Source organism: Streptomyces sp. NPDC005808, assembly GCF_042871385.1.
In the GTDB taxonomy this organism is placed as follows: Bacteria; Actinomycetota; Actinomycetes; order Streptomycetales; family Streptomycetaceae; genus Streptomyces.
In genome coordinates, this window is sequence record NZ_JBIAIK010000012.1 from 1 (window position 1) to 54,970 (window position 54,970).

Consider the following 54,970-nt stretch of genomic DNA (forward strand, 5'->3'; position numbering starts at 1 on the left):
CCCTCCTCCCGGTCCCTGCCGGAAGGAGGGTCGCGGGGGGCCCCCCCCCCCCCCGGCCCCCCCCCCCCCGGGCGGGGGGGGGGGGGGGGCCCGCGCCCGCCGCCCCCCCCCCCCCCCCCCCCCCCCCCCCCCCCGCGCCCCCCCCCCCCCCCCCCGCCCCCCCCCGCCCGAAGCAACGTTCTTCTACTGCTTAACGCGCCCTCGCGAGACTACGCGGCCTCCCGGCCCAACGCCTCCATCGCACGCCTCGTGACATCCTCCACCTTGCCGAGCGCGGAGATCGTCACGACCAGGCTCTGCGCCCGGTAGTAGTCGATGATCGGCTCGGTCTGCGTGTGGTAGACCTCGAGGCGCTTGCGCACGGTCTCCTCGGTGTCGTCGTCACGCTGGTACAGCTCGCCACCGCAGATGTCACACACGCCGTCCTGCTTCGGCGGCTTGTACGTGACATGGAAGACGTGCGCCGAGTCGTTCCGGCAGATGCGACGGCCGGCGATCCGCTTGACCACTTCGCCCTCGGGGACCTCGAGGTCCAGCACCGCGTCGAGCTTCATGCCCTCGTTCTTCAGCATCTCGTCGAGCGCCTCGGCCTGCGAGACGTTACGAGGGAAGCCGTCGAGCAGGAAGCCGTTCTCCGCGTCCGGCTGTTCCATGCGGTCCTTGGCCATCGCGATGGTGACCTCGTCCGGTACCAGTTCGCCCTTGTCCATATAGGACTTCGCCAGCTTGCCGAGTTCCGTCTGCCGGCTGATGTTGGCGCGGAACAGGTCGCCCGTGGAGATGTGCGGGATCGACAGGTTCTGGGCGAGGAACGCGGCCTGCGTTCCCTTGCCGGCGCCGGGCGGCCCGACGAGGACAATTCGCATCAGCGGAGGAACCCTTCGTAATTGCGCTGCTGGAGCTGGCTCTCAATCTGCTTCACCGTCTCCAGACCGACACCCACGATGATCAGGATGCTGGTGCCACCGAACGGGAAGTTCTGGTTTGCCCCGAAACCAACCAACGCCATCGTCGGCACGAGAGCGATCAGACCCAGATACAGCGAACCTGGCCAGGTGATCCGGTTGAGTACGTATCCCAGGTACTCAGCGGTCGGCCGACCAGCCCGGATGCCCGGGATGAAGCCACCATACTTCTTCATGTTGTCGGCTACTTCTTCGGGGTTGAAGGAGATTGCCACGTAGAAGAAGGCGAAGAAAACGATCAGCAAGAAGTAGACGCTGATGTAGATCGGGTGGTCACCCTTGGTCAGGTTCGTCTCGATCCACGTCTTCCAGCTGGACGTTCCGCTGGAGAACTGGGCGATCAGAGCCGGGATGTAGAGCAGCGACGAGGCGAAGATCACAGGGATGATGCCTGCCTGGTTGACCTTCAGCGGAATGTACGTCGATGTGCCGCCGTAGGACCGGCGGCCGATCATGCGCTTCGCGTACTGGACCGGGATACGGCGCTGAGCCTGCTCGACGAAGACCACCAGGCCGACCATGACCAGGCCGACCAGGATGACGGTGCCGAACTCGATCCAGCCGTCGGCCAGCGTGCCCTGGGTCTTGATGGCCCACAGCGCGGACGGGAAGGTCGCGGCGATCGAGATGAACATCAGGATCGACATACCGTTGCCGATGCCGCGGTCGGTGATGAGCTCGCCCAGCCACATGACCATGGCCGTACCGGCGGTCATGGTGATGACCATCGTGACGGTGACGAAGATCGACTGGTCGGGCACGATCTGATTGCCGACCGAGCAGGTGCTGAACAGCGCGCCGCTCCGCGCGGTCGCGACCAGGCCCGTGCCCTGCAGGATGGCCAGCGCCACGGTCAGGTAACGGGTGTACTGCGTGATCTTCGCCGTGCCTGCCGAGCCCTCCTTCTTGAGGGCTTCGAGGCGCGGGATCACCACGGTCAGCAGCTGGAGGATGATGCTCGCCGTGATGTACGGCATGATGCCCAGCGCAAAGATCGTGATCTGCAGCAGCGCGCCACCACTGAACATGTTGACCAGCCCGAACAGGCCTTGAGTGCCGCTGGCCTGATCCATACAGGTCTGAACGTTCGAGTAGTCGACACCAGGGATCGGGATGTGGGTACCCACCCGATAGACCACGATGATGCCGAGCGTGAAGAGCAGCTTCTTGCGCAGGTCGGGCGTCTTGAACGCCCGGGCGAACGCGGTGAGCACGGTGCCTCCTGCGACCCCCGCGCTACTGCGTCAGAGGTGACGGTCTTGAGGTTCGACGGATATCTGACAGCTAACCAACAGTCAAAGGCCGCCCGGAGTTCCCATCGGACTCACCGGACGAAATTCGGCAGCGCAGGCCACCTTACCGGCGACACTGCCCCCCTAGGAACGACCAACCGGGGATGCCCCTTTTGTGGGGCACCCCCGGCTGGGATCGCTCAAGTCATCGAGACGCCTGCTGAATTCAGACGAGCTCGGTGACGGTACCGCCGGCGGCGGTGATCTTCTCCTTGGCGGAGCCGGAGACGGCGTCAACCGTCACCTGCAGTGCCACGGAGATCTCGCCCTGGCCGAGGACCTTGACGAGGCTGTTCTTGCGAACCGCACCGTTGGCGACGAGCCCCTCGACGGTGACCTCGCCACCCTCCGGGTACAGCGACGCCAGCTTGTCGAGGTTCACGACCTGGTACTCGGTCTTGAACGGGTTCCGGAAGCCCTTGAGCTTCGGGAGACGCATGTGGAGGGGCATCTGGCCACCCTCGAAGCGCTCCGGAACCTGGTAACGGGCCTTCGTGCCCTTGGTACCACGACCGGCCGTCTTACCCTTCGACGCCTCACCACGACCCACACGGGTCTTGGCGGTCTTGGCGCCCGGGGCGGGACGGAGGTTGTGGATCTTGAGCGGGCTGTTTTCCGCCATGATCAGTCGACCTCCTCAACCGTCACGAGGTGGCGGACGGTGTGCACCATTCCGCGGAACTCGGGGCGGTCCTCCTTGACGACCTGCGTGTTGATGCCCTTGAGACCAAGGGAGCGCAGGGTGTCGCGGTGGTTCTGCTTGCTGCCGATGTACGACTTCGTCTGCGTGACCTTGAGGCGAGCCATTACGCACCCGCTCCCGCACGCGCACGGAGCAGAGCCGCGGGGGCGACGTCCTCGAGGGGCAGACCGCGGCGGGCCGCGATCTCCTCGGGACGCTGCAGGCCCTTGAGGGCCGCCACGGTCGCGTGCACGATGTTGATCGCGTTGGACGAGCCGAGCGACTTCGACAGGATGTCGTGAACGCCGGCGCACTCCAGGACAGCACGCACCGGGCCACCGGCGATAACGCCGGTACCGGGGGAAGCAGGCTTGAGCAGGACGACGCCCGCGGCCTTCTCGCCCGTGATCGGGTGCGGGATGGTGCCCTGGATACGGGGGACCTTGAAGAAGTGCTTCTTGGCCTCTTCAACACCCTTGGCGATCGCGGCCGGCACCTCCTTGGCCTTGCCGTAACCGACACCGACGGTGCCGTCACCATCGCCCACTACGACGAGCGCAGTGAAGCTGAAGCGACGACCACCCTTCACAACCTTGGCGACGCGGTTGATCGCGACAACGCGCTCAACGTACGCGGTCTTCTCGGCGGCAGCAGCGCCGCCGTCACGGCCCTTCCGGTCCCGCCGCTCGCCGCCACCGGCACCGCTTCCGCGGCGCTGGGGTCCAGCCATTGGATTACCTCTCTCTTTTTCCGCTAGCTACGCAGCGACCGAAGTCGCTAGCGCGACGGGCGACTCAGAACTTGAGTCCGGCTTCGCGGGCGGCGTCCGCCAGAGCGGCAATGCGCCCGGCGTACTGGTTTCCACCACGGTCGAATACGACAGCCTCGACACCGGCGGCCTTGGCGCGCTCGGCGACCAGGGCCCCGACCGACTTGGCCTGCGCGGACTTGTCGCCCTCGGCACCGCGGACCGTGGTGTCCAGGGTCGACGCCGACGCCAGGGTGTGACCCTTAACGTCGTCGATGACCTGGGCCACGATGTGGCGGTTGGAGCGCGTCACGACCAGGCGAGGACGCTCAGCCGTACCCGAGATGTGCTTACGGATCCGGATGTGACGACGCTTGATGGCAGCACGCTTGTAAGCGTCGCCCTTAGCAATCTTGACACCGTATGCCATGGCTTACTTACCCGCCTTTCCGACCTTGCGGCGGATGACTTCGCCTTCGTACTTGACGCCCTTGGCCTTGTACGGGTCGGGCTTGCGCAGCTTGCGGATGTTGGCCGCAACCTCTCCGACCTTCTGCTTGTCGATGCCCTCGACCGAGAAGTGCGTCGGGTTCTCGACCTTGAACGAGATGCCCTCGGGCGCCTCGACCGTGATCGAGTGGCTGTAGCCGAGCGAGAACTCCAGGTTGGAGCCCTTCGCCAGGACGCGGTAACCGACACCGCTGATTTCGAGCTTCTTCACGTAACCCTGGGTCACGCCGGTGATCATGTTCGCCACCAGCGTGCGGGACAGGCCGTGCAGGGCCTTGTTCTGACGCTCGTCGTTCGGGCGGGTGACATTGAGAATGCCGTCCTCACCCTTGGCGACCTCGATAGGCGCCGCGACGGTGTGGGAGAGAGAGCCCTTGGGGCCCTTCACCTGGACCGTACGGCCGTCGATGGTGACGTCCACGCCGGCGGGAACCGTGATGGGGAGCTTGCCAATACGCGACATAGCTGTTTCCTCCGTTCCCTTCCGTTACCAGACGTAGGCGAGAACTTCTCCGCCTACGCCCTTCTTGCCGGCCTGCTTGTCGGTGAGGAGACCGTGCGACGTGGAGATGATCGCCACGCCGAGGCCACCGAGCACCTTGGGCAGGGAGGTGGACTTCGCGTACACACGCAGACCCGGCTTCGAGATCCGCTTGATGCCCGCGATGGAGCGCTCACGGTTCGGGCCGAACTTCAGCTCGAGGACGAGCTTCTTGCCGACCTCGGCGTCCTCGACCTTCCAGCCGGTGATGAAACCCTCCTGCTGGAGGATCTCCGCGATGTGAGACTTGATCTTGCTGTGCGGCATCGCGACATCGTCGTGGTACGCCGAGTTCGCGTTACGCAGACGAGTAAGCATGTCTGCGATGGGATCAGTCATGGTCATGAATTGGCCTTCGGCCTCTCTCGCCGGGGTTTCCAGTGCGCCATCCCTCTCCCCACTCAGTGGCGGGACGGGTGCGGTGCGGGGACCTACGGCGTAGTAAGTCGTACGGGCGGCAGGCGCCCAACCCTCCTAGCCTAAGCCATGGAGAGCAGGGCACCTTACCGACCCATTGCTTACCGAGAGCCTCTGGTAATCCCAACTAGGGAATTACCAGGAGCTCTTGGTCACGCCCGGCAGCTCGCCACGGTGAGCCATCTCACGAAGGCAGACGCGGCACAGGCCGAACTTGCGGTACACGGAGTGCGGACGGCCACAGCGCTGGCAGCGGGTGTACGCACGCACACCGAACTTGGGCTTACGAGCAGCCTTGGCAATCAGAGCCTTCTTCGCCATCTCGGTTACGCCTCCTTGAAGGGGAAGCCGAGGTGACGGAGAAGGGCACGGCCTTCGGCGTCGTTGGTCGCCGTGGTGACCACGGTGATGTCCATACCCCGGACGCGGTCGATCTTGTCCTGGTCGATCTCGTGGAACATGACCTGCTCCGTGAGACCGAAGGTGTAGTTGCCACGCCCGTCGAACTGCTTGGGGGACAGACCACGGAAGTCGCGGATGCGCGGAAGCGCGAGCGACAGGGTGCGGTCCAGGAACTCCCACATGCGGTCGCCACGGAGCGTGACGTGGGCACCGATCGGCTGACCTTCACGCAGCTTGAACTGCGCGATGGACTTGCGGGCCTTGGTGACGGCCGGCTTCTGACCGGTGATCGTGGTCAGGTCACGGACGGCACCGTCCATGAGCTTCGAGTCACGGGCGGCGTCGCCGACACCCATGTTGACCACGATCTTGACGAGGCCGGGAATCTGCATGACGTTCTCGTAGGAGAACTCTTCAAGCAGCTTGCCCGCGATCTCCTCGCGGTACTTCGTCTTGAGACGCGGAGTGGTGGTGGTAGCCATCAGATGTCCTCACCCGTCCGCTTGGCAACGCGGATCTTGTTGCCCTCGTCGTCGAAGCGGTAACCGACACGCGTGACGACCTTGTTGCCGTCCTTCTCAACGACCAGCTGGACGTTGGAGACGTGGACGGGCGCCTCGGTCGTGACGATGCCGCCGGCCTGCGAACCCTTCGCGGTCGGGCCGGCCTTGGTGTGCTTCTTGACCCGGTTGACACCCTCGACCAGGACGCGGTCCTCGCGGGGGTAGGCCGCAATGACCTTGCCCTGCTTGCCCTTGTCCTTGCCGGTGATGACCTGAACCGTGTCACCCTTCTTGATCTTCATGCTTACAGCACCTCCGGCGCGAGCGAGATGATCTTCATGAACTTCTTCTCGCGCAGCTCCCGGCCCACCGGGCCGAAGATACGGGTGCCACGAGGGTCGCCGTCGTTCTTGAGAATGACAGCGGCGTTCTCGTCGAAGCGGATGTACGAGCCGTCCGGACGGCGGCGCTCCTTGACGGTGCGAACGATGACCGCCTTGATGACGTCACCCTTCTTCACGTTGCCACCGGGGATCGCGTCCTTGACGGTGGCGACGATGACGTCACCGATGCCCGCGTAGCGGCGACCGGAGCCACCGAGCACACGGATGCAAAGGATTTCCTTCGCACCAGTGTTGTCGGCGACACGAAGTCGCGACTCCTGCTGGATCACGTCTATCTCCTGATTGTCTGCCGGTTCCCGGGGCGGGAGCACCTGTTAGGGCGCTCCCGCCCCGAGCCTGGCGGAACCAACCTGAGGGAAACCCCTCAGGTAATTACTTGGCCTTCTCGAGGATCTCGACGATGCGCCAGCGCTTCGTCGAGGACAGCGGCCGGGTCTCCATCAGGAGGACGCGGTCGCCGACGCCGGCGGCGTTCTGCTCGTCGTGGGCCTTGAGCTTGCTGGTACGGCGGATGACCTTGCCGTACAGCGCGTGCTTGACGCGGTCCTCGACAGCGACGACGACGGTCTTGTCCATCTTGTCGCTGACGACGAGACCCTCACGGGTCTTGCGGAAGCCACGAGCCTCAGCGGTCTCAGTCACATTGCTCTCACTCATCAGGCGCTCTCCACCGTCTCGATGCCCAGCTCGCGCTCACGCATCAGGGTGTAGATCCGCGCGATGTCCTTGCGGACGGCCTTGAGCCGCCCGTGGTTCTCGAGCTGACCGGTCGCCGCCTGGAAGCGGAGGTTGAACAGCTCTTCCTTGGCTTCGCGAAGCTTCGCGAGAAGCTCCTCGTCACCCAGTTCGCGCAGCTCGGACGCCTTGGTACCGGCCGACATCACGCTTCACCTGCCTCGCGCTTGACGATCCGGCACTTCATCGGCAGCTTGTGGGCTGCGCGAGTGAGGGCCTCACGGGCGATCTTCTCGTTGGGGTAGGACAGTTCGAACATGACCCGGCCCGGGTGCACGTTCGCGACCCACCACTCGGGCGAACCCTTACCGGAACCCATGCGGGTCTCGGCAGGCTTCTTGGTCAGCGGGCGGTCCGGGTAGATGTTGATCCAGACCTTGCCGCCACGCTTGATGTGGCGGGTCATAGCAATACGCGCCGCCTCGATCTGGCGGTTGGTCACGTAAGCCGGCGTGAGGGCCTGAATGCCGTACTCGCCGAACGAAACCTGCGTACCGCCCTTGGCCTGACCACGGCGCTTCGGGTGGTGCTGCTTGCGGTGCTTGACCCTACGGGGGATCAGCATTTCGGTCAGGCCTCCGTTCCGGTGCTCTCAGCCGGAGCGGCAGCGGCGGCGGGAGCGTCGGCCTTGGGGGCCTCGGCAGCCGGCGCGGACTGCTGCTGCGGCTTGCGGCCTCGGCCGCCACGCTCGCCACCACGGCCACCACCACGGGCCGGGCGGTCGGCGCCGCCACCCGCGCCACCGCGCGCCGGGCGGTTACCCGCACGGGCAGCGGCGTTCTCGGCGCGGACCTCGGCGATGTTCTTGACGTCGCCCTTGTAGATCCAGACCTTCACACCGATGCGGCCGAAGGTCGTCTTGGCCTCGAAGAAGCCGTAGTCGACGTTCGCACGGAGGGTGTGCAGGGGCACACGGCCCTCGCGGTAGAACTCCGAGCGGGACATCTCGGCGCCGCCGAGACGGCCACCACACTGGATCTTGATGCCCTTGGCGCCGGCCTTCATCGCCGACTGCATGCTCTTACGCATGGCGCGACGGAAGGAGACGCGGGAGGACAGCTGCTCGGCAACGGCCTGAGCAACCAGCTGAGCGTCCGTCTCGGGGTTCTTGACCTCGAGGATGTTCAGCTGGACCTGCTTGCCCGTGAGCTTCTCGAGGTCGCCGCGGATGCGGTCGGCCTCGGCGCCACGGCGGCCGATGACGATGCCGGGACGCGCGGTGTGGATGTCCACCCGCACGCGGTCACGGGTGCGCTCGATCTCAACCTTCGAGATGCCGGCGCGCTCCATGCCGGACGTCATCATCCGACGGATGGCGACGTCTTCCTTGACGTAGTCCTTGTACAGCTTGTCGGCGTACCAACGGGACTTGAAGTCCGTGGTGATGCCGAGCCGGAACCCATGCGGGTTAACCTTCTGGCCCATTACCGGGTTCCTTCCTTGCTGCTGACGACCACGGTGATGTGGCTGGTCCGCTTGCGGATCCGGTAGGCACGGCCCTGGGCACGCGGCCGGAACCGCTTCAGGGTCGGACCCTCGTCGACGTACGCCTCAGAGATGACGAGGCTGCCGGCGTCGGTGTGGTCGTAGTTGTGCGCGGCGTTGGCGATGGCGCTGTCAAGCACCTTGCCAACCGGCACGCTCGCGGCCTGCGGGGCGAAACGCAGGACCGCCTGAGCCTCCGTGGCATCCATGCCACGGATAAGGTCCACCACGCGGCGGGCCTTCATGGGCGTAACGCGGATGTACCGCGCCTGGGCCCTGGCTTCCATGGTTGTCCTTCCAGTGTCTGTCATGGTCGATTCCACCCCGCGTTAGCGGCGCTTCGACTTCCGGTCGTCCTTGACGTGACCCCGGAAGGTGCGCGTCGGCGAGAACTCGCCGAGCTTGTGGCCGACCATCGACTCGGTGACGAACACCGGAATGTGGGTCTTGCCGTTGTGCACCGCGATGGTGTGACCCAGCATGGCCGGGATGATCATCGAGCGACGGGACCAGGTCTTGATGACGTTCTTGGTGCCGGCTTCGTTCTGTACGTCCACCTTCTTGATCAGGTGGTCGTCGACGAAGGGCCCCTTCTTGAGACTGCGCGGCATCTAAACCCGCTCCTAGCGCTTCTTGTTCGACTTGCGGCGGCGGACGATGTACTTGCTCGAAGCCTTCTTCGGCGAGCGAGTACGACCCTCCTTCTGACCCCACGGGGAGACCGGGTGGCGACCACCGGAGGTCTTGCCCTCACCACCACCGTGCGGGTGGTCAACCGGGTTCATCGCCACACCGCGAACGGAAGGACGGACGCCCAGCCAGCGCTTGCGGCCGGCCTTGCCCCAGTTGATGTTGCTCTGCTCGGCGTTGCCGACCTCGCCGACCGTGGCGCGGCAGCGCTGGTCGACCAGACGGATCTCACCGGAGGGCATGCGGAGGTGGGCCATGGTGCCCTCCTTCGCGAGCAGCTGCACCGAGGCGCCGGCGGAGCGGGCGAACTTGGCGCCGCCACCCGGACGGAGCTCGATCGCGTGGATCGTGGTACCGACCGGGATGTTGCGGAGCGCCAGGTTGTTGCCCGGCTTGATGTCGGCCCCGGGACCGTTCTCGACGCGGTCGCCCTGCGACAGGTTGCGGGGGGCGAGGATGTAACGCTTCTCGCCGTCCGCGTAGTGCAGCAGCGCGATGCGCGCGGTGCGGTTGGGGTCGTACTCGATGTGCGCGACCTTCGCCGGCACGCCGTCCTTGTCGTGACGACGGAAGTCGATCACTCGGTAGGCGCGCTTGTGTCCGCCACCCTGGTGGCGAACGGTCACACGACCGGAATTGTTACGGCCGCCCTTGCTGTGCAGGGGGCGAACCAGCGACTTCTCCGGCGTGGACCGCGTGACCTCGACGAAGTCGGCGACGCTGGAGCCACGGCGGCCCGGCGTAGTCGGCTTGTACTTGCGGATTCCCATTTCTCAGTCCTCGTCCGATATTCGGACCAGGGCGCTCCGTTAGGAGGCCTGGCCGAAGATGTCGATACGGTCGCCCTCAGCGAGGGTCACGATGGCGCGCTTGGTGTCAGCACGCTTACCGAAACCGCTCTTGGTCCGCTTGCGCTTGCCCTGGCGGTTGATCGTGTTGACCCCGGTGACCTTGACCGAGAAGACCGCCTGGACGGCCTGCTTGATCTGGGTCTTGTTGGCGCCCGGCGCCACGACGAAGGTGTACTTGCCCTCGTCGAGCAGCGCGTAGCTCTTCTCGGAGACGACCGGCTTCAGCAGCACGTCACGGTGGTCCGTGAACGACTTGCTGATCGGCGTCTCGACGGTGTTCTTGCCCTCGGTCTCGTGGCGCTTCGCCTTGGCGACGCGCGCGACCTTCTTGGCCTTGGCGGCCTTCGAGGCGATGCTCGGGTGACGCGTAGCCATCAGGCTTCGCTCCCTTCGGTGTCAGTGGCCTGGGGGCCGGACACGAAGGACTCGAAAGCGGCCTGGGTGAAGACCACGTCGTCCGAGACGAGAACGTCGTACGTGTTCAGCTGGCCCGGCTCCAGGATGTGGACCTGGGGCAGGTTGCGCGCGGAAAGCAGCGCAGCCTCGTTGGAGCGCTCGATGACCAGGAGCACGTTCTTGCGCTCCGAGATCTTGCCGAGGAAGCTCTTCGCGGCCTTGGTGGAGATGGTCTCGCCCTCGATCACGTCGGTGATGACGTGGATGCGAGCGTTGCGGGCCCGGTCGGTGAGGGCGTGGCGCAGGGCCGCGGCCTTCATCTTCTTGGGGGTCCGCTGTGAGTAGTCACGCGGGGTGGGGCCGTGTACGACGCCACCGCCGGCGAACTGGGGCGCGCGGGTCGAGCCCTGACGGGCGCGGCCGGTGCCCTTCTGGCGGTAAGGCTTGCGGCCACCACCGCGGACCTCGCCACGACGCTTGACCTTGTGCGTGCCCTGACGGGCAGCGGCCAGCTGTGCGACGACGACCTGGTGGAGCAGCGGGATGCTGATCTTCTCTACGTCGAAGATCTCGGCCGGGAGCTCGATGGTCCCGGCGTTGTCGCCGGAGGGCGACTGAATGTCAATGGTGGTCATGTTCCTCAGGCCCCCTTGGCCGCGGTACGGACCAGGACGAGGCCGCCGTTCGGACCGGGGATGGCTCCCTTGATGAGGAGCAGTCCCTTCTCCGCGTCAACAGCGTGAACGGTCAGGTTCTGGGTGGTGACCCGCTCGTTGCCCATACGGCCCGCCATACGCATGCCCTTGAACACACGGCCGGGGGTGGCACAGCCACCGATGGAACCGGGCGAGCGGTGCTTGCGCTGGACGCCGTGTCCGGCGCCGAGGCCACGGAAGTTGTGGCGCTTCATGACACCGGCGAAGCCCTTGCCCTTGCTCTTGCCGGTCACGTCCACCTTGACGCCGGCCTCGAAGGTCTCGGCGGTGATCTCCTGGCCGAGGGTGTACTCGCTGGCGTCAGCGGTACGGATCTCGACGAGGTGGCGGCGGGGGGTGACGTCGGCCTTGGCGAAGTGACCCTTGAGGGGCTTGTTCACCTTGCGAGGGTCGATCTCGCCGAAGGCGATCTGGACCGACTCGTAGCCGTCGGAGTCATTCGTACGGACCTGGGTCACGACGTTCGGACCGGCCTTGACGACGGTGACGGGAACAACACGGTTGTTCTCGTCCCACACCTGCGTCATGCCGAGCTTCTCGCCCAGGATGCCCTTGATCTGCTTAGCCATTCTCAGATCACCGGCCCTTAGAGCTTGATCTCGATGTCGACACCGGCCGGGAGGTCGAGTCGCATCAGGGAGTCAACGGTCTTGGGCGTCGGGTCGAGGATGTCGATCAGGCGCTTGTGCGTGCGCATCTCGAAGTGCTCGCGCGAGTCCTTGTACTTGTGCGGCGACTTGATGACGCAGTACACGTTCTTCTCAGTGGGCAGCGGCACCGGGCCCGCGACCGACGCACCAGTACGCGTCACCGTCTCGACGATCTTCTTCGCCGAGGAGTCGATGACCTCGTGGTCGTAGGCCTTGAGCCGGATGCGGATCTTCTGTCCCGCCATGGCTACTCAGTAGTCCTTTGTCTAGTGAAACGCTCCGGAACCCGGGGGTTCGCGTCCCGTCCTCCGACCCACGCGGTCGGGTGTGTCGCGCTCCTGCCGCATAGATATCCGTTACGGATTTCCCTGCGAGGGACGCGGCTCGCCCGAAAGCAACCGCTGGACCGGGGGCTTGAACACCCACCGGGTGCCTGGCCTGCACCCCGCTGACACTTCCCGAAAGATTCCCGTACGTCCGCCCCAGCGCTGCCTTACGGCAGTTGGGGCGACGAGTACTGTGGGACTCGCTTCCGGTCCTCCCGACGGGAGGCGCGCAGCATCGGCGCTCGACCGAGCAACTCCGACAGTCTGCCATACGGGGCATGGGCCTGGCCAATCGAGCCGAGGATCGTACCCCGAAGGTGACGCAGGTCAAACACAGACTCGGTCGATCGGGGCCCGGTACCGGATCAGGCCGCGCTCCGGAACTCCCGCAACCGTTCGAAGGACCCGTCCAGCCCCTTCTTCACCAGCCGCGCCACGGGGCGCTCCACCAAGCGGTGGACCAGATAGCTCAGGAGCAGGAAGCCGGCGATCACGGTGGCGACGAGCAGCCGGGGGTCCATGGTGTCCCGGAAGCGGTTGATCAGCGTCGTACCGGCCGCGTAGTGCATCAGATAGAGCGGGTAGGTCATCGTGCCGGCGGTGACGAGCCACTTCCACTGGATGCGATCGGTCATACCGAGCGAGACACCCACCATGAACAGCAGGAACACCGTGAAGATCAGCACGCTGCCCCGCCAGCTGGAGACCCCTTCGACCGTGTCGATCCGATGCCCCAGCTCCATCTGGGCCATCAGCCAGCACATGGCGAGGATGCCCCACAGCAGCAGGTCCTGGCCGAAGCGGTGCATGAGGAAGAGGACGAGGCCCGCGATGAAGTACCAGGCACCGTCGGGGTTGGCGACGAGCACCAGCGGACGGAAGTCGGACACCGGGGCGATCATCGCTGCCGCCCCCCACACGCAGCAGAACACGATGACCTTGCGGTACGTCAGTCCCATCGCGACGACCACCATGAAGAGCAGGTAGAAGCGCACTTCCGACCAGAGGGTCCAGTAGACGCCGTCGACGTCCTGCACACCCGAACCGTTCTGCAGCATCGTGAGGTTGAACAGGATCTCCCGCCACTTCAGCCGCTCCCACACCCCTGGCAGGGCTATCAGCACGCCGGTGGTGAAGAGGACGGCGAACCAGTACGCCGGGTAGAGGCGGATCACCCGCGAGACGAAGAACTGCCGGGGAGTGCGTCCCCAGCACGACATGCAGATCACGAATCCGCTGATCACGAAGAAGATCTCGACGCCGATCCAGCCGTACGTGGCGAAGTGGAACACGTTGGGCATGATGTCCGACACCGGACGGTCCCAGATGACGTTGTTCGGCTTGTCCACCCGTCTCGTACCGACGAAGTGGTGCACGGCGACCATGAGCGCTGCGGCTATCCGGATGCCGTCGAGGGCGTACAACCGGGTGCTGGGGCGCGGTGCCCGGGCGGGCTTCCCGTCCCGGCCACTCGTCGGCGGCCGCACCGGCCGCTCAGAGGCAGCGACACCGGTCCGCCAGTCCGACTCGGCAAGCGGGGGAAGCGGCTGCTGCAACCCACCCGCGCCCCGCACTGGTATCGCCGATCCGCCTGCGGCGCCGCGCATGAACACCCACCCCCACAAAGACTCCCAGAACCGAACGGCCCCGAGCCGACTCAGATTACGGCCGCCCCAACCACCCCACAGCGGCCAGACAAGAACATTACTCACACAGCGACCCGACCCTTACCCCAACGTCCAACAAGAAGACACCAACTGTTCACTCAAACTTCCCTTGACATTGATGGAAGCCACCTCCAGGCCGAGACGCCGACGATGTACACACGCTCTCAAGGGCGGCGGCCCCGCATGACCCGCCAGGCGTCGCCGACGGCATTTTCGGACAGCGTCCACCAGTACTCCAGCTTGTCCCGCACGGTTGTCCGCACCATCTGCCACCTGAACCACGGGGGCAGTTGCCGGAACGGCACAAAGGTCAGGGTGTCCCTGATGGCGTTCTCCGCGAAGCCGCCGGAACCCTCGGCGCGCAGCGCGGCGTACAACTCCGGCGTCAATTCCCCATTGAGGCGAACCGCGGCACCCGCCGCGGTGAACGCGAACCCCCGCTGATCAGGGTCCGACAACCGCATCGCCCTGATGATCCGAGGCGACGCCTCCTCCAGCGAACAGTTGAAGGCCAACCCGATCACCGCCGTACCGAGATGATCCTCGCCACGTTCGAACGCGGCGTCCACCTCGGCAGGGTCATTGATACCCAGCAGGCCCTCGCCGCTTTCCCAAGCCCGTTCGGACGCCATGACCGGTCTCCCCTCCCGTATGCCCCGGCCCCGCTCAGTCCCAGGGCTCGCGCACCGGCTTGCGCTTCCACCACTCCCCGAGCTCGGACTCGGGCTTCTCCTTGGTCGGACGTACCCAGGGGCGAAGCGTGAGTTCCGGGTCCGGGACACTCGCTGCGCGAAAGCGTGCGTCCAGCCGTGCCAGCAGCCGCCCCAGCGCACCTTCGCGCGCCTCGGTGGGAAGCACCTGCACCAAGTCGTCCAGCGTGTCCCGCGAGTCCAGGTCGTTGTCGTAGGCGCTGACGGGATAGAAGTCCTCGCTCGACCAGCCCGGCTCCATCCTGCACACCACGCGCTCCCAGGACGCGAATCGGTCCGCCACCGAGTACACGGGAGCCGTTATCTTCTCCCGCAACTGCGGTGCGACGCGCGACCGCTCCAACTCCAGCCGCTCCGCATCAAGGCGGGCGATCTCCGCAAGGACCGGCTCGGGCAACTCGGCCCACACAGCCCTGCTTTCCGGCGCCGCCCAGAACACGTCGTAGGGTGCACGTTTGCTGCCCCGCCGAGCCCCGCCGCGCTCCGTTTCGCCCACGAATCCATTCACTCCTTCAGCTGTTTCAGGAAGTACTCGTAACCGTCATCGGGCTGCATGAAGGTGCCATTGTCCCCTTCGCGGATCAGCATCGTCCCCGTCGCGTCGTCCCACCAGGCGAAACGGGCGTTGCCCGACGTGGTGCTGCGCATCCGGATTCCCTGCGTGTTTGTCATCAGGTCCTCCAGGTGCTCCGCGACGTCCAGGTCGTCGACACCCGGAATCCCTCGGTTCTTGATGTCACCATGTGCGGCGATCTTGTCGGCGAGCATCGGCAGGTTGCCCGCCTGGCTCGCGGCGTCCGGTTTCCCGATCTCATAAAGGCCGAGCGGGTCGGCCAGGAGCAGGGGGTCGAGGACGTAGAGGAACGGGTTGGGGGAGGGACCGAGACCCAGCGGGTCGGGGGTGGCGTAACGAGCCGTCTCCGGGTCGTAGTAGCGGTGGACGTTGTAGTGAAGTCCTGTCTCCGAGTCGTGGTATTGCCCGGGAAAACGCAGCGGTGTATAGGCACTGCTCCCGTTGTTCCAGGCGGTCACGCCCCACAGAGTGCTCCGCGCCTGCCAGGCGATACGACCGTCCTCACCGACCAGTTCGGTGGGCGCACCCGCAAGATCGGTGGCAATGGCGAAGAATCGCGCGTCGATCTCCTCGCGCGAGGCGGTGAGAAGCCGTTCGGTCTGGGCGATGGGCCGCAGCCCGTCGTGATCCCAGGACAGGGCCACGGAGTGCGGGCGCGCGGAGTCGGTGGTGAGTTGTTCGCAGAGGGTGCTGCCGTCCCAGGTGAAATCGGTCTGCTCCACCACGGTGGTGCCGTCCGCACCGATCCGCTGTTTGGCGATACGGCGCCCCATCGGGTCGTACCTGTACCGCCACAGTGTGCCGTCGGGGGTGCGGACGCAGACAAGCCGGTCCTCCGCGTCCCAGGTGTACGTCCACGTCTCGGGCTTGCGCGAGAGGCGCGTGCGGTGACGGCGGACGACCCGCCCCTGGGCGTCGTAGGAGTAGCGGGTGTCACCGGCCCGGAACAGCCGCGCGCCCTCGGTGTGGCGTCGGCCCACAGCCGCTTGGCCGGGATGCCGACCGGGCCAGGCGGCGGTCGTCTGGGCGCCGTCCTCGTCGTAGGTGTAGGACTCCGTCCATCCCTCTGCCCGGACGGCCGTCGTGCGGCCGGCCGTGTCCAGGTCGAAGCTCCGGCTCTCACCGTTCGGGCCGTCGATTCCGACAAGGTGCCCGTCCACGCGGTAGCGGTAGGAACGGTGGCGCAGCGTGCGACCCTCACCGGTGGTGACCGCCTGTGCGATGACTCTCCCGAGGCCGTCGTACGCACGCGTCAGCGACAGAGCGTCGTCCACGTCGAGGGACAGGAGCCGCCCCGCCGCGTCATGTCCGAAGTCGAGGGTGCGGCCCGCTGTGTACAGCCGGGCGAGGTCGCCACGACCGTCGTAGCCCCATGAACTCGTCGCTCCGCTGGGAGTGGTACGGCTCAACGGCCGGCCTGCCGCATCGTGGGTGAAGCTGATGGTCCGGCCGTTGATCGTCTCCGAGACCAGACGGCCTTGCGGATCCCGCCGCAGCGTCACGGTCGCGTCAGGGCCCTCGGCCGCGCAGAGACGGTCGTTCTCATAGGTGTACGTGCTGACCGCGCCGTCGGCGTCCTTGCCGACTACGCGCCCGAACACGTCCCGGGTGATGCGAACCGTCTGCCCAAGGGCGTTGGCACGCAGGATGACCTGGCCCTTGGCGTCACGGCCGTAGGTCTGTGTGCGGCCGTCGAAATCGGTCTCCGATACGAGCCGCCCCGCGTCGTCGTACCGATAGCTCCAGCGCTTTCCGTCCGGGCGACTCACGCCGAGCAGACGCAGAGAGGGGTCGTACTCGAATTCGTGGCGGACGTCGTCGGGGCCGGTCCGCGCCGCAAGCAGGTTGAAATGGGTGTACTCGAACCGTGTCACGGCCCCCATGGCATCGGTGTGGCTGATCCGATTGCCCTCGGCGTCATACGTCCACGCCTCCGCCTGCCCGTCCGCGCCGATGCGCCACAGCAGTTCACCCTCCACACCCCATTCCATACGGGTCGCGTTGCCCAGGGGATCGGTGACGCCCGCCACCCGACCGAAGGCGTCGTGGGTGTAGCGCGTGACACCGCCCAGGGGGTCGGTGACGTGTTCGGCCAGACCAGCCGAGTCGCATCGCACGCGGGTGACGTATCCCGTGGGATCCGTGACCGTGGACAGGCGACCGGCATCGTCGTAGGTGTAACGGGTCGTGGCGCCACCGGGCTTGACGATCGTGAGGCAATTGCCGCGGGCGTCGTACTCCCGGCGCTGGACGTGCCCGTCGCTGCCCGTGATGGCAACAGGGTTCCCCAGAGCGTCGTACATGAGACTGACCGTCGCGCCGTCCGGACGTATGACGTCCATCAAACGGCCGAGGGCATCGTAGGTTTTGCCCGTGGTGTGACCCAGCTGGTCCGTCCAGGACGTCAGGTGGTGGTGCTCGTCCCAGGTGGTGCGGGTTGTGCCGCCGAGCGGGTCGATCTCCGCGACGACCTGGCAGTTGTCGTTGACGACGAACCTGCTGACGGCGCCCTCGGCGGTGGTGACGGTGGTGATCTTGGCACCGGGCCAGGCCGGGTCGGAGCCGTCGTAGTCGAGGGTGATGGCGATGTGGCCGGCCTCGCCACCCTCCGCTACACAGCGGTCCGCCGTGTCGTACGCGTAGGAGTAACTGCGGCCGTTGCGGTCGGTCCAGGACGTGATGCGATACCGCTCGTCATAGGTGAGCCCCAGCACATCACCGTTGGCGTTAATGACCGTGGTGAGGCAGTCGTCGGAGTACTCGTACCGGCGCAGTTCGAGGTCGGATCTCTCCTCACCCGCCCCTGCCAGGTGGAGGGCCGTGACACGGCCTTCGGCAGTGGTCAGCTTGAGGTGGTACCCGCCGGAATGCCGGATCGCGAGCGGGGTCCCATCGCAGGCGTGGTCGAAGTCAATGGTGTCGCCGCTGCGGTTGGTTATTCGCTCCAGCAGGGCGATGCCGTCGGCGGGGGGCCCGAAGCGGCGGGCGATCCCGGTGAGGGAGTCTTCGACACGGTAACCGCCGTTGTCGAGACGGATCAGAGCGTGGCGGGGGCCGGCTTCTGGGAGCACCGGGTGCTGCGTGCCGGTGGGGTGAGCGTAGGCGAGAAGCAGCCCGTCCTCGGTGACGAAGACAATGCCGTCCTCGTCGATTTCGAGGCGCTGATCGATGGTGGAGGCCCAGGTGGGGCCGAACCACCAGCCGGTGCGGTAGGTGGAGGCTGCCCGGCGGGTGAAGGCCAGCGGCAGGCTTGCGGCCAGCGTGACGTCGGTCTCCGGCAGGAACATTGCACCGGTGGCCATGTCGATCGGGTCACTGCCCTTGGAACGCACCACGTTCTTGGCCCGGTTGTAGGCGCCCTTCGCGCCGTCCGCGATTGCACCACGGGCCGATTTGCCCAGGCCGCGCACCGCGAGGCCCATGCCCTTCATGCCGCCCCGGAGTCCCTTGAGGGCGGCCGCCCCGCCTTTGAGGCCCTTGGCGAGTCCGCCGAGGGTGGTCAGCCCCTTCATGCCGGGTATGCAGTCCAGCGCCGCGAACGCCACATCCCAAAGAGATGCCTGGCCCTTCGCATATTTGTTGAGGGTGTCGGCCAGCACCACGAGAGCCGCGATCAGCACGATCGCACCGAGAATCGGCCCTCCGATGATCAGCGCGATGATCCCGACGACCGCCACGACGACCTTGCAGACCGTGACGATGGTGTCCCAGTTGTCGGAGAACCAGTCCCCGACCTCCTCCCACCACTTCCGGTTACGGATCCCCGCGTCCGACGCCTCATCGATCTTGCTCTTGGCCTCCCGGGCAGCCTCCTCGCGCATGGTGCGGGCGTCCTCGGCCATCTTCTTCGCCGCATCCAGCGCGTTCTGCGCGGAGGACACGTCCGACTGGGCCGACGTCTGCGCCGACTTGGCGTGCTGCGCATCCCGGGTGGCCGCCCGGACCTTGGCCTCGTCCGGCTTCTCGGCGCTCTTGCTGCCGGTCGGATCGTCCTGGTACTTGTCCGCTTCCTTGCCGGCCCGCGTCACCCACGAATCAGCCGACGACAGACGGGACTTGGCCGACGACAGGTCCGCCTGCGCCGCACGGCCATCAGCCAACGCCCGGTCGGCCAGGGCCTGCGCACGCTCCAGCTTCGGCCAGTACGCCGCCAGAGCACCGCCCGCCATGTCGTACGACGACTTCAGCTTCCTCAGCTGCTTCGGCACACCCGAAAACTGATCCTGAAACGCCTTCGCCGACTTCCCCGCCCACTGCAGGACCGCTTCCTCGTCCGCCATCCCCTTGATCAGACGCAGCGCATCCCCGACATCATCGGCGAAGTCCTGCAGATTCTTCGACAGTTCGCGCACCCGGTCCGGATCACCCGGAGTGGGATCCCTGTCCAGGTCCAGGACATCCCAGTCCCTCGGCCGATTCCCCGCCACCCCGCAACCCCCGTCACGCCTGCCTCAGTAACTGTCGTACGCATCAGCGAATTTACAGGAGGAGCGGGCGCCTGCCCTAGGTCAATGTGCAGAGGCGTACTACACGAAGTCCGCCCAAGCGGTCGGGGCCAAGGTGAGGCGGCGCCCTCGGTGTGCTTGGAGTCGCGGAGGCGGATCGTTGCGAGGGTGGTGGCCATCTCGACGCACTCACTGCTGTTGCTGCTGCTGTAGCTGCTGTAGCTGTAGCTGTAGCCGCTCTTGAACCAGCGGAGTTCCGGGGCAGTCACAGTTCCTCCAGCACTTGCTCGATGAGGGCACGACGGAGAGGTCCCGGTACCCGGCCACGTAAGCCAGGCGGCGTCCCGCACCTCCACCTGGACCACCCCCACGCGACACCCGCCCCCCGCCGATCGATGGTGGACCCATGGCAGAAGACACCACGGACACCACCACCCTGACCAGCCAGCCCCCTCCCCCCGTACGGGACTGGCCGCCCCGCGAACTGCACGCGACCGACTTCGACCCGGTGCTCGCGGAGCTGATGCGCGAGGGACCGCTGACCCGGATCCGGCTCCCCCACGGGGAGGGCTGGGCATGGCTGGCGACCCGCCACGAGGACGTGAAGGCGATCACGAACGACCCCCGCTTCAGCCGCGCCGAGGTCGTCGACCGCCAAGTCACCCGTATCGCACCGCACTTCAAGCCGAAGCCCGGGTCACTGGCGTTCGCCGACCAGCCCGACCACAACCGGCTGCGCAAGGCGGTGGCGGCCGCGTACACCGTGGGAGCCGTGAAGCGGCTGCGCCCCCGCGCGCAGGAGACGCTCGACGCACTCGTCGAGGCCGTACTCCACGACGGTCCCCCGGCCGACCTCATCGAGCGCGTCCTCGAACCCTTCCCCATCGCGGTCGTCTGCGAGGTCATGGGGGTTCCCGAAGCCGACCGGGAGCAGATCCACGCCTGGACCCGGCAGATCATCTCCACCGCGGGCGGCGCCGAGGCCGCCGAGCGCGCCAAGGACGGGATGTACGGCTATATCGCAGAGGCCATCCGTGAGCGAAGCCGGAGCGAAGGCGAGGACGTACTCTCGCTGCTCGGCGCCGCCGTCGGCCGCGGTGAGATCAGCGAGGCCGAAGCCATCGGCATCGCCGGCCCGCTGCAGATCGGCGGCGAGGCGGTCACCCACAACGTCGGCCAGATGCTCTACCTCATCCTGACCGACCCCGAGCTGCTGGAACGCCTGCGCTGCCGGCCCGAGTCGCGCCCCGCCGCCATCGACGAACTCGTGCGCTTCATCCCACACCGCACCTCGGTCGGCCTGGCCCGTATCGCCCTGGAGGACATCGAGATCCAGGGCGTACGGATCACCGCGGGCGACCCCGTCTACGTCTCCTACCTCGCCGCCAATCGCGACCCGGACGTCTTCCCCGACCCCGACCGCATCGACATCGACCGGGACACCAGCGCGCATCTCGCCTACGGCAACGGCCCGCACTACTGCACCGGCGCCGTCCTCGCCCGCATGCAGACCGACCTCCTGATCAACACCCTCCTCGACCGGCTGCCGGGGCTGCGCCTCGCCGTCCCCGCCGACGAGGTTCCCTGGAGACAGCGCACGATGATCCGCGGACCAGTGGCGCTCCCCGTCAGCTGGTGACCCCCCGGGCACGGCAGAAGGGCCCGTACGACCGAAGTCGTACGGGCCCTTCTCGGAGCTCTTGAAGGAGCTACCAGGCTATCGAGCCAACAAGCAGGACTACTTGTTGATCTTGACGACCTGGCCGGCGCCCACGGTCCGGCCACCCTCACGGATGGCGAACTTCAGGCCCTCTTCCATGGCGACGGGCTGGATGAGCTCAACGGTCATCTCAGTGTTGTCGCCCGGCATGACCATCTCGGTGCCCTCGGGGAGGGTCACGACGCCGGTCACGTCCGTGGTACGGAAGTAGAACTGCGGGCGGTAGTTGTTGAAGAACGGCGTGTGACGGCCGCCCTCGTCCTTGGACAGGATGTACGCCTGCGCCTCGAACGAGGTGTGCGGGGTGACCGAGCCGGGCTTGATGATGACCTGGCCGCGCTCGACGTCCTCGCGCTTGATGCCACGAAGCAGCAGACCGACGTTCTCACCGGCCTGGCCCTCGTCGAGCAGCTTGCGGAACATCTCGATGCCGGTGACCGTGGTGGTGGTCTTCTCGGTCTTGATGCCGACGATGTCGACGGTCTCGTTGACCTTGAGGACACCACGCTCGATACGACCGGTGACGACGGTGCCACGACCGGTGATCGTGAAGACGTCCTCGATCGGCATCAGGAACGGCTTGTCGACGTCACGCTCGGGCTGCGGGATGTTCTCGTCGACGGCCTTCATCAGGTCGAGGACGGTCTGACCCCACTCCGCGTCACCCTCGAGGGCCTTGAGCGCCGAGACCTTGACGACCGGAAGGTCGTCGCCCGGGAACTCGTACTCGGAGAGCAGCTCACGAACCTCGAGCTCGACGAGCTCCAGGATCTCCTCGTCGTCCACCATGTCGGCCTTGTTCAGGGCGACAACGATGTACGGAACGCCGACCTGGCGGGCCAGGAGCACGTGCTCCTTGGTCTGCGGCATCGGGCCGTCGGTGGCCGCGACCACGAGGATGGCGCCGTCCATCTGCGCCGCACCCGTGATCATGTTCTTGATGTAGTCCGCGTGACCGGGGCAGTCGACGTGGGCGTAGTGACGCGTCTCGGTCTGGTACTCGACGTGCGCGATCGAGATCGTGATACCGCGCTGGCGCTCCTCAGGAGCCTTGTCGATCTGGTCGAAGGCCGAGGCCTCGTTCAGGGTCGGGTACGCGTCGTGCAGCACCTTGGTAATGGCGGCCGTGAGGGTCGTCTTACCGTGGTCGATGTGACCGATGGTGCCGATGTTGACGTGCGGCTTAGTCCGCTCGAACTTCGCCTTCGCCACTGGGTCCTCCTGTGGAGTGGTTCTGGTACGCCTTACTCATCGGCGCCAGGTGATCTTTGCTGGGATGCCGCCCGCCGGGGTTCTGTCCCGGGGACGATCGCTCGTCCCTCGGCCGGGTTGGACCCCGGCGGTCGGTGTCAAGCCTAAAGCGTGCAAACGGGGTGTGTTACTCGCCCTTGGCCTTCGCGATGATCTCCTCGGCGACGTTCCGGGGAACCTCGGCGTAGGAGTCGAACTGCATCGAGTAGCTTGCGCGACCCGACGTCTTGCTGCGGAGGTCGCCGACGTAGCCGAACATCTCCGAAAGGGGCACGAGGCCCTTCACGACGCGCGCACCGGCACGCTCCTCCATGGCCTGAATCTGGCCACGGCGGGAGTTGATGTCTCCGATGACCTCACCCATGTAGTCCTCGGGCGTGGTGACCTCGACGGCCATCATCGGCTCAAGGAGCACGGGGGACGCCTTGCGCGCGGCCTCCTTGAAGGCCTGCGATCCGGCGATCTTGAACGCGAGCTCGGAGGAGTCGACCTCGTGGTAGGCACCGTCGAGCAGCGTGATGCGGACACCCGTCATCTCGTACCCGGCGAGGATGCCGAACTGCATGGCCTCCTGCGCACCGGCGTCCACCGACGGGATGTACTCCCGCGGGATACGGCCACCGGTGACCTTGTTCACGAACTCGTACGCCGGGCCGTCGGACTCGGTGATGGGCTCGATCGCGATCTGCACCTTGGCGAACTGACCGGTACCACCGGTCTGCTTCTTGTGGGTGTAGTCCACGCGCTCGACGGCCTTACGGATCGTCTCACGGTAGGCGACCTGCGGCTTACCGACGTTGGCCTCGACCCGGAACTCGCGCTTCATACGGTCGACCAGCACCTCGAGGTGCAGCTCGCCCATACCACCGAGGATGGTCTGGCCCGTCTCCTCGTCCGAGTGGACGTGGAAGGAGGGGTCCTCCTCCGCGAGACGCTGGATGGCGACACCCAGCTTCTCCTGGTCACCCTTGGACTTGGGCTCGATGGCGACCTGGATGACCGGCGCCGGGAAGTCCATGGACTCCAGGATGACCGGCTGCTTGTCGTCGCACAGCGTCTCACCGGTGGTGGTCTGCTTGAGGCCCATGACGGCGACGATGTCGCCGGCGCCCACCGCGTCGATCTCCTCACGCTTGTTCGCGTGCATGCGGTAGATCTTGCCGATGCGCTCCTTCTTGCCCTTGACGGAGTTCAGCACCGCGGTGCCAGTCTCCAGGCGGCCCGAGTAGACCCGGACGAAGGTGAGCTTGCCCAGGTGCGGGTCGCTCATGATCTTGAACGCGAGCGCGGACAGCGGCTCGTCCACGGACGGCTTGCGCTTGACCACCAGCTCCGGGTCCTTCACGTCGTGGCCTTCGATGGCCTCGACGTCAAGCGGAGTCGGGAGGTAGCGCACGACCGCGTCGAGCAGGGGCTGGACGCCCTTGTTCTTGAACGCGGTGCCACAGAACACCGGGGTGACCGTGACGTCCTTGGACTTGCCGGACGCGATGGTGACGCGACGGATCGCGGCGTACAGCTGCTCCTCGGTGGGCTCCTGGCCCTCCAGGAACAGCTCCATGATCTCGTCGTCGTTCTCCGCGACGGCCTCGACGAGCTTGCCGCGGTACTCCTCGGCAGCCTCGGCGTGCGTGGCCGGGATGTCGACGACGTCGTACATCTCGCCCTTGGCCGCCTCGGCGGACCACACGAGCGCCTTCATGCGGACCAGGTCCACAACGCCCTTGAAGTCCATCTCGGCACCGATCGGAAGCTGCATGATCAGCGGCACCGCACCGAGGCGGTCCTTGATCATGTCGACGCAGCGGTGGAACTCCGCGCCGGTCCGGTCGAGCTTGTTGACGAAGCAGATACGCGGCACGCCGTAGCGGTCGGCCTGACGCCACACCGTCTCGGACTGCGGCTCAACGCCGGCGACACCGTCGAACACCGTGACGGCACCGTCGAGGACGCGCAGCGAGCGCTCCACCTCGACCGTGAAGTCGACGTGCCCCGGGGTGTCGATGATGTTGATCGTGTAGTCGTTGTCCTCGAGCGGCCAGTGACAGGTGGTCGCAGCAGAAGTGATCGTGATGCCACGCTCCTGCTCCTGCTCCATCCAGTCCATGGTGGCAGCGCCGTCGTGGACTTCACCGATCTTGTAGCTGACGCCGGTGTAGAAGAGGATCCGCTCAGTGGTGGTCGTCTTGCCCGCGTCGATGTGAGCCATGATCCCGATGTTGCGGACCCTGGCAAGGTCAAGTGAAGTGGTAGCCATAAGGCTTCGGTCTTCTCTCGGTCTCGATGTGGGTAGCGACTACCAGCGGTAGTGCGCGAAGGCCTTGTTGGACTCGGCCATCTTGTGGGTGTCCTCGCGCTTCTTCACAGCGGCACCGAGGCCGTTGGAGGCGTCGAGAAGCTCGTTCAGCAGACGCTCGGTCATGGTCTTCTCGCGACGGGCGCGGGAGTAACCGACGAGCCAGCGCAGCGCGAGCGTGCTGGCGCGACCGGGCTTGACCTCGATCGGGACCTGGTACGTCGCACCGCCGACTCGGCGGGACTTGACCTCGAGGGTCGGCTTGATGTTCTCCAGAGCGCGCTTGAGCGTGATGACCGGGTCGTTGCCGGTCTTCTCGCGCAGGCCCTCCATGGCGCCGTAGACGATGCGCTCGGCGGTGGAGCGCTTGCCGTTCAGCAGCACCTTGTTGATGAGGGAGGTCACCAGAGGGGAACCGTAGACCGGGTCGATGATGACCGGGCGCTTCGGGGCGGGGCCCTTACGAGGCATTTCTACTTCTCCTTCTTGGCGCCGTAGCGGCTGCGGGCCTGCTTGCGGTTCTTGACACCCTGGGTGTCGAGCGAACCGCGGATGATCTTGTAGCGAACACCGGGCAGGTCCTTCACACGGCCGCCGCGCACGAGCACGATCGAGTGCTCCTGCAGGTTGTGTCCCTCACCCGGAATGTAGGCGGTGACCTCGATCCCGCTGGTCAGACGCACACGCGCGACCTTACGCAGGGCCGAGTTCGGCTTCTTCGGGGTGGTCGTGAACACACGCGTGCAGACGCCGCGACGCTGGGGCGAACCCTCGAGTGCGGGCGTCTTGTTCTTCTCGACCTTGTCCTGCCGGCCCTTCCGGACCAGCTGCTGGATCGTAGGCACTACTTCTCCGGTTTCTGTGTGCCGAGTGTGAAGCTAACCTGGAACGTCGCCGACCCACGCGGTCGGGTGTGTCGAAGCCTGCAGACTCTCGCCGCAAGGCGAAAAGGGCGCAGATTCACGGTGGCCGCTTACGACTTCCCCTGCGGTTCGAAGGCACGCAGGGGAGCCAGGGCACACCCCAGGCACAAGGTATGAGCGTACCTACCTCATTCGCTGCGGTCAAAACAAATGCCGAGCGGCCGACGCACCGGGGGTTCCGGACGGGTCGGGACGGGGATGTGCGAGTCTGTCGCGATCTTACGTACAGACAGTTCACAACCACCGGGACTGCGAGTCACGCTCTGGGTCGGTGGCCGGACGGGGGGAAACCGTCATGAGCACGATCTCCGACAACGCGGCGAAGGAGTCCGGCATACCGGACGAGCAGCGAGAGCAGCGAGAGCCACGGGAACGGCGGGACTGGAGGTCCCGAATACCCGGCGGCCACCTGGCCGGCCGTCTCACACTGCCGGCAGGCGTACGGCCGTACGCCGCCCCGTTGGTCCTCTACGGCGTCACCAAGCTCGTAGGACTCGGCGTCTTCGCCTGGCTGCTGGAAAGCGCGGGCGAATATCACAAGAAGAACCCGCGCTTCGGCGGCGGTGCCCACTGGTGGGACGTGCTCGGCAGCTGGGACGGCTGGTGGTACCTCCAGGTCGCGGAGAAGGGGTACGACCCCCGCCCGCTGGAGCGGCTCGACCCGGGCGGCATGTTCACGGTCAAGCAGAACTCGGTCGCCTACTTCCCCCTCTACCCGGCCCTGATCCGGACAGTGTCCGAGATCACCGGCCTCGGCCTGTTCGGGGCCGGCCTGCTGGTCTCGGTGCTGGCGTCCTTCGTCGCCGCGGCCGGCGTCTACGCCGTGATCTCGCTGCTCGCGGGTGCCCGCGCGGGCACGATCGCCGCCGGGCTGTGGGCCGTGGCGCCCGGCGCGGGCACCGAGTGGGCGGTGTACTCGGAGTCCCTGTTCGTGGCGATCGCGGCCTGGTGCTGCTACGCCGTGATGAGACGCCAGTGGGTGGCGGCCGGGCTGCTCGCCTTCGCCGCCGGGCTCAGCAGGCCGACGTCCGCCGCGCTCATCGGCGCCGTGGGACTGGCCGCGCTGGTGACGCTAGCCCGGCGCGAGAGCAGACGAGAGCACGGGGTCGCGGGCCCGCTGTACGCCATGTTCGCCGCGCCACTCGGCCTGCTCACCTACATCACCTGGGTCGGCCTCAGCATGGGCGACCTGACGGCGTACTTCACGCTCCAGAAGGAGGGGTGGGCGCACTACTTCGACTTCGGCCATTACACCCTCGACGTCCTGCGCAACACGGCGGTCGGCAAGCACGACTACATCTTCGCCTTCAGCGTCCCGGACCTGCTCGCCGTACAACTGGTGCTGGCCCTGCCCTTCCTGATCGCCCTGATGCTGCGCAAGCGCCCGCCCCTGGTCCTGGTCGCCTACACGCTGGCCGGCATCGTCTCCGTCCTGGGCACCCAGCAGATGTTCGGCAACACCTCGCGCTACCTCCTCCCCTGTTTCCCCCTCCTCCTCGCCCCGGCAGCCGCGATGAGCCGCCTCAAGCTGCCGACCCTGCTCGTCTTCTTCACGACGGCGGCACTGGCGTCGGGGTGGTACGCGCACTACGTGATCTTCGAGTTGGGGATTCCGTAGCTCAGCGGGGTCACAGCAGGGCCCTGAGCGGCCCTGAAGGGCCCGTACGGGCCCTGGACCCACCGATGACACACGATGACACGCCGAAGGGCGGCCACCCCGTACGAAACGGGGTGGCCGCCCTTCAGCAGACGTACGCCTTACTGGTTGTACGGACCGTAGTCGTAGTCCTCCAGCGGGACGGCCTGGCCGGAGCCGGTGCCGAACGGCGAGTAGTCGATGTCGTCGTAGCCGACGGCCGAGTACATCGCGGCCTTGGCTTCCTCGGTCGGCTCGACCCGGATGTTGCGGTAGCGGGACAGGCCCGTACCGGCCGGGATGAGCTTACCGATGATGACGTTCTCCTTGAGGCCGATCAGGGAGTCGGACTTGGCGTTGATCGCCGCGTCCGTCAGAACCCTGGTCGTCTCCTGGAAGGACGCCGCCGACAGCCACGACTCGGTGGCGAGCGAGGCCTTGGTGATACCCATCAGCTGCGGACGGCCGGAGGCCGGGTGGCCGCCTTCCTGGACCACACGACGGTTCTCGGTCTCGAACTTCGAACGCTCGACCAGCTCGCCGGGCAGCAGCTCCGCGTCGCCCGACTCGATGATCGTCACACGGCGCAGCATCTGCCGGATGATGATCTCGATGTGCTTGTCGTGGATCGACACACCCTGCGAGTTGTAGACCTTCTGGACTTCGCCGACCAGGTGGACCTGGACCGCGCGCTGACCGAGGATCCGCAGCACGTCGTGCGGGTTGGTGGCACCGAAGGTGAGCTTCTGGCCGACCTCGACGTGGTCACCCTCACGCACCATGACCTTGGCACGCTTCGAGATCGGGAACGCCGTCTCGTCGCTGCCGTCGTCCGGGGTGACGACGATCTTCTTGGTCTTCTCGGTCTCCTCGATACGGATGCGGCCGGCCGCCTCCGAGATCGGGGCGACACCCTTGGGCGTACGAGCCTCGAAGAGCTCGACGACACGGGGCAGACCCTGGGTGATGTCGTCACCGGCCACACCACCGGTGTGGAAGGTACGCATCGTCAGCTGCGTGCCGGGCTCACCGATGGACTGGGCGGCGATGATGCCGACCGCCTCACCGATGTCGACCAGCTTGCCGGTGGCCAGCGAACGGCCGTAGCACATGGCGCAGGTGCCGACGGCGGACTCGCAGGTCAGGACCGAGCGGGTCTTGACCTCCTCGATGCCGTGCTTGACGAGCTCGTCGATGAGGACGTCGCCCAGGTCGGTGTTGGCCGGGGCCAGCACCACTCCGTCGACGACGATGTCCTCGGCCAGCGCACGTGCGTACACGCTGGTCTCGACGTTGTCCGCCTTGCGCAGCACGCCGTCCTCGCCGCGCTCCGCGATGTGCAGCTTGAGGCCGCGGTCGGTGCCGCAGTCCTCCTCGCGGATGATGACGTCCTGCGAGACGTCCACCAGACGACGGGTGAGGTAACCCGAGTCGGCGGTACGCAGGGCGGTGTCGGCCAGACCCTTACGAGCACCGTGAGTCGAGATGAAGTACTCGAGCACCGACAGGCCTTCACGGAAGGAGGCCTTGATGGGGCGCGGGATCGTCTCGTTCTTGGCGTTCGACACCAGACCGCGCATACCGGCGATCTGACGCATCTGCATCATGTTTCCTCGGGCACCCGAGTCGACCATCATGAAGATGGGGTTGGTCTTCGGGAAGTTCGCGTTCATCGCCTCGGCAACCTCGTTGGTCGCCTTGGTCCAGATCGCGATGAGCTCCTGCGTGCGCTCGTCCTTGGTGATCAGACCGCGCTCGTACTGCTTCTGGACCTTCTCGTCCAGCGCCTCGTAACCCTTGACGATCTCCTTCTTCGCCTCGGGAACGACGATGTCGGAGATGGCCACGGTGACGCCGGAGCGGGTCGCCCAGTAGAAGCCGGCCGCCTTCAGGTTGTCGAGCGTCGCCGCCACGATGACCTTGGGGTAGCGCTCGGCGAGGTCGTTGACGATCTCGGAGAGCTGCTTCTTGCTGACCGCGTAGTCGACGAACGGGTAGTCCTCGGGCAGCAGCTCGTTGAAGAGCGCGCGGCCCAGGGTCGTACGGAGACGGAAGACGTCCCCCTGCTGCCACTCCGACTCGCCCTCTTCGCGAACCGGCGGCACCCAGCCACGCGGCGGGATGGTGCCCACCGGGAAGCGGATGTCGACGGCCGACTGGAGCGCGAGCTCGCCGGCGTCGAACGCCATGATCGCCTCGGCCGTGGAGCCGAAGGACCGGCCCTCGCCCTTGACGTCACGCAGTTCGCCGTCCGTGGTCAGGAAGAACAGACCGAGGACCATGTCCTGGGTCGGCATCGTGACCGGGCGGCCGTCGGCGGGCTTCAGGATGTTGTTCGAGGACAGCATCAGGATGCGGGCCTCGGCCTGCGCCTCCGCGGAGAGCGGCAGGTGCACGGCCATCTGGTCACCGTCGAAGTCCGCGTTGAACGCGGTGCAGACGAGCGGGTGGATCTGGATGGCCTTGCCCTCGACCAGCTGCGGCTCGAAGGCCTGGATGCCGAGGCGGTGCAGCGTCGGCGCACGGTTCAGCAGAACCGGGTGCTCGGCGATGACCTCTTCCAGGACGTCGTACACGACCGTGCGGCCGCGCTCGACCATGCGCTTGGCGCTCTTGATGTTCTGCGCGTGGTTGAGGTCCACGAGCCGCTTCATCACGAAGGGCTTGAAGAGCTCCAGCGCCATGGCCTTGGGCAGGCCGCACTGGTGCAGCTTCAGCTGCGGACCGACGACGATCACGGAACGCGCGGAGTAGTCCACACGCTTGCCGAGCAGGTTCTGACGGAAACGACCCTGCTTGCCCTTGAGCATGTCGGACAGCGACTTCAGCGGACGGTTACCGGGGCCCGTGACCGGGCGACCACGACGGCCGTTGTCGAAGAGCGCGTCGACGGCCTCCTGAAGCATGCGCTTCTCGTTGTTCACGATGATCTCGGGGGCGCCGAGGTCAAGGAGTCGCTTCAGACGGTTGTTGCGGTTGATCACGCGGCGGTACAGGTCGTTCAGGTCGGAGGTCGCGAAGCGGCCACCGTCCAGCTGCACCATCGGACGCAGGTCCGGCGGGATGACCGGGACGCAGTCGAGGACCATGCCCTTGGGGCTGTTGGAGGTCTGCAGGAAGGCAGACACGACCTTCAGCCGCTTCAGCGCACGGGTCTTCTTCTGGCCCTTGCCGGTACGGATGATCTCGCGAAGCCGCTCGGCCTCTTCGTTCAGGTCGAAGGACTCCAGGCGCTTCTGCAGCGCCGCGGCACCCATCGAGCCGTCGAAGTACGTGCCGAAGCGGTCACGCAGCTCGCGGTAGAGCAGCTCGTCGCCTTCGAGGTCCTGGACCTTGAGGTTCTTGAACCGGGTCCACACCTCGTCGAGACGGTCGATCTCGCGCTGCGCACGGTCACGCAGCTGCTTCATCTCACGCTCGGCACCTTCGCGCACCTTGCGGCGTACGTCGGCCTTGGCGCCCTCGGCCTCAAGCTCGGCCAGGTCGCCCTCGAGCTTCTTGGCACGGGACTCCAGGTCGGCGTCACGACGGTTCTCGACCTGCTGACGCTCGACGGAGACGTGCGCCTCCAGCGAGGGCAGGTCACGCGTACGACGCTCGTCGTCGACGTACGTGATCATGTACGCCGCGAAGTAGATGACCTTCTCCAGGTCCTTCGGAGCGAGGTCGAGCAGGTAGCCAAGACGCGACGGAACGCCCTTGAAGTACCAGATGTGGGTGACGGGCGCGGCCAGTTCGATGTGGCCCATCCGCTCACGGCGCACCTTGGCGCGAGTGACCTCGACGCCGCAGCGCTCACAGATGATGCCCTTGAAGCGGACACGCTTGTACTTGCCGCAGTAGCACTCCCAGTCCCGGGTCGGACCGAAGATCTTCTCGCAGAAGAGTCCGTCCTTTTCGGGCTTGAGCGTGCGGTAGTTGATGGTCTCGGGCTTCTTGACCTCGCCGTGGCTCCACTGACGGATGTCGTCAGCGGTGGCCAGACCGATCCGGAGCTCATCGAAGAAGTTGACGTCGAGCACTATGCGTCAATCCCTCTCAGGGTTGTAAGTCTTAGGGGTCTGATACGGGGGTCCTGGGGCCGGAGACCTGTGAGTACAGGTCTCCGGACTCCCGTCAGACCTCTTCGACGCTGCTCGGCTCGCGCCGGGACAGGTCGATGCCGAGCTCCTCCGCTGCGCGGAAGACGTCCTCGTCGGTGTCGCGCATCTCGATGGACATGCCGTCCGAGGACAGCACCTCCACGTTGAGGCACAGGGACTGCATCTCCTTGATGAGCACCTTGAAGGACTCGGGGATGCCGGGCTCTGGGATGTTCTCGCCCTTGACGATGGCCTCGTAGACCTTCACGCGGCCGGTCACGTCGTCGGACTTGATGGTCAGCAGCTCCTGGAGGGCGTACGCGGCGCCATAAGCCTCAAGCGCCCACACCTCCATCTCACCGAAGCGCTGGCCACCGAACTGGGCCTTACCACCCAGCGGCTGCTGGGTGATCATCGAGTACGGACCGGTCGAGCGGGCGTGCAGCTTGTCGTCGACCAGGTGGTGGAGCTTGAGGATGTACATGTAGCCGACCGAGACCGGCTCCGGGAACGGCTCGCCGGAGCGGCCGTCGAACATCCGCGCCTTGCCGGTCGGGAGCACCATGCGGTCGCCGTCGCGGTTCGGGATGGTGTGCTGGAGCAGGCCGGCGAGCTCGTCCTCACGCGCACCGTCGAAGACGGGGGTGGCGACGTTGGTACCCGGAGCGACCTGGTCGGCGCCGATGGCCTGGAGGCGCTGCGCCCAGTCCTCGCCGAGCCCGGAGACGTCCCAGCCGCGGCTGGCGAGCCAGCCGAGGTGGATCTCCAGGACCTGTCCCGGGTTCATTCGGGACGGGACACCGAGGGGGTTGAGAATGATGTCGACCGGGGTGCCGTCCTCCAGGAACGGCATGTCCTCGATCGGCAGGATCTTCGAGATGACGCCCTTGTTGCCGTGGCGGCCGGCGAGCTTGTCACCGTCCGTGATCTTGCGCTTCTGCGCCACGTAGACCCGAACCAGCTGGTTCACGCCCGGCGGCAGCTCGTCGCCCTCTTCACGGTCGAAGACGCGGACACCGATGACCTTGCCGATCTCACCGTGCGGCACCTTCAGCGAGGTGTCGCGCACCTCGCGCGCCTTCTCACCGAAGATCGCGCGGAGCAGGCGCTCCTCGGGGGTCAGCTCGGTCTCACCCTTGGGCGTGACCTTGCCGACGAGGATGTCACCGGCGACGACCTCGGCACCGATACGGATGATGCCGCGCTCGTCGAGGTCGGCGAGGACCTCCTCGGAGACGTTCGGGATGTCCCGGGTGATCTCCTCGGGGCCGAGCTTGGTGTCACGGGCGTCGACCTCGTGCTCCTCGATGTGGATCGAGGAGAGGACGTCGTCCTGCACGAGGCGCTGCGACAGGATGATCGCGTCCTCGTAGTTGTGACCCTCCCACGGCATGAACGCCACGAGCAGGTTCTTGCCGAGCGCCATCTCGCCGTTCTCGGTCGCCGGACCGTCGGCCAGCACCTGGCTGGCGACGACCCGGTCACCCTCGTCGACGACAACCTTCTGGTTGACGGAGGTGCCCTGGTTCGAGCGGGAGAACTTCGCGAGGCGGTACGTGGTGTACGTACCGTCGTCGTTGGCGGTGGTGATGTAGTCCGCGGAGACCTCCTGGACCACACCGTCCTTCTCCGACTTCAGGACGTCACCGGCGTCGACCGCGCAGCGGTACTCCATGCCGGTGCCGACCAGCGGCGCCTCGGACTTGATGAGCGGCACGGCCTGACGCATCATGTTCGCGCCCATCAGGGCACGGTTGGCGTCGTCGTGCTCGAGGAACGGGATCATGGCGGTCGCGACCGACACCATCTGGCGCGGCGAGACGTCCATGTAGTCGACGTCGTCACCGGGGACGTAGTCGACCTCTCCGCCACGACGGCGGACCAGCACGCGGGACTCCTCGAACCGAAGCTCTTCGGTGAGCGGCGCGTTGGCCTGCGCGATGACGAATCGGTCTTCTTCGTCAGCCGTGAGGTAGTCGACGTCGTCGGTGACGACACCACCGGTGACCTTGCGGTACGGGGTCTCGACGAAACCGAACGCGTTGATCCGGCCGTAGGAGGCGAGCGAGCCGATCAGACCGATGTTCGGGCCTTCGGGGGTCTCGATCGGACACATGCGGCCGTAGTGCGACGGGTGAACGTCACGGACCTCGAAGCCGGCCCGCTCACGGGACAGACCACCGGGGCCCAGCGCGTTCAGACGGCGCTTGTGGGTCAGACCCGACAGCGGGTTGTTCTGGTCCATGAACTGCGACAACTGGCTGGTGCCGAAGAACTCCTTGATGGAGGCGACGACCGGCCGGATGTTGATCAGGGTCTGCGGCGTGATCGCCTCGACGTCCTGAGTCGTCATGCGCTCGCGGACGACGCGCTCCATACGAGCCAGACCCGTGCGGACCTGGTTCTGGATGAGCTCGCCGACGTTGCGCAGACGACGGTTGCCGAAGTGGTCGATGTCGTCGGTCTCGACAACGATCGAGGTGCCGTTGGGGCCGACGGTCTCGGTCTCACCGGCGTGCAGCTTCACCAGGTACTTGATCGTCTCGATGATGTCCTCGACGGTCAGGATCCCGGCGTCCAGCGGGGCTTCGCCGCCCAGCTTCTTGTTGACCTTGTAACGGCCGACGTTGGCCAGGTCGTAGCGCTTGGGGTTGAAGTAGAGGTTCTCGAGCAGCGTCTGCGCGGCCTCACGGGTCGGCGGCTCGCCCGGACGCAGCTTGCGGTAGATGTCGAGCAGCGCGTCGTCCTGGCCCTGGGTGTGGTCCTTCTCCAGGGTGGCGCGCATGGACTCGTACTCGCCGAACTCCTCCAGGATCTGCTCGGTCGTCCAACCGAGAGCCTTCAGGAGAACGGTGACGGACTGCTTGCGCTTGCGGTCGATACGGACACCGACCATGTCGCGCTTGTCGATCTCCATCTCCAGCCAGGCACCCCGGGAGGGGATGACCTTGACCGAGAAGATGTCCTTGTCGGACGTCTTGTCGATGGAGGAGTCGAAGTAGACACCCGGCGAACGGACCAGCTGCGTCACGACGACACGCTCGGTGCCGTTGATGACGAAGGTGCCCTTGTTGGTCATGAGCGGGAAGTCGCCCATGAAGACCGTCTGGGACTTGATCTCGCCGGTCTCGTTGTTGGTGAACTCGGCGGTGACGAAGAGCGGCGCGGAGTACGTGAAGTCACGGTCCTTGCACTCGTCGATCGAGTTCTTGGGAGGCTCGAAGCGGTGGTCGCGGAACGTCAGGGACATCGACCCTGAGAAGTCCTCGATCGGAGAGATCTCCTCGAAGATCTCCTCCAGACCGGACTTGGTGGGGACGTCCTGTCCACTTTCCAGAGCCGCCTCGACACGAGCCTTCCACGAGGCGTTGCCGAGCAGCCAGTCGAAGCTTTCGGTCTGCAGCGCAAGAAGGTTCGGAACCTCGAGGGGCTCCTTGATCTTTGCAAAGGAAATGCGCAGCGGGGCGGTGCTGGCGCCGTTGTTCGTATTCGCGGTCGAGGCAGTGCGCGAGGCGGCCAAGAGGGGGTCCTTCCGAGGGCTCGGACTCACTACGCGCGTACCGGTCCCATGTCGGACACAGAGATCGGGCATTCTCGACTCGGCCGAAAAAGGCCAGGTCGGAGACGGTCCAATCGTCAGTGTTCGTACACGAGTATGCCCCTGGTGACGGGCAGGAGGCAGCTAACAGGCAGCGCAAAGGGTCAGTGTAGCCACTAGGCCCACTGATGTCCAGTGCGGGTTTTTGAAGACCCTCGTTGTTCTCAACCCCTGCTGCAAGCCACGCCCTCGATGCACATCGATACTGCCCTCTTCGCCGCCGATCCATGCCTCGGATCCGGATCGTTGTGACGACGCGTCCTGAGAATTGCGCGCTGCGTGCGGTTCGTCAAGGCCCCCCATGCCCAAACCGAGTGCAGCGATTGTCACGCACAGCCTGTCTTGCAGCCCGTCACCGGTGCGGTTGGAGGCACAACGAAGATCACCTTACTCGTCGCGACCACCAGCGCAAGGCAGCCGCTTGCGGACCCCCAGGAACGCGGAAGAGCGACCACCCAGTTGGGTGATCGCTCTTCGGTGCGTCAGCGTTACAGCGCTGTGCGAGCCGCCGTGTCAGCGCGCGAGAGAGCCCTTGCGGACCCCCGTGGGGTCACTTGACCTCGACGGAGGCGCCGGCGCCCTTGAGGGACTCGGCAGCCTTCTCGGCGGCCTCCTTGGCGACCTTCTCGAGGACCGGCTTCGGAGCGCCGTCGACGAGGTCCTTGGCCTCCTTCAGACCCAGCGAGGTGAGCTCACGCACGACCTTGATGACCTGGATCTTCTTCTCGCCGGCACCCGTGAGGATGACGTCGAACTCGTCCTGCTCCTCAGGGGCCTCGGCAACGGCGCCCGGGCCGGCGGGGCCGGCAACGGCGACCGCGGCGGCGGCGGTGACGTCGAACTTCTCCTCGAAGGCCTTCACGAACTCGGCGAGCTCGATGAGGGTGAGGTTCTCGAACTGCGCGAGCAGCTCTTCCTGGGACAGCTTCGCCATGATGGCGTCCTTCCACTAATTCGGCAGGTGCCGGTATGTACTGGTGAGGCGGGCGTACGTTCGGCCCGCTGCGACCGTCGCCTCAGACGGCGGTCAATGCGCGAGCCGAATTACTCGGCACCGCCCTGCTCGGCCAGCTTGACGCGAAGCGCTTCCGCAGTGCGGACGAACTTCGACGGCAGCGCCTGGAAGAGCGAGGCAGCCTGAGACTGCTTGCCCTTCATGGCACCGGCCAGCTTGGCGAGCAGAACCTCGCGGGACTCGAGGTCCGCAAGCTTCTTGATCTCGTCGGCGGACAGCGCCTTGCCGTCAAGGACGCCGCCCTTGATGACGAGGTTGGGGTTGTCCTTGGCGAAGTCACGAAGACCCTTCGCCGACGTCACCGGGTCACCGGTGATGAAGGCGACCGCCGTCGGACCGTTGAACAGGTCGTCGAGCGTGGAGATCCCGGCCTCGTTGGCCGCGATCTTGGTCAGCGTGTTCTTCACCACGGCGTACTGGGCGTCTTCACCGAGCGAACGGCGCAGCGTCTTGAGCTGCGCCACGGTGAGACCCCGGTACTCGGTCAGCACGGCGGCATTCGAGCTACGGAACTGGTCCGCGAGCTCGGCTACCGCGGCAGCCTTGTCGGGCCTTGCCATAAGCGTGGCCTCCTTCCGGGTGATGAGGACCGCTCAGAAGGGGCTGAGGAAAACGAAACGCCCCGGCGCAGGCGCACGGGGCGTAGCTCGACCAGAATTCCTTGGGAGAATTTCAGGAGCATGTCCACAGTCACCTACGCGGGTCGTCCGCAGTTTCAGCGGATCCTTCGGTCACCTTGTCCTCTTGCGAGCACAAGACAACGACCAGCGGTCTTTGGCTTCCTCGGAAGAGTACGTGAACGGTCGCGCGTCAGGCAAATCCGCCTGTAAGCAGTCCTCGACGGCTCAATCCGGCGCGCTCAGGGGGTGGCGCCCCGCGAAGCTCACTGCGTTGCGCCCTGCGACTTCATCAGCTCCTTGAAGTCGGCGGTGTCGCTCGCCGGGGGCTCCTGGGCGGAGACCTGCACGCCGTAGTCGCTGTAGTACGCCGTCGCGGACATCGAGCCGGTCGTCAGCTCGCCCTTCTCGGCCTTCTTGACCAGCAGGTCGTCCCCGTTGATCCAGACGTCGACCGTCTCCGTGGTGACGCCGGCCTGTTCGAGCTGCTCCTTGAGGGCATCGGCGCCCTTGAGATCCGCCACGTTCACCGTGCCCGAGTAGTGCGTGGTCCGCTCGCCCCGCACCTCCTCCTCGCCGACCTTGTGCAGGTCCTCGGAGACGAGCAGGAGCTTGACCGGCGGGAGCGGGGCGGTGTTCGCGAGTTGCTCCTTCAGATACGTCCCCGAGCCTCCCGGGAGGCTTTCCAGGTCGTCGTAGGCGTACTTGATCCAGTGCTTGCCGTGCATCTGGGCCGCGAACTCGTCGCCGACCTTCGCGTAGTAGGCGTCGGGCAGCAGACGGGCCTCCATGGACGCACTGCCCAGTTTCCGCATGGTGTCGGCCAGTTGACCGCCCGTGTAGGTGAGCCGGAGCGTGCCGGTCGAGGCGCCGGCCCAGCCGAGGGCACCGTCCGTCTCCATGGAGAGCATGTCGCCCATGACCGTCGTGGAGGTGATCCTGGCGGAACCCGCCTTGCCGGTGGCCTTCTCGGCGGCCCGCAGCGCGGCCAGTGAACCGGCGTCGGCCCGCTCACTCCCCGCGGGGCTGTCCTCGGCGTGGCTGTCCGAGTCCCCCCAGAAGCCGCACGCGGCCACCGTGGTCAGCGCGGCCATCAGCGCGATCGGGAGTATCCCTCGCCCCACCGTTCTGTGCATCGTCCGTGCCCCCTTGTGCGCCCCGTGAGGTCCACGCTAACTCCGGTGCCCGACACCGGAGGCCGCATCCTCGTGAAACGGCAACGGGCCCCGCACCTCGAAAGGTTGCGGGGCCCGTGTCAGATACGCGTACGCGACGCGGTCACCGGGGTGAGCGGGAGGCTCAGACGGCGGCCGGGTCCTCCTCGACGAGGAGGTTGCGGGTGCGGTTCGGGTCGAGCGGAATGCCGGGGCCGATCGTGGTGCTGATCGCGGCCTTCTTGATGTAGCGACCCTTGGCGGCCGACGGCTTCAGACGAAGGATCTCGTCCAGCGCGGCGCCGTAGTTCTCCACCAGCTTGGTCTCGTCGAACGAGGTCTTGCCGATGATGAAGTGCAGGTTCGAGTGCTTGTCGACACGGAACTCGATCTTGCCGCCCTTGATCTCGGTCACGGCCTTGGCCACGTCCGGGGTCACGGTGCCGGTCTTCGGGTTCGGCATCAGACCACGCGGGCCGAGGACTCGGCCGAGGCGGCCGACCTTGCCCATGAGGTCCGGGGTGGCGACGACGGCGTCGAAGTCCAGACGGCCCTTCGACACCTCGTCGATGAGCTCGTCGGAGCCGACGATGTCGGCGCCCGCGGCGAGTGCGGCCTCGGCACGGTCACCGGTCGCGAAGACCAGGACCCGGGCGGTCTTACCGGTGCCGTGCGGGAGGTTCACGGTGCCACGGACCATCTGGTCGGCCTTGCGCGGGTCGACACCCAGACGGAAGGCGATCTCGACGGTGCCGTCGAACTTCGAGGTGGAGGTCTCCTTGGCGAGACGGACGGCCTCGAGCGGGGCGTAGAGCTTCTCCCGGTCGACCTTGGCGTCCGCAGCGCGGAGAGACTTGCTGCGCTTGCTCACTGCTTCTCCTGATGTGTTCTGAGGAGTCGTGGTGCGGACCGAGCAGGCCCTGCCACGGGGTGTCCTACGAGATTGGGGTTCAGCCCTCGACCGTGATGCCCATGGAACGGGCGGTGCCGGCGATGATCTTCGACGCGGCGTCCAGGTCGTTGGCGTTCAGGTCGGGGAGCTTGGTCGTGGCGATCTCACGGACCTGCGCCTGGGTGATCTTGGCGACCTTGGTCTTGTGCGGCTCGCCGGAGCCCTTCTCGACGCCCGCGGCCTTGAGGATCATCTTGGCGGCCGGCGGAGTCTTGGTGATGAAGGTGAAGGAGCGGTCTTCGTAGACCGTGATCTCCACCGGGATCACCCAGCCACGCTGCGACTCGGTCGCGGCGTTGTAGGCCTTGCAGAACTCCATGATGTTGACGCCGTGCTGACCCAGCGCGGGGCCGACCGGCGGAGCCGGGTTGGCAGCGCCGGCCTGGATCTGGAGCTTGATAAGCCCCGTGACCTTCTTCTTCTTGGGAGGCATTCCGGGTCCTCTTTCGTTTTCGCCTACCTACGTCCGAGACACGCCCGGACGACTGCCTTCAACCGAACCACTGAATCCGACCCGGATGGAGGCATACCGCACAACGATAACGGGTATCCATGCGCGGCCAAAAACCGAGAGGTCAGACGGCTGCGAGAGCCGCCTGACCTGTTCGGAAGACGTACGTCCAGAAGCTGCTAGTTCTTCTGGATCTGGTCGAAGGAGAGCTCGACCGGGGTCTCGCGGCCGAAGATCTCGACGAGGCCCTTGACCTTCTTCGAGTCGGCGTTGATCTCGTTGATGGTCGCCTGGAGCGTGGCGAACGGACCGTCGGTGACGGTGACCGAGTCGCCGACCTCGAAGTCCAGCACCTGGACCTCGAGCTTGCGGGCCGGAGCGGGCCTGCCCTCGGCCTCGGCGGCCTCACGAGCGGCCTTCTCCTCGGCCTCGGGAGCGAGCATCTTGACGATCTCGTCCAGGGTCAGCGGGTACGGGTCGTAGGCGTTGCCCACGAAGCCGGTGACGCCGGGGGTGTTGCGGACCACGCCCCAGGACTCGTTCGTCAGGTCCATGCGCACCAGCACATATCCGGGCAGCTTGTTCTGCCGGACGGTCTTGCGCTCGCCGTTCTTGATCTGCGCGACCTCTTCCTGCGGCACCTCGGCCTGGAAGATGAAGTCCTCGACGTTCAGCGAGACGGCACGCTGTTCGAGGTTGGTCTTCACGCGGTTCTCGTAACCGGCGTACGTGTGGATGACGTACCACTCGCCGGGGAGTGCGCGGAGTTCGTCACGCAGGGCGGCGACGGGATCGACGGGCTCGGGCTCGGCCTCTTCTTCGGCCTCGGCCTCGGCTTCGTCGTCCTCGGCGGCGCGGGCCTCGTCCGAAACGTCTTCGTCCTCGACGGACTCGACGTCACCACCGGACTCGACGTCTCCGCCCGACTCGATGTCACCACCGGACTCGTCCTCGACGTGCAGGGCCGCCTCTTCGGCGGGCTCACCCGCGGCGGCGTCGGCAGCCTCGACCTCGTCAGAGTTCTCGGTGTCCGCGGTGTCCGCGCCCTCCACGATGTCGAGCTCGTCCTCAGCGGACTCGACCGACTCGATGGCGTCGTTCAGGTTCGGGTCAGACACGGTGGCTGCTTCTTCCTGGATACATGGGGGTGGAACACACGAAAGGGGCGCCGGTGACGGCGCCCTTCGCGTTTGGCTCAGCCAAATACGTATTTGGCGGCGTGGTCGAGTCCATAGTCAATCACGGTCACCAGGGCGATCATGATGACGACGAAGACAATGACCACTGTGGTGTACGTCGTCAGCTGATTGCGCGTAGGCCAGACGACCTTGCGCAGCTCCGCGACGATCTGGCGGTAGAAGGTGGCCAGGCGCCGCAGAGGGCCCTTCTTGCCACGCTTGCCGCCCTTGCGAGTCTTCTTATCGGACTCCGGTGCCTCGGCATCAGGCATGTCGATGGAGCCCACGGCGTCCGTCACTCGTCCTCACCTGATTCCGGGTCGTGGCTGCGCCGTGCCCGGCCAGGCCGCACGGCGGTGCTTAGCAGTACGTATTGCGCACACATCCTGGCGAACGGATTGTGTAGCAGGGCCGGAGGGACTTGAACCCCCAACCGCTGGTTTTGGAGACCAGTGCTCTACCAATTGAGCTACGACCCTTTGATTTCCCCAACGTACCGCATCCGCCCGAGTGCTCGGTGTGCACCGGGTGAGTGCGGCCGGTGAAGGCCAACGAGGAGAGAGTGTACGTGCTCCGGGGCCGGTCGTCGAACAGAAAGCGTCCGTAAGGACTTTGATCGCGGAAGATCGTCCAGCCCACCGCCTCGATCCGGACGGATGTCCAGTCGTTGTTCAGTCTGTGAAACCCGCGTGCCGGGGAGGTTTCCGGTCTGAAACGATGGGGCCATGAGCGCTGCAATCCCTCCCACCGAGCGCCGGGTCTCCGCCCGCGTCGGCGCGATCTCCGAGTCCGCCACCCTCGCCGTGGACGCCAAGGCCAAGGCCCTCAAGGCCGCGGGGCGGCCGGTGATCGGCTTCGGCGCCGGTGAACCGGACTTCCCGACCCCGGACTACATCGTCCAGGCCGCCATCGAGGCCTGCTCGAACCCGAAGTACCACCGCTACACGCCGGCCGGCGGCCTGCCCGAGCTGAAGGCCGCGATCGCCGCGAAGACGCTGCGCGACTCCGGCTACGAGGTGGAGGCCGCCCAGGTCCTGGTCACCAACGGCGGCAAGCAGGCCATCTACGAAGCCTTCGCCGCGATCCTCGACCCGGGCGACGAGGTCATCGTCCCGGCGCCCTACTGGACGACGTACCCCGAGTCGATCCGTCTCGCCGGCGGTGTCCCGGTCGACGTCGTGGCCGACGAGACCACCGGCTACCGCGTCACGGTGGAGCAGCTGGAGGCCGCCCGCACCGAGAACACCAAGGTGCTGCTCTTCGTCTCCCCGTCCAACCCGACGGGTGCGGTCTACTCCCGCGAGCAGATCGAGGAGATCGGCCACTGGGCCGCGGAGAAGGGCCTGTGGGTCCTGACCGACGAGATCTACGAGCACCTGGTCTACGGCGAGGCAGAGTTCCACTCCCTGCCGGTGGTGGTGCCCGAGCTGCGCGACAAGTGCATCATCGTGAACGGCGTCGCCAAGACGTACGCCATGACCGGCTGGCGTGTGGGCTGGGTCGTCGGCCCCAAGGACGTCATCAAGGCCGCGACCAACCTCCAGTCGCACGCCACCTCGAACGTCTCGAACGTGGCCCAGGTCGCCGCGCTCGCCGCCGTCTCCGGCGACCTGAAGGCCGTCGAGAAGATGCGCGAGGCCTTCGACCGCCGCCGCAAGACCATGGTGCGCATGCTGAACGAGATCGACGGCGTGCTCTGCCCCGAACCGGAGGGCGCCTTCTACGCGTACCCCTCGGTGAAGGCCCTGCTCGGCAAGGAGATCCGCGGCAAGCGCCCCCAGGACACGGTCGAGCTGGCCGCGCTCATCCTGGAGGAGGCGGAGGTCGCGGTGGTCCCGGGTGAGGCCTTCGGCACTCCGGGATATCTGCGTCTGTCGTACGCACTGGGTGACGAGGACCTCGTCGAGGGCGTCTCGCGCCTCCAGAAGCTGCTGTCCGAGGCCACGGACTGACGTTTTTCGCGCTCCACGCGTGCGGGGCACCCACTTTTCGAAGTGGGTGCCCCGTTTTCTTCGTTAGGGATTCTGTTCGGACAAGCCCACGATCAGGGAAAGCGCTACCGGCACGTCATCCGCGTACGGCAAGATCCGGGGATGGAGCGCGTACGTGATGTAAGTGAACTGCCTAAGGCCCATCTGCACCTGCACTTCACCGGGTCGATGCGGTCCACGACTCTGCTGGAGCTGGCCGACAAGTACGGCGTACGGTTGCCCGACGCTCTGACCAGCGGGGAGCCGCCGAAGCTGCGGGCGACGGACGAGCGCGGCTGGTTCCGGTTCCAGCGACTGTACGACGCGGCGCGGTCCTGCCTCAGAGAGCCCGAGGACATCCAGCGGCTGGTGCGCGAGGCCGCCGAGGAGGACGTGAAGGACGGCTCCGGGTGGCTGGAGATCCAGGTCGACCCGACGTCGTACGCCCCCCGCCTGGGCGGTCTGATCCCGGCCCTCGAGGTCATCCTGGACGCGGTGGACTCGGCCGCGCGGGAGACCGGGCTCGGGATGCGGGTCCTGGTGGCCGCGAACCGTATGAAGCACCCGCTGGACGCCCGCACGCTGGCTCGCCTGGCCGTGCGGTACGCGGACCGCGGCATCGTCGGTTTCGGGCTCTCCAACGACGAACGGCGGGGCATGGCGCGGGACTTCGACCGGGCCTTCGAGATCGCGCGGGAGGGCGGTCTGCTGGCCGCGCCGCACGGCGGCGAGCTGACGGGGCCGGCTTCGGTCCGGGACTGCCTGGACGACCTGCACGCCTCCCGGATCGGTCACGGGGTGCGCGCCGCTGAGGACCCACGGCTGATGAAACGTCTCGCGGACCGCCAGGTGACCTGCGAGGTCTGCCCGGCCTCGAACGTCGCCCTGGGCGTCTACGAAAAGCCGGAGGACGTCCCCCTGCGCACCCTCTTCGAAGCCGGCGTCCCCCTGGCCCTGGGCGCCGATGACCCGCTGCTCTTCGGGTCGCGGCTGGCCGCCCAGTACGAGATCGCCCGCCGGTATCACGACTTCACGGACCCCGAACTGGCCGAACTGGCCCGCCAGTCGATCCGCGCCTCGGCCGCCCCTGAGGACGTACGGGAAAAGCTGCTCGCCGGTGTCGACGAGTGGCTCGCCGGCCCGGTCTCCTGACCTACTAGATGTCCACTCCGACCGTCACCGGCTCGTTGACCAGGGTGATTCCGAAGGTGTCATGTACGCCGGCGACGACCTCGCGGGCGAGGGCGAGGAGGTCTTCGGTGGTGGCCTCGCCGCGGTTGGTGAGGGCCAGGGTGTGCTTGGTGGAGATGCAGGCGGGGCCGTTGCCGTAGCCCTTGGTGAAGCCCGACTTGTCGATGAGCCAGGCCGCGGAGGTCTTGGTGTGCCCGTCGCCCGCAGGGTAGGCGGGTGGTGCGGCCTCGGCGCCGAGTCGCGCCTGCACGCGTGCGTGGAAGGCGGCGAACTCCGCGTCCGTGAGGATCGGGTTGGTGAAGAACGACCCCGCCGACCAGGTGTCGTGGTCCTCGGGGTCGAGCACCATGCCCTTGCCTGAGCGCAGCTTCAGGACGGTCTCCCGGGCCTTTTCCAGCGGTACGCGGTCGCCGGGTTCGACGCCCAGCGCGCGGGCCGTCTCGGCGTACCGGACGGGCGCGCTGAGGCCTTCCGCGTCCTCCAGCTCGAAGCGGACGCGGAGCACCACATGGCGCTCGGGGTCGGACTTGAAGCGGCTGTGGCGGTACGAGAAGGCGCACTCGGCGTTCGTCAGCGTGACCGTCTCGCGCGTCTTCCTGTCGTACGCGATCACTTCGGTGATGGTCGACGACACTTCCTGGCCGTACGCGCCCACGTTCTGGATCGGTGTCGCACCCGCGGAGCCGGGGATGCCCGCGAGGCATTCGACGCCGGCGAGGCCGGCCTCGACGGTGCGGGCGACCGCGTCGGTCCACACCTCGCCCGCGGCGAGCTCCAGCCGCCCGCCGTCGAGTTCGAAGCCGCTCGTCGCGATCCGCAGGGCGGTCCCGGCGAATCCCTTGTCGCCGATGACCAGGTTGGATCCGCCGCCGATCACCAGCAAGGGCGTTCCGGCGTCGTCGGCCTCGCGAACGGCGGCGATCACCTCGGCGTCGGTCGTGGCGGTGATCAGCCGGGTCGCCGGACCCCCGAGCCTGAAGGTGGTCAGCGGGGCGAGCGGGGCGTCATGGAGTACCTGCACGGGCTCAAGACTACGAGAAGGAGCGGTGACACCTGGCCAGCCGTACATCGGGAAGGGGCAGCCGCACGTAAGGGGCGCCCGCCACTGCCGACGCCCCTTACCCAAGTCGCCTACGCCGGCCTCAGGACAGCCGTACGACCGCCCGTGACATGCCCAGCACCTTCTGGCCGGCGCTGGTCGCGACGAGGTCGACGCGGACGGTGTTGTCGTCGAGCTTGGCGCCGATCTTGGCGCTGACCTCGACGGTCGCGCCCTTGTCGTCGTTCGGGACGACGACCGGCTTGGTGAAGCGGACGCCGTACTCGACGACCGCGCCCGGGTCGCCGGCCCAGTCGGTGACGACGCGGATCGCCTCGGCCATGGTGAACATGCCGTGCGCGATGACGTCGGGAAGCCCGACCTCGACCGCGAACTTCTCGTTCCAGTGGATCGGGTTGAAGTCCCCGGAGGCGCCCGCGTAGCGCACGAGCGTGGCCCGGGTCACGGGGAAGGACCGGGCCGGCAACTCGGTGCCGACCTCGACGTCCTCATACGCGATCTTCGCCGTCATGATCAGCCCTCCGCCCGCGCCACGAGCTTGGTGATCGCGGTCACCACGTGCTCGCCCGCCTCGTCGTGGACCTCACCGCGGATGTCCAGGATGTCGTTGCCCGCCATGGACTTGATCGCCTCGATGGTCGAGGTGACCGTGAGCCGGTCACCCGCACGCACCGGGCGGCTGTAGGCGAACTTCTGGTCGCCGTGCACGACGCGGCTGTAGTCGAGCCCCAGTTGGGGGTCCTCGATGACCTGCCCCGCGGCCTTGAAGCTGATCGCGAAGACGAAGGTCGGCGGGGCGATCACGTCCGGGTATCCGAGCGCCTTGGCGGCCTCCGGGTCCGTATAGGCCGGGTTGGTGTCCCCCACGGCCTCCGCGAACTCGCGGATCTTCTCCCGTCCGACCTCGTAGGGATCGGTGGGCGGATAAGACCGCCCGACGAAGGACTGGTCGAGCGCCATGGGCTCGGCACCTCCTGGCTTTCAGCCGGTGAAACGAAACGAACGCTGTGCGACGAACGCTGTGCGACGAACGACGAACGCTGGTGCGGCGAACACCGCGTAACGACGCGAGGCCGCCCCCCGCGAAGGGGACGGCCTCGTGTACGAGCCTGAAACTTATCGCGTTTCGCGGTGCGCGGTGTGCGCGTTGCAACGCGGGCAGTGCTTCTTCATCTCCAGTCGGTCCGGGTCGTTGCGCCGGTTCTTCTTGGTGATGTAGTTCCGCTCCTTGCACTCCACGCAGGCCAGCGTGATCTTCGGGCGGACGTCGGTGGCAGCCACAGGAGTGCTCCTTGACGAAACAGATAGGACGATTAACGCATAGAAGAGTAGCCGATCGAAGGACCGACCCCACAATCGGCTACTGTCAGTAGCGGTGACCGGACTTGAACCGGTGACACAGCGATTATGAGCCGCTTGCTCTACCGACTGAGCTACACCGCTGAGATGCGATCGGTTCCCGCCTTGCGACAGGAACCTCCCACACCAGAGCCCCAATACGGAATCGAACCGTAGACCTTCTCCTTACCATGGAGACGCTCTACCGACTGAGCTATTGGGGCGAGCGATGAAGACATTACACGGTCGGCCGCCGATCGCCCAAATCCGTTTCGCGGCAACCGCCCCGGCCTGTTCCTCGCTGGTCCGCAGGCGTCCCCGCGGGCCTCTGACGCACCAGAAAACCACAGAGGAACCACAGCGGTGATCCTCACCGTCAGGCCTGCTGATCGGCATCGGCACACCAGTTGATCCTCATCGCCATGCCTGTTCGTCCGGCCAGTCGATCTTTACGGCCCGTCGGCCTGCACCCTCGGCCTTCTCTCCCTGACGGACCACACCAATACGACTATTTCGCTCCTCCCCGATGCGGGCGGGTCGCCACCCTAGGCTCGGCTCACGCTGTGTGATCTTGCGTCTCACTCTCCGCAGTTATCCATTCCGCAGCCGCCCCCGAGCCCCAGGAGCGCGATGCCCGACAGTCCGATGTCCGACAGTCAGCCGCAGCCGCCCCACCCCTCGTCCTCGGCGTCAGGAGCTACACCTGCCGACACGGCTGCCCTCCTGCTGTGCGGGGCACGGCTCACCGACGGCCGGACCGTGGACGTACGGCTGGGCGGCGGGCGCATCGAGGCGGTCGGTACCGCCGGGAGCCTCAGCGCGCACACCGCACGCGTGGACCTGAGCGGCTACCTCCTGCTCCCGGCCCCGGCCGAGCCGCACGCCCACGGCGACACGGCTCTGACCGCCGAAGGCGACGGCCCCGCCTCTTACGACGCGGAGGAGGTCCAGCGCCGTGCCACCGAGGCCGCGTTGCTGCAACTCGGGCACGGGGCCACGGCACTGCGCTCACACGTGCATGTCGGCGACGTACAGGGGCTCGACGCGCTGGCCGCGGTGCTCCAGGCGCGGCGGTCGCTGCGCGGACTCACCGAGCTGACCGCGGTGGCGATGCCTCGGCTGCTGACCGGGATCGCCGGGGCGGACGGGCTCGCGATGCTGCGGGACGCGGTGAAAATGGGCGCCTCCGTGGTCGGCGGATGCCCGGACGCCGACCCCGATCCGACGGGGTACGTCGAGGCTGTCCTGGAGCTCGCCTCCGAGCACGGCTGCCCGGTAGACCTGCACACGGACGCCGACGACCCCGCCCGGCTCGGACGGCTCGCGGCGATGGCGGGCGGCCTGCGCCCCGGAGTGACACTCGGTCCATGCGGCGGACTCGGCCGGCTGCCCGCCGAGGTCGCCTCCCGCGCCGCCGAGCAACTCGCCGCTGCGGGAGTGACCGTCGTGTGTCTGCCGCAGGGCGGCTGCGGGCCCGTGGACCGCCGCATGGCCGCTCCCGTAAGGCTGTTGCGTGCGGCCGGAGTCCGGGTCGCCGCGGGCAGCGGCGCCCTGCGCGACGTGGCCAATCCGGTGGGACGCGGCGACCCGCTGGAGGCCGCCTATCTGCTGGCCTCGCGAGAGGGGCTGCGGCCCGAGGACGCGTACGACGCCGTGAGTTCCGTCGCCAGGACCGTCCTCGGGCTACCCGAAGTACGCGTGGAGGCGGGATTTCCCGCCGAGTTGCTCGCCGTACGCGGGGACCGGCTCGCGGGTGCGCTGTCGCTGGCGTACAGCCGGATCGTGGTGCACCGGGGGCGCGTGGTGGCGCGGACCAGCGCGGTGCGGGAGTACTGCAACTCGGCGGCGGGATTGGACCTGCCGCGGCAGGGGCGGGGGGAGCCGTCTTGACGGAGGCCGGGTGAGGGGAGGGGTGGGAGGGCTACCCGCGCGCGCCCGCCCACTCGCCCGTCGGTGCAACCGGTGTTCAGAACTCGCCGCCGCCCAACAGACCACCGACGGCGAGCGGGCTGCCGCCAGGCACCATGTCCCCGGGGATCTCAGTGGCCCCCGCCGGCGCGCTGACGTCGCCCGCCTCGGTGAACTTCATGACCAGCGGGAGCTTGGTGCCCTTCGGGGCGTCAGCGAGGGCGGCTAGGTCGACCTCGACCTGGGTCAGGTCGCCATTTTTCAGCGTGAGGTCGACCGCGACCTTCTTGTTCGGGGCGTCCTTCAGGTCCTTGGCGGTGGGGAGTTCGGCGCCCGGCGGAAGCTCGCCCTCCAACGGCCCGAGCTTGTCGACGATTCCGGTGATCAGGTCACGGAAGTTGGCCTTGGCGCTGATGTGTTCGGTGCCGTCGCCGCCGTCCTTCGCGCTGAGGGTGACCTCGCGCGCGAAGACACCGCGTACGGCATCGATGATCTTCTGCTGGGTCTTGGCATCGATCCCGGCGGTCTCGTCGACGCCACCCGAGGACGACTCGGACCTCTGGGCCTCCCCCAGGGCACTGGTGTCCATCTTGACCCACTCGCCCTCAAGTACCTTCCTGAACTCCTTCTCGCTCTCGGGGAGTTGCTCGGCCGTAGGCATGGGCATACCCATGGCCTCGCCGAGCGCCTTCATGTCGGCGCGGTAGTACGTGAAGTCGCCGACGACCCGGTACTCGGCCAGGACGCCTTCGGAGCCCTCGATCCTGACGCTCGTACCGACGAGATCCTTCTCACCCGAATCCGCCAACGGCTTCCTGGACTTGACGGAAACCTCGACCCGCAGCCCCGCCAGCAACTTCGCGAACTCCGGCGGCAACTCCTCCTCGGAACCGGCCCCGCCCGCCAGCGCCGTGAGCGCGTCGGAACCGGCGGCCAGATCCAACTCGAAGGCCAGCGACTTCTGTTCGCCGAGCCGGTCAACGGCCTGGTCCACCTTCTGGCCTGCGGTGAGATTCTGAACCGTGCCACAGGCGGCTGCCGTGGCGAGCAGAACGGCGGCGCTGCCGGCCGCGATGACGGTCTTGCCCACGACGGTCTTGCGTACGGCGGACTTGCGTATGGCGGTCATGACGTTCCCCTTACGACGCAGCGCGACTGGCACGACGTCCCCCTTGTTCACAGTGATCACCCATGTGACCCACGAGTCGTCCACAGGGTTGTGCGGCGAACGCGTCCATCCGGGCGTACGGTCGGAAACATGCGCATTGTTATCGCTGGAGGTCATGGTCAGATCGCGCTGCGGCTGGAGCGACTGCTCGCCGCTCGCGGTGACGAGGTCGCGGGGATCATCCGCCGCGCCGAACAGAGCGACGACCTGCGGGCGGCCGGCGCCGAGCCGGTCGTGTGCGACCTGGAGTCCGCCTCGCTGGAGGAGGTCACCGCGCACTTGCAGGGTGCGGACACGGCCGTCTTCGCGGCGGGAGCGGGGCCGGGCAGCGGCGCGGGCCGCAAGAACACGGTGGACCGGGACGCAGCCGTCCTGTTCGCGGACGCGGCGGAACGCGCGGGTGTACGCCGTCACATCGTCGTCTCCTCAATGGGCGCGGACTCCTCGCACCCGGGCGACGACATCTTCGACGTCTACCTACGCGCCAAGGGCGAGGCCGACGAATACGTACGCAGCCGTGCTGCCCTGGACTGGACGATCCTGCGCCCGGGCAGCCTGATCGACGACGCCGGCACCGGCCTCGTACGCCTGGAGGCCTCCACCGGCCGCGGCCCGATTCCACGCGACGACGTCGCCGCGGTCCTGGCCGAGCTGGTGGACACACCGGCGACGGTCGGCCTGACGCTGGAACTGGTCAGCGGTTCGACCCCGATCTCGGTGGCGGTCAAGTCGGTGGCGGGGAACTAGGAGAACCGGGGAGACAGGTGTCAGGACCTGAGGTCACGACCACAGCAGGTCATGCCCTGTGGTGGTCAGAACAGGGGCAGCTGGCCGGCGAACTCAGGAACCGCGTACCCGTCCAGCGCCGGCTGAGCAGCCCCGAGCTCCGCCTGCCTGCGTGACCCCGGGCACGAGACCAGCTCCCCGCTCCCCCGCGCACCCGGTGGATCATGCCGAGCGAACCGCCCCGCGACAACGGCGATCTCCCGACGGCACTCGGGGCAGTTCCTACGACGCGAAGACATGACATCAGTGTGCCCGCCACGACTGACAATCCGCCTGCTCCCCGCTCGCGCGTGAGCGCATGACAGAGGCCCCGTGACCTGCGTAGAGGGCAGGTCACGGGGCCTTTGTTTCCCATGTGGCGGCGCGTGGATTCGAACCACGGAAGGCTAAGCCGGCAGATTTACAGTCTGCTCCCTTTGGCCGCTCGGGCACACCGCCAGGGTTTGCTGCCGGGAGGACCGTTTTTGACGGTGCTCTGTGGCAACGACGTAAACGATACCCGATGACCGAGGGTGCTTCGCCACCCGATTGATCGGCCCCCGGAGGGAAGGGGGTGGCTAGGCTTATGCGGATGCGGCCGGGGACCACGCCGGGCTCGACGGCCGCCCCTACGCACCCCGATACAAGGAGCCACAGGACATGGCCGACTCCAGTTTCGACATCGTCTCGAAGGTCGAGCGGCAGGAGGTCGACAACGCCCTCAACCAGACCGCCAAGGAGATCTCGCAGCGCTTCGACTTCAAGAACGTGGGCGCCTCCATCTCCTGGTCCGGCGAGAAGATCCTCATGGAGGCGAACACCGAGGAGCGGGTCAAAGCCATCCTCGACGTGTTCGAGACCAAGCTGGTCAAGCGCGGCATCTCGCTGAAGACGCTGGACGCCGGTGAGCCGCAGCTCTCCGGCAAGGAGTACAAGATCTTCGCTTCGATCGAGGAGGGCATCTCCCAGGAGAACGCGAAGAAGGTGGCGAAGATCATTCGGGACGAGGGCCCGAAGGGCGTCAAGGCTCAGGTGCAGGGCGAGGAACTGCGCGTCAGCTCGAAGAGCCGCGACGACCTGCAGGCCGTCCAGGCACTGCTCAAGGGCAAGGACTTCGACTTCGCCCTGCAGTTCGTGAACTACCGGTAGTCCTCACCGCCCCTGCTGCGCCCACCAGCGGCAGCAGTTACTTCGTCCACTGACGGCAGTGGTCGGCTTGCCGCGCTTTGGAGAAGGGTGGGCACCCGGAGTCCTTCGGGTGCCCACCCTTCTCACCTGCTGGCTGCGGCCTTTGGGTACGCGCTCAGCGGCGTGAGTCGCCGAACAGAATGCGGTAGAGAACCAGCAGCACGAGCGAGCCGCCGATCGCGGCGGCCCAGGTGGCACCGTCGTAGAACTGCTTGGTGATGGGGTGGTCCAGCCAGCGGGCGGAGATCCAGCCGCCTATGAAGGCGCCCGCGACGCCGATGATCGTCGTTCCGATGAAGCCGCCCGGGTCCCGGCCCGGCAGCAGGAATTTGGCGATGGCCCCGGCCAACAGTCCCAGAATGATCCAGCTGATGATTCCCATGCCGTGAACCTGCCTCTCCGTACTGTGCCTGCGCTGTACCCCTGCTTCGGCCAGGCGGTGCTCATGCCCTGCTGTGCTGCCGCGGTGTCTTGATGCTCCACTGCACTCAAGCCGCTGGTCGCGCGCGTGTTGGCGGCTTGTTGCCGTGGAGGACGCCTTGTCGACGCCGCTCGGTTGCACCGATCAGTAGGGTGCGGCGCATGACATATTCCGGTGCGAGACCGCCCGGCGGCCAGGAGGGCGGCAATTTGCAGGCCGGTGCCGAACTGCGCCGGACGCTCGGTTTCGGGGACGCGGTGGTCATCGGTCTCGGGGCGATGGTCGGTGCCGGGATCTTCGCGGCGCTGGGCCCCGCGGCGCGGGCGGCCGGGTCCGGGCTGTTGCTCGGCCTTGCGGTCGCCGCCGTGGTCGCCTACTGCAACGCGATGTCCTCGGCCCGGCTCGCCGCCCTGTACCCCGCCTCGGGCGGGACATATGTGTACGGACGCGAGCGGCTGGGAGACTTCTGGGGATACCTGGCGGGCTGGTCGTTCGTCGTCGGCAAGACAGCCTCCTGTGCGGCGATGGCGCTCACCGTGGGCACGTACGTCTGGCCGGGACAGGCGCACGCGGTGGCAGTCGCGGCCGTGGTGGCCCTGACCGCGGTGAACTACGGCGGCGTACAGAAGTCGGCCTGGCTGACGCGGGCGATCGTGGCAGTGGTCCTCGCGGTCCTCGCTTCCGTGGTGGTCGTGTGCCTCGGATCGGGCGCCTCCGACTCCGAGCGACTGGGCGTCGGGCTCTCCGCCGGCGCGGGCGGGGTGCTTCAGGCGGCCGGGCTGCTGTTCTTCGCGTTCGCGGGATACGCACGGATCGCGACCCTCGGTGAGGAGGTGCGGGATCCTGCGCGCACCATCCCGCGCGCCATCCCGGTGGCTCTGGGTATCGCGCTCGTGGTGTACGCGGCGGTGGCGGTAGCCGTCCTTTCCGTGCTGGGGTCGGGTGGAGTCGGGCAGGCCACGGCGCCGCTGGCCGACGCGGTGCGGGCGGCCGGTGTACCAGGGCTCGTGCCGGTGGTGCGGGTGGGTGCTGCGGTGGCCGCGCTCGGCTCACTCCTCGCCCTGATCCTCGGCGTCTCGCGGACGACGCTGGCCATGGCCCGTGATCACCATCTGCCGGGCGCCTTGGCCGCCGTACATCCGCGCTTCCAGGTACCGCACCGGGCAGAGCTGGCCGTGGGCGCGGTGGTCGCCGTGCTGGCCGCGACAGTGGATGTACGGGGTGCCATCGGCTTCTCCTCCTTCGGTGTGTTGGCGTACTACGCGGTGGCGAACGCCTCGGCCTGGACGTTGGATTCGGCTCCGCTGTCCCGGGTGGCGCCGCTGGTCGGGCTCGTCGGGTGCGTGACACTGGCGTTCGCGCTGCCCGGGGTTTCCGTGGTGTCGGGTTCGGCTGTGCTGGCGGCGGGGGCTGCGGCCTACGGCGTACGGCGATGGGCGGGCAGCAGGCAGGAGTAGCGGCGGCAGTGGCAGCGGGCTTCCGACCGGCGGCGGGCGCTGCCGGCGGGTGCAGCTGGCTTGAGGGGTCCGGTTGGAGGCGGCGGCGGCGCCTCCGTGACACGGGCAGCGAAGCCGCATGACCGACCGCCGTTCCTTGAGCGGCGCTACGAAGCTCGTGGCGCCGCCGTGCGTATGCGGAAGTCGGGCCATGGGGCCATGTCCAAGTCGTCGGTGGATTCCTCGTACCAACCGGTGCCGTCGAGCCAGGTGTGCAGCCACGTCGCCAGGTCGGGCGCGTCCACGAACCAGGCGTGGTCGGCTTCGTCCGCGTTCGGCTCGAAGAGGAGGACTGGGCCGTCCGGATTCTGGCAGTCCACGCAGGCGTACATTCCGCAGCCCCAGTGGGATATCGGCAGGACACCCTCGGGCCAGGGCCAGTCCGGGTCCTTGCGTCCGCTCTTTCTGTTGGCGAGGTACTGCGGTACGGCGGCGGGTTCACCGGACGCAGCGCCGTCGAGCAAGGGCAACAGGCCGTACTCCGGGCCGAATCCGCCGTCCCCTATACGCAGGTAGAGCGTGGCGAGCAGCGCCGGCAGTGGGAAGCCGAGGGCGGCTTCGGCACGTGTGACGGCAGCTGTGTCCACGGGCTCCGGGAGCGAAGGCCAGCCCCACGGGCGGGTGTTGCGGGCCCCTTCCGCCACCTTCTGCAGCAACTGCTCGATTTCGGTCATGGGTTCATGATGCAGCGCGCCACTGACAATCGGGCAGCCTGTGGATAACCCTCAGGCACCGCCCCGCGCCGTCAGGCGAGACGGACGTCGATGTGTTTTTCGGCGAAGAAGGCGAGCAGTTCCTCGAAGGTCACCGGGCGGTAGTCGGTGTGCGGGGTGACGCCGAGGCAGGCGCGGGCGATGTCCGCGTCGTGCCAGACGAGACTGAAGGGTGCGTGGGCGCCCCAGCGTCCGCGGAGGCAGTCGTTGAGGGCGTCGAGGCCCCAGCCGAAGTATCCGCCGGGCCCGTTCACGGCTTCGCCGATCGCGCAGAAGAATCCGTGCGCGTCCGTGATGTGGCGGCCGTCGAGGTGATAGGCGGTGCCGGGAGGTCTGTCGGGCTCGCCGTATGTGTGGTTCGTGAGAGCCGTGCGGAGCCAGAACTCGCGGCCTTCAGCACTGCATTGCGCCCACAGGTTGGGCTCGGACAGGCGTCCGGCCCACCACAGGTCCCAGACCTCGGGGGCCACGGTCGGTGGACGCTCCGACCAGGGTTCGAGGGTGAGGTCGACCAGGCCTCGGCCGCGCGCCGACGGGATCCACGCGGTGAGTTCGCCCTCGACGGCCGCCTGCACGGTGCGGCCGTGCGCGTCGAGTCGCAGCACCTTGGCGTGTCCCAGGTCCTCCTCACCCGCGTCCAGTGCCGCGCGCAGCGCTCCGCTCGGGGAGCAGCCGAGCAGCCGCAGCGACGGCGTCGGCGTTTCGGGCGGCCCGGTGCGGATGTACGCCAGGTCCTTGCAGGTGCCCCAGTGCCGGTTCTCCGCGCCGGACAAGCGGTAACCCGGGGAGAGCGGCGGGCGCTGGGGGTAGTCGGACGCGTTGTCGACGGACTCCGAGGCTTCCACGGTGATGTCGCGGAGCGTCAGGTCACGCGCGCACGGGCGGTCGTCGATGACACGCGCGTAGTCCAGTTCCCACTCGACGACGCGCTCTCCCTTCTTGTCCAGGACCTCCAGGACGAGAAGGCCGAGCGGAGCCGAACCGTCGGCACGCGTGCGCGTGAGGGCGGTCCGCAGCTCGCCTTCCAGGGCGCATCCGAGCAGCTCGTACGTCCCTCGCTCGGGACGGGGCGGATCGCTGAAGAGTCCCTCGGCCTCCGCGCACGTCGCCCACGGCTCCGCGTAGCCGTCCTCGCCGTTGAACTCGGCTTCGGCGTCGTAGGAAAGCAGT

Annotated in this window: 58 protein-coding genes and 4 tRNA genes (1 of these 62 cut by a window edge); 8 read left to right on the plus strand and 54 right to left on the minus strand. The window is 67.0% G+C overall.

From position 1 onward, the window contains the following. Positions 1–209: 209 nt before the first annotated feature. From ACFYPC_RS24845 to ACFYPC_RS24980, 28 genes are all read right to left on the minus strand, one after another. Positions 210–866, minus strand: coding sequence for an adenylate kinase (locus ACFYPC_RS24845; protein ID WP_388680104.1), 657 nt, complete (start codon positions 864–866; stop codon positions 210–212). After that, entirely contained in the window at positions 866–2,179 is a 1,314-nt protein-coding gene (gene secY / locus ACFYPC_RS24850; RefSeq protein ID WP_388680107.1) for a preprotein translocase subunit SecY, read from the minus strand. The genes ACFYPC_RS24845 and secY overlap by 1 nt, the downstream gene beginning before the upstream one ends. A 244-nt stretch (positions 2,180–2,423) precedes the next feature. After that, positions 2,424–2,879 carry a 50S ribosomal protein L15 gene (gene rplO / locus ACFYPC_RS24855; protein ID WP_329255929.1) on the minus strand — a complete coding sequence of 152 codons (456 nt, stop codon included), beginning with the start codon at positions 2,877–2,879 and terminating at the stop codon, positions 2,424–2,426. A gap of 2 nt (positions 2,880–2,881) precedes the next feature. Further along, positions 2,882–3,064 carry a 50S ribosomal protein L30 gene (gene rpmD / locus ACFYPC_RS24860; protein ID WP_055553514.1) on the minus strand — a complete coding sequence of 61 codons (183 nt, stop codon included), beginning with the start codon at positions 3,062–3,064 and terminating at the stop codon, positions 2,882–2,884. Then, positions 3,064–3,669 (minus strand): 30S ribosomal protein S5, encoded by a 606-nt coding sequence (gene rpsE / locus ACFYPC_RS24865; RefSeq protein WP_006376045.1) that lies wholly within the window; start codon positions 3,667–3,669, stop codon positions 3,064–3,066. The genes rpmD and rpsE overlap by 1 nt, the downstream gene beginning before the upstream one ends. Before the next feature lie 64 nt (positions 3,670–3,733). Beyond that, positions 3,734–4,117: a 50S ribosomal protein L18 gene (gene rplR / locus ACFYPC_RS24870; protein WP_168510320.1), complete on the minus strand. Its 384-nt coding sequence runs from the start codon at positions 4,115–4,117 to the stop codon at positions 3,734–3,736. A 3-nt stretch (positions 4,118–4,120) separates the two neighbouring features. Continuing rightward, entirely contained in the window at positions 4,121–4,660 is a 540-nt protein-coding gene (gene rplF, locus ACFYPC_RS24875; RefSeq protein ID WP_385737167.1) for a 50S ribosomal protein L6, read from the minus strand. Positions 4,661–4,684: 24 nt separating this feature from the next. Next, positions 4,685–5,083: a 30S ribosomal protein S8 gene (gene rpsH, locus ACFYPC_RS24880; protein WP_055614920.1), complete on the minus strand. Its 399-nt coding sequence runs from the start codon at positions 5,081–5,083 to the stop codon at positions 4,685–4,687. Positions 5,084–5,290: 207 nt separating this feature from the next. Beyond that, on the minus strand, positions 5,291–5,476 hold the full coding sequence (locus ACFYPC_RS24885; protein WP_003956452.1) for a type Z 30S ribosomal protein S14: 186 nt from the start codon (positions 5,474–5,476) through the stop codon (positions 5,291–5,293). Between the two features lie 5 nt (positions 5,477–5,481). Further along, a complete protein-coding gene (rplE, locus tag ACFYPC_RS24890; RefSeq protein WP_388680113.1) occupies positions 5,482–6,039 on the minus strand; it encodes a 50S ribosomal protein L5 in 558 nt (185 codons plus the stop codon). After that, positions 6,039–6,362 carry a 50S ribosomal protein L24 gene (rplX, locus tag ACFYPC_RS24895; protein WP_266455993.1) on the minus strand — a complete coding sequence of 108 codons (324 nt, stop codon included), beginning with the start codon at positions 6,360–6,362 and terminating at the stop codon, positions 6,039–6,041. The genes rplE and rplX overlap by 1 nt, the downstream gene beginning before the upstream one ends. A 2-nt stretch (positions 6,363–6,364) precedes the next feature. Continuing rightward, positions 6,365–6,733 (minus strand): 50S ribosomal protein L14, encoded by a 369-nt coding sequence (gene rplN / locus ACFYPC_RS24900; RefSeq protein WP_003992364.1) that lies wholly within the window; start codon positions 6,731–6,733, stop codon positions 6,365–6,367. Between the two features lie 103 nt (positions 6,734–6,836). Beyond that, the gene (gene rpsQ / locus ACFYPC_RS24905) at positions 6,837–7,121 is read right to left on the minus strand and encodes a 30S ribosomal protein S17 (RefSeq protein ID WP_327431000.1); all 285 of its coding nucleotides are present in this window, start codon (positions 7,119–7,121) and stop codon (positions 6,837–6,839) included. Beyond that, positions 7,121–7,345, minus strand: coding sequence for a 50S ribosomal protein L29 (gene rpmC / locus ACFYPC_RS24910; protein ID WP_003998824.1), 225 nt, complete (start codon positions 7,343–7,345; stop codon positions 7,121–7,123). The genes rpsQ and rpmC overlap by 1 nt, the downstream gene beginning before the upstream one ends. After that, entirely contained in the window at positions 7,345–7,764 is a 420-nt protein-coding gene (gene rplP / locus ACFYPC_RS24915; RefSeq protein WP_099500627.1) for a 50S ribosomal protein L16, read from the minus strand. The genes rpmC and rplP overlap by 1 nt, the downstream gene beginning before the upstream one ends. A 5-nt stretch (positions 7,765–7,769) precedes the next feature. Beyond that, complete coding sequence (gene rpsC / locus ACFYPC_RS24920) at positions 7,770–8,624, minus strand: 30S ribosomal protein S3 (RefSeq protein ID WP_385737174.1); 855 nt, start codon at positions 8,622–8,624, stop codon at positions 7,770–7,772. Continuing rightward, on the minus strand, positions 8,624–8,971 hold the full coding sequence (gene rplV / locus ACFYPC_RS24925; RefSeq protein WP_006604878.1) for a 50S ribosomal protein L22: 348 nt from the start codon (positions 8,969–8,971) through the stop codon (positions 8,624–8,626). Before rplV ends, rpsC begins: the two co-directional genes overlap by 1 nt. 42 nt (positions 8,972–9,013) lie before the next feature. Further along, complete coding sequence (gene rpsS, locus ACFYPC_RS24930) at positions 9,014–9,295, minus strand: 30S ribosomal protein S19 (protein WP_005481224.1); 282 nt, start codon at positions 9,293–9,295, stop codon at positions 9,014–9,016. Positions 9,296–9,307: 12 nt separating this feature from the next. After that, complete coding sequence (gene rplB, locus ACFYPC_RS24935; RefSeq protein WP_043676819.1) at positions 9,308–10,144, minus strand: 50S ribosomal protein L2; 837 nt, start codon at positions 10,142–10,144, stop codon at positions 9,308–9,310. A 39-nt stretch (positions 10,145–10,183) separates the two neighbouring features. Further along, complete coding sequence (gene rplW / locus ACFYPC_RS24940) at positions 10,184–10,600, minus strand: 50S ribosomal protein L23 (RefSeq protein ID WP_388680121.1); 417 nt, start codon at positions 10,598–10,600, stop codon at positions 10,184–10,186. Then, positions 10,600–11,256, minus strand: a complete 657-nt coding sequence (gene rplD, locus ACFYPC_RS24945; protein ID WP_388680123.1) for a 50S ribosomal protein L4 — start codon at positions 11,254–11,256, stop codon at positions 10,600–10,602. The genes rplW and rplD overlap by 1 nt, the downstream gene beginning before the upstream one ends. A 5-nt stretch (positions 11,257–11,261) precedes the next feature. Beyond that, positions 11,262–11,906: a 50S ribosomal protein L3 gene (rplC, locus tag ACFYPC_RS24950; RefSeq protein ID WP_383678753.1), complete on the minus strand. Its 645-nt coding sequence runs from the start codon at positions 11,904–11,906 to the stop codon at positions 11,262–11,264. Between the two features lie 17 nt (positions 11,907–11,923). Beyond that, on the minus strand, positions 11,924–12,232 hold the full coding sequence (gene rpsJ / locus ACFYPC_RS24955) for a 30S ribosomal protein S10 (RefSeq protein WP_003948644.1): 309 nt from the start codon (positions 12,230–12,232) through the stop codon (positions 11,924–11,926). A gap of 446 nt (positions 12,233–12,678) precedes the next feature. Beyond that, positions 12,679–13,920, minus strand: a complete 1,242-nt coding sequence (locus ACFYPC_RS24960; protein WP_388680126.1) for an acyltransferase family protein — start codon at positions 13,918–13,920, stop codon at positions 12,679–12,681. 224 nt (positions 13,921–14,144) lie between these two features. Further along, the gene (locus ACFYPC_RS24965) at positions 14,145–14,612 is read right to left on the minus strand and encodes a hypothetical protein (protein ID WP_388680128.1); all 468 of its coding nucleotides are present in this window, start codon (positions 14,610–14,612) and stop codon (positions 14,145–14,147) included. Positions 14,613–14,646: 34 nt separating this feature from the next. Then, positions 14,647–15,186: a hypothetical protein gene (locus ACFYPC_RS24970; RefSeq protein ID WP_388680131.1), complete on the minus strand. Its 540-nt coding sequence runs from the start codon at positions 15,184–15,186 to the stop codon at positions 14,647–14,649. An 8-nt stretch (positions 15,187–15,194) separates the two neighbouring features. Continuing rightward, on the minus strand, positions 15,195–19,658 hold the full coding sequence (locus tag ACFYPC_RS24975; RefSeq protein ID WP_388680658.1) for an RHS repeat-associated core domain-containing protein: 4,464 nt from the start codon (positions 19,656–19,658) through the stop codon (positions 15,195–15,197). Continuing rightward, a complete protein-coding gene (locus ACFYPC_RS24980) occupies positions 19,553–19,888 on the minus strand; it encodes a hypothetical protein (protein ID WP_388680661.1) in 336 nt (111 codons plus the stop codon). The genes ACFYPC_RS24975 and ACFYPC_RS24980 overlap by 106 nt, the downstream gene beginning before the upstream one ends. A gap of 227 nt (positions 19,889–20,115) precedes the next feature. Here ACFYPC_RS24980 and ACFYPC_RS24985 point away from each other — a divergent pair, with 227 nt between their 5' ends. Continuing rightward, positions 20,116–21,348 (plus strand): cytochrome P450, encoded by a 1,233-nt coding sequence (locus ACFYPC_RS24985; protein WP_388680133.1) that lies wholly within the window; start codon positions 20,116–20,118, stop codon positions 21,346–21,348. Between the two features lie 99 nt (positions 21,349–21,447). Here ACFYPC_RS24985 and tuf read toward each other — a convergent pair whose 3' ends face one another. From tuf to rpsL, 4 genes are all read right to left on the minus strand, one after another. Continuing rightward, positions 21,448–22,641, minus strand: coding sequence for an elongation factor Tu (gene tuf, locus ACFYPC_RS24990; RefSeq protein ID WP_385737194.1), 1,194 nt, complete (start codon positions 22,639–22,641; stop codon positions 21,448–21,450). Positions 22,642–22,807: 166 nt separating this feature from the next. Continuing rightward, positions 22,808–24,937, minus strand: coding sequence for an elongation factor G (gene fusA / locus ACFYPC_RS24995; protein ID WP_388680135.1), 2,130 nt, complete (start codon positions 24,935–24,937; stop codon positions 22,808–22,810). 39 nt (positions 24,938–24,976) lie between these two features. Then, on the minus strand, positions 24,977–25,447 hold the full coding sequence (gene rpsG, locus ACFYPC_RS25000) for a 30S ribosomal protein S7 (protein WP_081218873.1): 471 nt from the start codon (positions 25,445–25,447) through the stop codon (positions 24,977–24,979). Positions 25,448–25,449: 2 nt separating this feature from the next. Then, positions 25,450–25,821: a 30S ribosomal protein S12 gene (rpsL, locus tag ACFYPC_RS25005; protein ID WP_003948652.1), complete on the minus strand. Its 372-nt coding sequence runs from the start codon at positions 25,819–25,821 to the stop codon at positions 25,450–25,452. A gap of 373 nt (positions 25,822–26,194) precedes the next feature. On the opposite strand from rpsL, the gene ACFYPC_RS25010 reads away from it, so the two are divergent. Continuing rightward, positions 26,195–27,517, plus strand: a complete 1,323-nt coding sequence (locus ACFYPC_RS25010; RefSeq protein ID WP_388680138.1) for a hypothetical protein — start codon at positions 26,195–26,197, stop codon at positions 27,515–27,517. A 140-nt stretch (positions 27,518–27,657) separates the two neighbouring features. Here the strand turns inward: ACFYPC_RS25010 and ACFYPC_RS25015 are convergent, their stop codons facing one another. The 10 genes from ACFYPC_RS25015 to ACFYPC_RS25060 form a co-directional block, all read right to left on the minus strand. Then, positions 27,658–31,557: a DNA-directed RNA polymerase subunit beta' gene (locus ACFYPC_RS25015; RefSeq protein ID WP_388680141.1), complete on the minus strand. Its 3,900-nt coding sequence runs from the start codon at positions 31,555–31,557 to the stop codon at positions 27,658–27,660. A gap of 94 nt (positions 31,558–31,651) precedes the next feature. Then, positions 31,652–35,137 (minus strand): DNA-directed RNA polymerase subunit beta, encoded by a 3,486-nt coding sequence (gene rpoB / locus ACFYPC_RS25020; RefSeq protein ID WP_388680143.1) that lies wholly within the window; start codon positions 35,135–35,137, stop codon positions 31,652–31,654. Between the two features lie 628 nt (positions 35,138–35,765). Then, positions 35,766–36,149 carry a 50S ribosomal protein L7/L12 gene (gene rplL, locus ACFYPC_RS25025; RefSeq protein WP_388680146.1) on the minus strand — a complete coding sequence of 128 codons (384 nt, stop codon included), beginning with the start codon at positions 36,147–36,149 and terminating at the stop codon, positions 35,766–35,768. Positions 36,150–36,259: 110 nt separating this feature from the next. Then, positions 36,260–36,790: a 50S ribosomal protein L10 gene (gene rplJ, locus ACFYPC_RS25030; RefSeq protein WP_020132671.1), complete on the minus strand. Its 531-nt coding sequence runs from the start codon at positions 36,788–36,790 to the stop codon at positions 36,260–36,262. Positions 36,791–37,113: 323 nt separating this feature from the next. Beyond that, positions 37,114–37,983 carry a hypothetical protein gene (locus ACFYPC_RS25035; RefSeq protein WP_388680148.1) on the minus strand — a complete coding sequence of 290 codons (870 nt, stop codon included), beginning with the start codon at positions 37,981–37,983 and terminating at the stop codon, positions 37,114–37,116. Between the two features lie 163 nt (positions 37,984–38,146). Next, entirely contained in the window at positions 38,147–38,872 is a 726-nt protein-coding gene (gene rplA, locus ACFYPC_RS25040; RefSeq protein WP_385737218.1) for a 50S ribosomal protein L1, read from the minus strand. Between the two features lie 79 nt (positions 38,873–38,951). Next, positions 38,952–39,386, minus strand: coding sequence for a 50S ribosomal protein L11 (gene rplK / locus ACFYPC_RS25045; RefSeq protein WP_010986329.1), 435 nt, complete (start codon positions 39,384–39,386; stop codon positions 38,952–38,954). A gap of 197 nt (positions 39,387–39,583) precedes the next feature. Further along, entirely contained in the window at positions 39,584–40,522 is a 939-nt protein-coding gene (nusG, locus tag ACFYPC_RS25050) for a transcription termination/antitermination protein NusG (RefSeq protein WP_388680151.1), read from the minus strand. A gap of 77 nt (positions 40,523–40,599) precedes the next feature. After that, complete coding sequence (gene secE, locus ACFYPC_RS25055; protein WP_384380355.1) at positions 40,600–40,881, minus strand: preprotein translocase subunit SecE; 282 nt, start codon at positions 40,879–40,881, stop codon at positions 40,600–40,602. A 107-nt stretch (positions 40,882–40,988) separates the two neighbouring features. Further along, a tRNA-Trp gene (locus tag ACFYPC_RS25060) sits at positions 40,989–41,061 on the minus strand. 246 nt (positions 41,062–41,307) lie between these two features. Between ACFYPC_RS25060 and ACFYPC_RS25065 the strand changes: the two genes are divergently transcribed. Both ACFYPC_RS25065 and ACFYPC_RS25070 read left to right on the plus strand, forming a co-directional pair. Further along, positions 41,308–42,534, plus strand: a complete 1,227-nt coding sequence (locus ACFYPC_RS25065; RefSeq protein WP_388680154.1) for a pyridoxal phosphate-dependent aminotransferase — start codon at positions 41,308–41,310, stop codon at positions 42,532–42,534. A gap of 141 nt (positions 42,535–42,675) precedes the next feature. Further along, positions 42,676–43,704: an adenosine deaminase gene (locus ACFYPC_RS25070; protein ID WP_388680156.1), complete on the plus strand. Its 1,029-nt coding sequence runs from the start codon at positions 42,676–42,678 to the stop codon at positions 43,702–43,704. A 4-nt stretch (positions 43,705–43,708) separates the two neighbouring features. Here the strand turns inward: ACFYPC_RS25070 and ACFYPC_RS25075 are convergent, their stop codons facing one another. From ACFYPC_RS25075 to ACFYPC_RS25100, 6 genes are all read right to left on the minus strand, one after another. Then, positions 43,709–44,764, minus strand: a complete 1,056-nt coding sequence (locus tag ACFYPC_RS25075; protein ID WP_388680159.1) for a UDP-N-acetylmuramate dehydrogenase — start codon at positions 44,762–44,764, stop codon at positions 43,709–43,711. A gap of 121 nt (positions 44,765–44,885) precedes the next feature. Further along, on the minus strand, positions 44,886–45,314 hold the full coding sequence (locus ACFYPC_RS25080; protein ID WP_388680162.1) for a MaoC family dehydratase: 429 nt from the start codon (positions 45,312–45,314) through the stop codon (positions 44,886–44,888). A 2-nt stretch (positions 45,315–45,316) separates the two neighbouring features. Then, complete coding sequence (locus ACFYPC_RS25085) at positions 45,317–45,763, minus strand: MaoC family dehydratase N-terminal domain-containing protein (protein WP_266831234.1); 447 nt, start codon at positions 45,761–45,763, stop codon at positions 45,317–45,319. A gap of 156 nt (positions 45,764–45,919) precedes the next feature. Next, positions 45,920–46,084 (minus strand): 50S ribosomal protein L33, encoded by a 165-nt coding sequence (gene rpmG, locus ACFYPC_RS25090; protein ID WP_004571794.1) that lies wholly within the window; start codon positions 46,082–46,084, stop codon positions 45,920–45,922. Positions 46,085–46,173: 89 nt separating this feature from the next. Then, positions 46,174–46,246, minus strand: a tRNA-Met gene (locus tag ACFYPC_RS25095). Positions 46,247–46,292: 46 nt separating this feature from the next. Next, a tRNA-Thr gene (locus tag ACFYPC_RS25100) sits at positions 46,293–46,365 on the minus strand. A 421-nt stretch (positions 46,366–46,786) separates the two neighbouring features. Here ACFYPC_RS25100 and ACFYPC_RS25105 point away from each other — a divergent pair. Next, positions 46,787–48,031 (plus strand): amidohydrolase family protein, encoded by a 1,245-nt coding sequence (locus ACFYPC_RS25105; protein WP_388680663.1) that lies wholly within the window; start codon positions 46,787–46,789, stop codon positions 48,029–48,031. Between the two features lie 76 nt (positions 48,032–48,107). On the opposite strand, the gene ACFYPC_RS25110 is transcribed toward ACFYPC_RS25105, so the two are convergent. Then, complete coding sequence (locus ACFYPC_RS25110; protein ID WP_388680165.1) at positions 48,108–49,178, minus strand: hypothetical protein; 1,071 nt, start codon at positions 49,176–49,178, stop codon at positions 48,108–48,110. 129 nt (positions 49,179–49,307) lie between these two features. On the opposite strand from ACFYPC_RS25110, the gene ACFYPC_RS25115 reads away from it, so the two are divergent. Continuing rightward, positions 49,308–49,964 carry an SDR family oxidoreductase gene (locus ACFYPC_RS25115; RefSeq protein WP_388680168.1) on the plus strand — a complete coding sequence of 219 codons (657 nt, stop codon included), beginning with the start codon at positions 49,308–49,310 and terminating at the stop codon, positions 49,962–49,964. A 65-nt stretch (positions 49,965–50,029) separates the two neighbouring features. Here ACFYPC_RS25115 and ACFYPC_RS25120 read toward each other — a convergent pair whose 3' ends face one another. Next, positions 50,030–50,242, minus strand: coding sequence for a hypothetical protein (locus ACFYPC_RS25120; RefSeq protein ID WP_388680171.1), 213 nt, complete (start codon positions 50,240–50,242; stop codon positions 50,030–50,032). 117 nt (positions 50,243–50,359) lie between these two features. Then, positions 50,360–50,441: transfer RNA gene (locus ACFYPC_RS25125), tRNA-Tyr, on the minus strand. A 201-nt stretch (positions 50,442–50,642) separates the two neighbouring features. Between ACFYPC_RS25125 and ACFYPC_RS25130 the strand changes: the two genes are divergently transcribed. Beyond that, positions 50,643–51,131 carry a YajQ family cyclic di-GMP-binding protein gene (locus tag ACFYPC_RS25130; RefSeq protein ID WP_388680174.1) on the plus strand — a complete coding sequence of 163 codons (489 nt, stop codon included), beginning with the start codon at positions 50,643–50,645 and terminating at the stop codon, positions 51,129–51,131. A 154-nt stretch (positions 51,132–51,285) separates the two neighbouring features. Here the strand turns inward: ACFYPC_RS25130 and ACFYPC_RS25135 are convergent, their stop codons facing one another. Beyond that, positions 51,286–51,552: a GlsB/YeaQ/YmgE family stress response membrane protein gene (locus tag ACFYPC_RS25135; protein WP_388680177.1), complete on the minus strand. Its 267-nt coding sequence runs from the start codon at positions 51,550–51,552 to the stop codon at positions 51,286–51,288. 200 nt (positions 51,553–51,752) lie between these two features. Here ACFYPC_RS25135 and ACFYPC_RS25140 point away from each other — a divergent pair, with 200 nt between their 5' ends. Beyond that, positions 51,753–53,048: an APC family permease gene (locus ACFYPC_RS25140; protein WP_388680179.1), complete on the plus strand. Its 1,296-nt coding sequence runs from the start codon at positions 51,753–51,755 to the stop codon at positions 53,046–53,048. A gap of 146 nt (positions 53,049–53,194) precedes the next feature. Here the strand turns inward: ACFYPC_RS25140 and ACFYPC_RS25145 are convergent, their stop codons facing one another. Continuing rightward, entirely contained in the window at positions 53,195–53,761 is a 567-nt protein-coding gene (locus tag ACFYPC_RS25145; RefSeq protein ID WP_388680182.1) for an SMI1/KNR4 family protein, read from the minus strand. A gap of 71 nt (positions 53,762–53,832) precedes the next feature. Beyond that, on the minus strand, positions 53,833–54,970 hold the 3' portion of the coding sequence (locus tag ACFYPC_RS25150; protein ID WP_388680185.1) for a barstar family protein. 20 nt of this gene lie beyond the right edge of the window; 1,138 of the gene's 1,158 nt are visible here — the last part of the coding sequence; the start codon falls outside the window, past its right edge; its stop codon occupies positions 53,833–53,835.

Excerpts from the sequence above, each read along its gene's own strand:
- rplR (WP_168510320.1), bottom strand. The coding sequence starts at position 4,117 with ATGGCATACGGTGTCAAGATTGCTAAGGGCGACGCTTACAAGCGTGCT.
- rpsG (WP_081218873.1), bottom strand. The coding sequence starts at position 25,447 with ATGCCTCGTAAGGGCCCCGCCCCGAAGCGCCCGGTCATCATCGACCCG.
- rpsJ (WP_003948644.1), bottom strand. The coding sequence starts at position 12,232 with ATGGCGGGACAGAAGATCCGCATCCGGCTCAAGGCCTACGACCACGAG.
- ACFYPC_RS25080 (WP_388680162.1), bottom strand. The coding sequence starts at position 45,314 with ATGACGGCGAAGATCGCGTATGAGGACGTCGAGGTCGGCACCGAGTTG.
- ACFYPC_RS25085 (WP_266831234.1), bottom strand. The coding sequence starts at position 45,763 with ATGGCGCTCGACCAGTCCTTCGTCGGGCGGTCTTATCCGCCCACCGAT.
- rplD (WP_388680123.1), bottom strand. The coding sequence starts at position 11,256 with ATGACCACCATTGACATTCAGTCGCCCTCCGGCGACAACGCCGGGACC.
- rpsS (WP_005481224.1), bottom strand. The coding sequence starts at position 9,295 with ATGCCGCGCAGTCTCAAGAAGGGGCCCTTCGTCGACGACCACCTGATC.
- ACFYPC_RS25070 (WP_388680156.1), top strand. The coding sequence starts at position 42,676 with ATGGAGCGCGTACGTGATGTAAGTGAACTGCCTAAGGCCCATCTGCAC.
- ACFYPC_RS25140 (WP_388680179.1), top strand. The coding sequence starts at position 51,753 with ATGACATATTCCGGTGCGAGACCGCCCGGCGGCCAGGAGGGCGGCAAT.
- ACFYPC_RS24845 (WP_388680104.1), bottom strand. The coding sequence starts at position 866 with ATGCGAATTGTCCTCGTCGGGCCGCCCGGCGCCGGCAAGGGAACGCAG.
- ACFYPC_RS25145 (WP_388680182.1), bottom strand. The coding sequence starts at position 53,761 with ATGACCGAAATCGAGCAGTTGCTGCAGAAGGTGGCGGAAGGGGCCCGC.
- rplO (WP_329255929.1), bottom strand. The coding sequence starts at position 2,879 with ATGGCGGAAAACAGCCCGCTCAAGATCCACAACCTCCGTCCCGCCCCG.
- ACFYPC_RS25010 (WP_388680138.1), top strand. The coding sequence starts at position 26,195 with ATGAGCACGATCTCCGACAACGCGGCGAAGGAGTCCGGCATACCGGAC.
- ACFYPC_RS24985 (WP_388680133.1), top strand. The coding sequence starts at position 20,116 with ATGGCAGAAGACACCACGGACACCACCACCCTGACCAGCCAGCCCCCT.
- rpmC (WP_003998824.1), bottom strand. The coding sequence starts at position 7,345 with ATGTCGGCCGGTACCAAGGCGTCCGAGCTGCGCGAACTGGGTGACGAG.
- rplK (WP_010986329.1), bottom strand. The coding sequence starts at position 39,386 with ATGCCTCCCAAGAAGAAGAAGGTCACGGGGCTTATCAAGCTCCAGATC.
- rplW (WP_388680121.1), bottom strand. The coding sequence starts at position 10,600 with ATGGCTACGCGTCACCCGAGCATCGCCTCGAAGGCCGCCAAGGCCAAG.
- ACFYPC_RS24885 (WP_003956452.1), bottom strand. The coding sequence starts at position 5,476 with ATGGCGAAGAAGGCTCTGATTGCCAAGGCTGCTCGTAAGCCCAAGTTC.
- ACFYPC_RS24965 (WP_388680128.1), bottom strand. The coding sequence starts at position 14,612 with ATGGCGTCCGAACGGGCTTGGGAAAGCGGCGAGGGCCTGCTGGGTATC.
- ACFYPC_RS25120 (WP_388680171.1), bottom strand. The coding sequence starts at position 50,242 with ATGTCTTCGCGTCGTAGGAACTGCCCCGAGTGCCGTCGGGAGATCGCC.
- fusA (WP_388680135.1), bottom strand. The coding sequence starts at position 24,937 with ATGGCTACCACTTCACTTGACCTTGCCAGGGTCCGCAACATCGGGATC.
- ACFYPC_RS25065 (WP_388680154.1), top strand. The coding sequence starts at position 41,308 with ATGAGCGCTGCAATCCCTCCCACCGAGCGCCGGGTCTCCGCCCGCGTC.
- ACFYPC_RS24960 (WP_388680126.1), bottom strand. The coding sequence starts at position 13,920 with ATGCGCGGCGCCGCAGGCGGATCGGCGATACCAGTGCGGGGCGCGGGT.
- rplJ (WP_020132671.1), bottom strand. The coding sequence starts at position 36,790 with ATGGCAAGGCCCGACAAGGCTGCCGCGGTAGCCGAGCTCGCGGACCAG.
- ACFYPC_RS24980 (WP_388680661.1), bottom strand. The coding sequence starts at position 19,888 with ATGGCCACCACCCTCGCAACGATCCGCCTCCGCGACTCCAAGCACACC.
- rpsE (WP_006376045.1), bottom strand. The coding sequence starts at position 3,669 with ATGGCTGGACCCCAGCGCCGCGGAAGCGGTGCCGGTGGCGGCGAGCGG.
- ACFYPC_RS25115 (WP_388680168.1), top strand. The coding sequence starts at position 49,308 with ATGCGCATTGTTATCGCTGGAGGTCATGGTCAGATCGCGCTGCGGCTG.
- rplX (WP_266455993.1), bottom strand. The coding sequence starts at position 6,362 with ATGAAGATCAAGAAGGGTGACACGGTTCAGGTCATCACCGGCAAGGAC.
- rpmD (WP_055553514.1), bottom strand. The coding sequence starts at position 3,064 with ATGGCTCGCCTCAAGGTCACGCAGACGAAGTCGTACATCGGCAGCAAG.
- rplC (WP_383678753.1), bottom strand. The coding sequence starts at position 11,906 with ATGGCTAAGCAGATCAAGGGCATCCTGGGCGAGAAGCTCGGCATGACG.
- rplV (WP_006604878.1), bottom strand. The coding sequence starts at position 8,971 with ATGGAAGCCAGGGCCCAGGCGCGGTACATCCGCGTTACGCCCATGAAG.
- rplP (WP_099500627.1), bottom strand. The coding sequence starts at position 7,764 with ATGCTGATCCCCCGTAGGGTCAAGCACCGCAAGCAGCACCACCCGAAG.
- rplF (WP_385737167.1), bottom strand. The coding sequence starts at position 4,660 with ATGTCGCGTATTGGCAAGCTCCCCATCACGGTTCCCGCCGGCGTGGAC.
- ACFYPC_RS25110 (WP_388680165.1), bottom strand. The coding sequence starts at position 49,178 with ATGACCGCCATACGCAAGTCCGCCGTACGCAAGACCGTCGTGGGCAAG.
- rpsQ (WP_327431000.1), bottom strand. The coding sequence starts at position 7,121 with ATGAGTGAGAGCAATGTGACTGAGACCGCTGAGGCTCGTGGCTTCCGC.
- ACFYPC_RS25105 (WP_388680663.1), top strand. The coding sequence starts at position 46,787 with ATGTCCGACAGTCAGCCGCAGCCGCCCCACCCCTCGTCCTCGGCGTCA.
- rpsH (WP_055614920.1), bottom strand. The coding sequence starts at position 5,083 with ATGACCATGACTGATCCCATCGCAGACATGCTTACTCGTCTGCGTAAC.
- rplB (WP_043676819.1), bottom strand. The coding sequence starts at position 10,144 with ATGGGAATCCGCAAGTACAAGCCGACTACGCCGGGCCGCCGTGGCTCC.
- ACFYPC_RS25035 (WP_388680148.1), bottom strand. The coding sequence starts at position 37,983 with ATGCACAGAACGGTGGGGCGAGGGATACTCCCGATCGCGCTGATGGCC.
- rplL (WP_388680146.1), bottom strand. The coding sequence starts at position 36,149 with ATGGCGAAGCTGTCCCAGGAAGAGCTGCTCGCGCAGTTCGAGAACCTC.
- rpsC (WP_385737174.1), bottom strand. The coding sequence starts at position 8,624 with ATGGGCCAGAAGGTTAACCCGCATGGGTTCCGGCTCGGCATCACCACG.
- ACFYPC_RS25135 (WP_388680177.1), bottom strand. The coding sequence starts at position 51,552 with ATGGGAATCATCAGCTGGATCATTCTGGGACTGTTGGCCGGGGCCATC.
- rplE (WP_388680113.1), bottom strand. The coding sequence starts at position 6,039 with ATGGCTACCACCACCACTCCGCGTCTCAAGACGAAGTACCGCGAGGAG.
- ACFYPC_RS25130 (WP_388680174.1), top strand. The coding sequence starts at position 50,643 with ATGGCCGACTCCAGTTTCGACATCGTCTCGAAGGTCGAGCGGCAGGAG.